This window comes from Maribacter stanieri, from assembly GCF_900112245.1.
Lineage (GTDB): Bacteria > Bacteroidota > Bacteroidia > Flavobacteriales > Flavobacteriaceae > Maribacter > Maribacter stanieri.
Window position 1 is genome coordinate 346030 of the sequence record NZ_FOYX01000003.1, and the last position, 57671, is coordinate 403700.

The window sequence follows — 57671 nt, forward strand, 5'->3', positions numbered from 1 at the left end:
CATACCTGTCATTCCCTTAGATGAGAATAAATCGCTTAAAGCTTTGTTATCGGTTGGTATATCTGTACTTACCGTTATTGCTTTTAAAATGCCTTGGTAACCAGATTGAAAACTTAATTCTGTTGCTCCGGTAATACCTGCAACTATTTGTGGTTGAAAAATAAGCGCAAATACAGCTGCTAAAAGCGTACCTATCAATAAGGCGGCTAAAGGAGGTGTTTTCTTGACTATTAGTGCTATTACGGCTATAGGAACAAGAAATAACCATCCATTGATGTCAAAAGAAGAATCTATAGATGCTAAAATAGCATCAACGTCAGCTTCCCCGTTGGTTTCTAAACTAAAGCCTATTATTAAAAATACGATTAGTGTAACAGTTATTGTAGGCACCGTTGTCCATAGCATATACTTAATATGAGAGAACAACTCGCCACCGGCCATTGCAGGAGCCAAATTAGTGGTGTCACTTAACGGTGATAACTTATCGCCAAAATAAGCGCCCGATAATACAGCGCCGGCTGTCATCCCTAAAGAAATACCCAAAGCTTCCCCAATACCTATTAATGCTATACCCACTGTTGCAGAAGTGGTCCAGCTACTTCCTGTAGCTACTGAGATTATTGCACAAATAATTACACACGCCGCTAAAAATATGGTTGGATTTAGAATCTGTAATCCGTAATAAATCATAGCGGGAATTATACCGCTTACCAGCCATGTACCGGCTAGTGCACCAACCATTAGTAAAATAAGTAAAGCTCCCGTAGTAGATCTTATATTCTCTTCAACTTCGGCAATCATTTGTTTGTAAGAAACTTTATGGAAGAATCCAACAATGGCAGCAACCGCACCACCTAATAATAATATAAATTGATTAGAACCACTTAGGGCATCATCACCAAATACGTAAACATTGTAGGCCAACATGGCAACTAGGGCTACTACAGGAATTAAAGCAGCGAATATGCTCAATTCTTTATTGTCAACGATATGTTCGTTTTCCCTGTGTTCATTGGTATTTTGATCTGACATTAAAATCAAGTTTGGTTACTTCGTAATATTACGATTTCTGTTACGGATGTGCAAACCCGTTTTAGAATTGAAATCTTAGACGTTAATGCTTTTGATATCCAGTATATTAAGATCTATTAAACATTTTTTCATTAAGGAATAGGTTCTTTGAATATCATCATCTAATCCTATTGAAAATCGTATTAGTCCATTTCCAAGTCCCATTTCTTTTTGTTCTTCTAGCGGAATTTCTGAAGATGTAGAGCTTCCCGGAGCGCTAAATAGTGTTTTGTAAAACCCGAGGCTAACCGCTAAATATCCCAATTTTCTTTCTTGCATTAACTCCATAAGTGCATTGGCATTTTCAATAGTGCCCACATCCATGGTTATTAATCCTCCATATCCATATTCAGGATTCATTTGATCTTCCATTATTAAATGACCTGGATGTGATGGTAGACCAGGATAGACAACTCTGAGTCCGTCTTTTTCAAAATTTTCTGCTAGGTATTGCGCATTTTCGCTATGCTTTTTCATACGTATATGTAGGGTACGCATGTTTTTTAAAATTGATGATGCCCGTAAACTATCTAACGTGCTTCCTAAAAGCATACCTGCTCCATTGTTTACATCTTTTAGGCTAAGGCAAAAATCGGTTGTACCACAAACTACACCGGCAACACAATCGCTGGTTCCGTTTATGAATTTTGTAAGACTGTGAATTATAACATCTGCGCCTAATTTTGCCGGAGATACGGATAGGGGTGAGAATGTATTATCTACTACTAATGGTAGTTCGTTCTTTTTTGCTATTCGAGAAAGCGCAGAAATATCTGCAACTTCCAATAGCGGGTTGCTTACACTTTCGCAATAAATCATTTTTGTTTTGGGGGTGATCGCTTTTGCAACAGCATCAAGATCGGTGATATCTAGAAATGTAGTTTTAATACCAAATTTGATCAAGAAATTCTTCATGAAGGCATAAGTGCCACCATAAATAGTTCTACTGCTAATAATATGGTCACCTGAATTACAAAGTTGAAGAATTACGGCTGTAATTGCACCCATGCCACTTGCGGTTACATTTGCACTTTCTGTACCTTCTAGTGCTGCTAGAGCTTCGCCTAAATATAAATTTGAAGGAGAAGAGTGCCTACTGTATAGGTAGCAACCTTCTGTATTTCCTTCAAAAGTATCAAACATGGTTTTAGCTGATATAAAGGTATATGTAGAAGAATCGGAAATGGAAGGGTTTACTCCTCCATATTCTCCAAAGTATTGTAAATCTTGTAAGTCGTTACTGTTCTTGTGGCTCATGGGTTGTTATTTTAAGTAAAAGTAGCTTTTAGCTGTAAAATTGTCAATACGAACCTTGTTTGTTAGAATATTAAACTATTATTAGTTTAAGTTTAGATTTTAATTCGGTTGTTCATTAAATTTACTTGGTGTAATAGAATTACAATCATTATGAAGTTAGATTTAATTGATAATAACCTATTAGAGCTATTACAGGCAGATAGCAAAAAAACTACTAAAGAGTATGCCTTAAAACTGGGGCTATCTACTACAGCTATATATGAGCGTATTAAAAGATTAGAAAGAATAGGGGCTATTAGAAATTATGTTGCTTTGGTAGATAAAGCAATAGTAAATAGAAACTTTACAGTGTTTTGTCATGTTAAACTAGTGCAGCATGTAAAGGAAAACATTGCTCAATTTGAAGCTCAAGTTATGCGTCTTCAAGAAGTTGTAGAATGCCATCACCTTAGTGGAGATTATGATTATTTATTAAAAATACATGTTCAGGATATGGAGGCGTACCGTAATTTTATGGTGAATAAATTAACGGCTATGAATCATATTGGTAGTACGCAAAGCTCTTTTACCATAAAAGAGGTGAAGCATTCTACCGCTATACCGCTTTAAAACTAAAAATAGTATTAATTTTGTAAGACATTAGAAAACAAATATTTTATGGATCAATATGATGTAGCCATTATAGGCTCAGGACCTGGAGGATACGTAGCAGCAATACGTTGTGCTCAATTAGGAATGAAAACAGCAATAATTGAAAAATATTCCACCCTTGGCGGAACATGTTTAAATGTTGGGTGTATTCCTTCTAAGGCGATGTTAGATTCTTCACATCATTATGAGGATGCTATTAAGCATTTTGATGAGCACGGTATTGAAATCCCTGGTGAGATTAAAGTGAATTTGGCAAAAATGATAGCTCGTAAGCAAGGTGTTGTTGACCAAACTACTAAAGGAATAGAATTCTTAATGGATAAAAACAAAATTACCGTTTATGAAGGTGTCGGTAGTTTTAAAGATGCAACGCATGTAAACATAAAGAAGAACGATGGTAAAACAGAAGAGATAGAAGCTAAAAATATTATAATAGCTACTGGGTCTAAGCCATCAACCCTACCTTTTATAAAATTAGATAAAGAACGCATCATTACATCTACCGAAGCTTTAGAACTTAAAGAAGTTCCAAAACATATGATTGTTATTGGTGGTGGTGTAATTGGTTTAGAATTAGGTCAAGTTTATAAAAGGCTAGGTGCAGAAGTAACCGTAGTTGAATTTATGGATCGTATTATTCCTGGAATGGATGCTGCGCTTTCAAAGGAATTGACTAAGGTGATGAAAAAGCAAAAAGTAAAATTTGCTTTATCTCATAAAGTGAAGTCTGTTGAAAGAAAAGGTGGTCAGGTTATAGTAAAAGCAGATGACAAAAAAGGACAAGAAGTTGTTTTTGAAGGTGATTATTGTTTAGTTGCTGTTGGTAGAAAACCTTATACCGACGGATTAAATGCTGATGCAGCTGGTGTAAAGCTTGATGATAGAGGTAAGGTAATAGTTGATGCTCACTTAAAAACCAATGTAGATAATATATATGCTATTGGTGATGTAATAAAAGGTGCTATGTTAGCTCATAAGGCTGAAGAAGAAGGTACTTTGGTTGCTGAGCAATTAGCGGGTCAAAAACCACATATAGATTATAACTTAATTCCTGGTGTTGTTTATACTTGGCCAGAAGTTGCAGCAGTTGGTAAAACAGAAGAGGAATTAAAAGAAGCAGGAGTAGAGTACAAGGTAGGTCAATTTCCTATGCGTGCATTAGGACGTTCTAGAGCTAGTATGGATACTGATGGATTTGTTAAAATTCTTGCAGATAAGAAGACCGATGAAGTTTTAGGTGTTCATATGGTTGGCGCACGTTGTGCCGATTTAATTGCAGAAGCTGTAACGGCTATGGAATTTAGAGCATCTGCTGAAGATATTTCAAGAATGAGCCATGCTCACCCAACTTATGCAGAAGCTGTTAAGGAAGCTGCACTAGCTGCCACAGATGATCGTGCATTACATATCTAGATGATTTAAAATTATAGTGATAAAAAAAAGCAGCCAATTGGCTGCTTTTTTTGTTTTGTAGTAATTATAATTTTTTAATGCAGTTTAGTTTTTAATTAAACCTAGAAGACGTAAAACCTTTTCGGTTACAGTTCTTAGGACCTCAAAAAGTATAATTGCAATTTGTTCCAAGTAAATTCTAGTAGATGATAAGAAAGTAAATACGCTAGATTTAATGTCTGCCTTATGGTCTTCATATTTTAATGCCAAATAGGTACTGGCAATCATAAACAAAATAGCACCAGGAATTGCAATGAACGGGTTTAAGGAGTGATGGAAAAACCTGTACAGACCAACACCCGTAAAACTACCATACAATATGATAAAATGAATAATGTAAATAGATAGGGTACTTTGTCCTATTCTTAACCAAGTTGCATTCATTAAGAATTTTCTTAGCAGTATGAATATGGAAAAAACAATTAGAACATCACCTAACCTAATAAATAGATAATTGTTATTGAAAATATCTTGAAACAATTGTATGCCTGTAACTTCATATATAGAAAGGAAAAAATCTGAAGAAAGAAAAATTAGAATTAATCCTATAGCGATATAAGTAGGGACAACATATTGATAAAGGTTTTTACTTTCTTGATACTTGGAAAATAAAACAGACATAAAACTACCAATTGTAGCATAGCCTAACCATGGTATTATCGTAAAAACAGATCCATTTGCTTTTGTAAGATAATTGGCGAACACCTGAGGTAAAAACTCAAAGCTAGATGCTTTGTAAATGGGTTCAAAAATAAAGAGTAACAACGTTGTAGATACTAATATTGTTGGGAAAATCCATTTTTGCTTAGCGAAAGTGAGTATGTAGAAACCAATAATAAACAGTAATGAAAGACCTATACAATGCAGTACATCTACTAAGTAGAAAGAGTCGTAAACTTCACCTTTGAACAACCCAAAAATGTTCATTCTTAATAAGTAAGCTATTACAAGTAATTCTAGTCCACGTTTAATTCCCTTTTTAACACGTGGATTGTTCCATCCAGTTTGCGGTGATCTAATTAATAAAAATGTAAAAATGAATCCAGATACGGTAAAGAATACGGGAGCTGTAATTCCTCTAAAATACTTCCATGTAGTGAACAGTATATTTGAGTTGTCTCTAAATGCATTATCTAATAAACCATCAATGAAATGACCCTGTAACATCATCAAGATAGCCCAGGCTCTTATGGCGTCTAAAAAAAACAATCTTGACTTAGAGTTGCTCATTATAACAATTATACCCTATATACTTATAAAACAGTATGTTTGGATGTTTCAAGAGGCAAAATTAGATAAAATAATTTAAGGTATACTGTAATTGAATTAAATTCGCAATCATACATTAAAATAGTCTTATGAATTACGTTTTAGCATTTGCAGGTAGCAATTCTTCAATTTCCATTAATTATAAATTGGTAAAGTATACTTCTTCTTTAATAAGTGGTACAGAAGTGCGACTTCGTAACATGGCAAAGTATCCATTTCCTATGTATAGTTATGATGTTGAAAAAGAAAATGGATATTCAAATTCATTGGTAGAATTCAAAAACGAAATCAGTAATGCAAAAGGCTTGATTATAGCTGTAAGCGAACATAACAGTTACCCTTCTGCCTACTTTAAAAATACGATGGATTGGTTGTCTCGATTAGATTCTAAGTTTTTGGTCGATAAGAAAATTTTACTCATGTCAACATCAACCGGTGGTCGTGGCGCAATTGGTGCTTTAGAGGTTGCAGAAAAAATGATTACTAGGTTCCAAGGTACAGTGGTTGAAACCTTTTCATTGCCTAGATATGGAGATAATTTTGATGAAAATACAGGAATAACCAATGCCGACTTGGCAAAAATTCATTCAGAAAAAGTGAGTTCTTTTGTAAAGGCTATTTCTTAAAAGTATTTTACATTGGTCTAGTTAAATAATTCTTAGGCATCTCAATTAAATTAGGGGACTTCCGTACCTTTATTGCGTGTTAAAAGTATTCAAAAAACATATTGAAGATTCTTTTCCGGAATTGTTAAATTCCCATTTCATAATAGCATGTAGTGGTGGTTTAGATAGTACCGTGCTTGCGGAACTTTGTCATCAAGCCCAACTACAATTTTCTATAGCACATTGTAATTTTAGATTACGTGGCGAAGCTAGTGATGACGATGAAACATTTGTGCGAGATTTAGCGGAAAAATTAAATAAGGAAGTTTTTATTACTCATTTTGATACTCTCGGATATGTGAATCAGCACAAAGTTTCTGTTCAAATGGCGGCAAGAGAGCTTCGGTATGCTTGGTTTGAGCAATTGCTTTCTCAAAATAATAAATCTTATTTGTTAACGGCACATCATGCTAATGATGTTTTAGAAACGTTCATAATTAATTTATCTAGAGGCACTGGTATTGATGGTTTAACCGGTATACCTGCTAAGATAAATTACTTAAGAAGACCTTTATTGCCATTTTCTAGAGAAGAGTTGGAGCATTTTGCCCATATAGAAGAAATGGATTGGAGGGAGGATGCAAGTAATGCAGATACAAAGTATTTACGAAATAAGATCCGTCATGAAATTATTCCTGCACTGAATGAATTACATCCTACTTTTTCAGATAATTTTAAAAACACTTTAAGTTATTTAAATCAGACCCAAACTATTGCTTCGGCATATCTTCATCATTTAAAAGAAGAAATTTTTATTGAAAATAATGGTAGGGTTGAAATTGAGATTACAAAGCTAAAAGAACTTAATCCGCTTACTACTTATTTACATGGATTATTTAGCGATTACGGTTTCAAAGAAATGGACAATATAGAGACGCTGTTAGATGGTCTTAGTGGTAAACAATTGATTTCTAACACGCATGTTTTGACCAAGAATCGTGATGTTTTACTTTTAACGCCACTTGTTGAAAGTGAATTAAAAAACCAGGAGTTTTTCATTACTGAAGAAGAAGTACCTTTGAAACTGCCAATATCCTTAGAGTTTACTGTAGTACCTGAGCGTCTCGATAATTCAGATAAAATAATTTTCGTTCAAAAAAATGTATTAAAATATCCCTTAACGATAAGAAAATGGAAGAATGGCGACTACTTTTATCCTATAGGTTTAAATGGCAAAAAGAAATTAGCAAAGTTCTTTAAAGACCAGAAAATAGATGTTTTGTCTAAAGATGGAACTTGGTTATTATGCTCGGGTGAGCAAATTGTATGGGTTATTGGTATGCGTGCCGATAATCGTTTTAGAGTTGTTGATACAACTCAAGAGATTTTAAAAATAGAATTTACATGATAAGATTTTTTTATTTACTACTTTTTGTTGTTGCGTTTCCGCTAAATGCTGTTGCACAAACAGAAGATAATCCTGTTGTTTGGGAACAGCAGGTTAAAAAGCTCTCTGACACGGAATATGAATTGGTCATGAAGGCTAAGATTTTAGACGGATGGCATATGTACTCTCAGTTTACATCTGAATTTGGATCTCTACCTAGTGAATTTACTTATAATGGACACGGTACTGTTTATGAACTTGTGGGTGGTACAACAGAAAGTGAAACCATAAAAGAATACAGTGAAATCTTTGAAGTAGAAGAAACTTATTTTAAAGATAATGCCACATTTACTCAACGTATTAAAGTAGTTGATGCTAAAATTAATCAGATTGATGTTGATTTGTTTTTTCAGGTGTGTAAAGAAGTTTGTATACCAATGGATAAAAAGTTCATCTTTACGCTAGATGGCTCTGAAGCCCAGGCAATTATTGCTACAGTTGATGATAGGAGTTTAGCTTTAGGTCAAAAATTACGATTAGATTTAAAGAACAGGGAATTATTGACGCAGGGGCAAGATACAATTGTTACTAGTACTAATATTTGGGTAATATTCGGATTAGGTTTTCTTGGCGGCTTAATTGCTTTATTGACACCATGTGTTTTTCCAATGATACCTTTAACCGTTTCTTTTTTTACAAAACATTCACAAAAAAAATCTAAAGGAATTATCAATGCATTGCTTTATGGGTTTTTTATTATTCTTATCTATTTCTTTTTGAGTTTACCGTTCCATTTATTTGATTCTGTGGATTCTCAAATTCTAAATTCTATAGCAACTAATGTTTGGTTGAACCTATTGTTCTTTTTGATTTTCATATTTTTTGCTTTTTCATTTTTTGGATATTATGAATTGACATTGCCAAGTTCTTGGGCAAATAAGATGGATGCTGCTTCATCTAAAGTAGGTGGAGTTTTAGGAATATTTTTCATGGCCGTTACCTTAGCCATTGTTTCTTTTTCATGCACGGGTCCAATATTAGGTGGGTTGTTAGGCGGTACTACTTTGGCTGAAGGTGAAGTAGCCTCTAACCTTACAGCAGGTATGACCGGTTTTGGAGTTGCCTTGGCATTGCCATTTGCTCTCTTTGCGCTATTCCCTGCTTGGTTGAACTCCCTGCCAAAATCTGGCGGATGGATGACAACCGTTAAAGTGGTCTTAGGATTTTTAGAGATAGGTTTGGCTTTAAAGTTTTTATCAAACGCAGACTTAGTTGGACATTGGGGAATATTGAAGCGTGAGGTGTTTTTAGGTATTTGGATTGTATTAGGTATAGCTATGACGCTTTATCTATTTGGTTTATATAAATTTCCACATGATGGTCCGGTTAAAAAATTATCCGCCGGGCGAAAATTTACTGCTTTTATTAGCGCTGCTTTTACCATTTATATGATATTGGGCGTAACCAAAATCACAAACCTTAAATTATTAAGTGGTTTTCCTCCACCAGAATTTTATAGTGTTTTTGAACAAGAGAGCGACTGTCCTTTAGGTATAGATTGCTTTAAGGATTTTGATGAAGGATTAGCATATGCCAAAGAAGTTAATAAGCCTATACTCTTAGATTTTACAGGTTGGGCATGTGTAAACTGTAGAAAGATGGAAGAAAATGTCTGGAGCGATTCGGAAATTTTTCCAATCATTAAAAATAATTATGTACTTATATCTTTATACACCGATGATAGAGAAGAGCTGCCTGATGCCGAAAAATTTAATTTTCAATTTGATAGTGGTAGGGTAAAAGAGATTAATAACATTGCACAGAAATGGGGAACTTTCCAAGATGTTAATTTTAAATCTATCTCTCAACCTTTTTATGTTTTGTTGTCTCCAGATTTAAAAGTACTTAACACTTCCATACAAAATTCAGACATACCAACATATAAAAATTGGTTATTAGAGGGTTTGAAAAATAATAATTGATTTATAGATATTGTAAGATGTTAACTACTTGTCAATAAAAAGCAGAGCTACGCGGAGTCTAATGTAAAAAAATAGTTCTAACTTGGGACTTAATCCCCCAAACTGAACTATGAACTTATTAAAAAAAATAGGAGCCATCCTGTTGGTTATTATTACACTCCTGATAATTATTGTTGGAGTTATTGCGTATACTTTAAAACCAGATTACTCTGGGGAAAAAGAGTTAGCTAACCTTCAACAAGAGGTTAAAGTCTATTACGACGACTACGGTATTCCTCATATTTATGGAGAAAATGAAAAAGATGCATTTAGAACATTAGGCTACGTTCATGCTCAAGATCGTTTATGGCAAATGGAATTACTTCGCCGTATTGCAAGTGGAGGTCTTTCAGAAGTTTTTGGTGTGGATTTAATAGGAACGGATAAATTCTTCTTATCATTGGGTATTGCAGACGCCTCAAAATTAACTGCTGCCAGTGTAGCTGAAAATGATGAAGGTGTTGTTTTGGCAAAGGCATATTTAGATGGTATAAATCAGTTTATAACCGAAGGACCTACGCCCATAGAATTTCACCTTACCGGTATTGAGAAAAAAGCATTTGTTCTAGAAGATGTTTATAATACTATTGGTTACATGGCATTCAGTTTTGCAATGGCACACAAAACAGACCCCTTACTTACCACTATAAATTCGAAATTAGGTCCTAATTATTTAAAAGATTTACACGTAGGGTCTACCATAGATACGGAATGGATTAAAAATTATAATCCAGCTAGTTCAGATTCTATACAAAATAATCTTACTGCAGCAGTCAATAAGGCTTTGGGTGTTTTGGACATTCCTTTATTTGAAGGTAGTAATAGCTGGGTAATAGCTCCGGATAAAACTAAAAATGGTAAGGTTATTTTTGCCAATGACCCCCATATTGGGTTTGCACAACCATCAGTATGGTATGAGGCTCATATGGAAACACCTACCTATTCAAAATATGGTTACCATATAGCAGGTATTCCGTTTCCTCTTCTAGGGCATAATAGAAAATTGGCTTATGGTATTACAATGTTTGAGAATGATGATGTTGATTTTTATTTTGAGCAAAATAATCCTGATAATGAAAATCAGTATTTAACTGAAGGCGGTTATGTAGATTATGAAATTGTAAATAAGAGTATAAAAGTAAAGGACTCTTATGAAGTTCAATTTTCTTATAAAAAATCTATTCACGGACCAATTCTCAACGGTATTGCAGATCAGGTAAAAGGAGATAGACCAATTGCAATGTCATGGGTATATACACAAATGGAAAATAAAGTTATTGATGCAATTTATGGTTTAAGTCATTCTAATAATCTTAAAGAGTTTAAAACCGCCTTACCAAAAATACATGCGCCTGGTCTAAATATTATGTATGGTGATGAGGAAGGTAATGTAGCTTGGTTCGCCACGGCACAACTCTATCAGATTCCAGATTCTGTAAATACCAAAATGGTTTTTGAAGTTGGAGAAGGTCTACCTTTAGAAAAAGATTTACTTGATTTTAAAGAGAATCCTCAAGCTATTAATCCTCCAAGTAATTATGTGTATTCAGCCAATAACCAACCAGATTCTATTGCTGGTATGTTATACCCAGGCTACTATTTGCCAGAGAATAGAGGTAAGAGGATTGTAGAGTTATTAGCGCCTAAAAATGACTGGGATATTACTTCTGCCAGTGAAATGATTACAGATGTTATATCATCTGTAGAGCCAGAAATTATAACCAATTTAGCAAAGTTGTTAGATGTTTCTTTATTGAGTGAAAATGGATTAATGGCTATAGATAGTTTAAAAATGTGGAGAGGGGATTATGAACTTTCTTCAATAGAAGCTACTATTTACAATAGATGGATTTACTATTTTTTAGAAAACACTTTTGAAGATGAATTGGGTGATGAGTTGTTTAATCAATTTTTAAGTACTCATTTTATGAAAAGGCTAATTGCTCCTTTATCCAAGGATGAAGATTCTGTATGGTGGGATGATGTTTCCACAACTGATGTAAATGAATCTATGGTTGATATAGTAAATATATCTTTTATGGAGGCAGTAGCTTCATTAGAAAAAGATTTCGGAAATAATCTAGATTATTGGCGGTGGGAGAGGGTGCATACCATTGAACATGGTCATCCTATTGGACAGATAGCAGCGTTGCGTTCCTTTTTTAATGTTGGTCCTTATCCAGTGCATGGTACTAGAGAGGTGATTAATAATTTGGCATTCTCATATGATGATACTGGCTATTATAAAACAACTTCAGGACCTTCAACCAGAAGAATTATAGATTTCTCTGACGTAGAGAATAGTATCAGCATACTGCCTACAGGACAATCTGGTAATCCCTTTAGTGAACATTACCGAGATCAAGCAGAAATGTATGTTAACGGAGAGTTTCGTAAAATGATGATGAATAAAGAGGAAATTCAGAAGAGTAAAGAAATCCTTACTTTTAAGCCAAAGGATTAAAAATGCTTACAAAAGTTTACGGGAGTGCAGTATTTGGCGTTGAGGCTACTACTATTATAGTAGAAGTAAATATTGATAAGGGAATTGGCTATCATCTAGTTGGGCTTCCCGATAACGCAATTAAAGAAAGTAATTATAGAATAGCGGCTGCACTTCAAAATAATGGTTATAAAATTCCTGGGAAGAAAATAACTATTAACATGGCACCAGCAGATTTACGTAAAGAGGGTTCTGCTTATGATCTCACACTAGCTATTGGAATTTTAGCGGCATCAAACCAAATTAAATCTGAAAATATAGAGAAGTATATCATCATGGGCGAGTTATCGTTAGATGGTAGCCTTCAACCTATAAAAGGTGCACTTCCCATAGCTATAAAAGCACAAGAGGAAGGATTTGAAGGTTTTATTTTGCCAACAGCCAATGCAAAGGAAGCTGCAATAGTTGGAGATTTAAAAGTATATGGGATAGATAATATTAAGCAGGTTTTAGATTTCTTTGATCAAGATATTCCGTTAGAGCAGACTATTATAGATACAAGAGAAGAATTTTATAAAAGTTTAGATTTTCCTGAATTTGATTTCTCTGATGTAAAAGGTCAGGAAAGTATAAAACGTTGCATGGAAATTGCTGCGGCGGGCGGTCATAATATAATATTAATAGGTCCGCCAGGCGCAGGTAAGACTATGTTGGCAAAAAGATTACCTTCCATATTACCTCCAATGACTTTGCATGAAGCTTTGGAAACGACTAAAATTCACAGTGTTGTTGGTAAGGTAAAGAATATGGGATTAATGAGTCAAAGACCATTTAGAAGCCCACATCATACAATTTCGGATGTGGCCTTGGTCGGAGGAGGTGCATATCCACAACCCGGGGAAATTTCACTTTCTCATAACGGAGTATTGTTCTTAGACGAGTTGCCAGAATTTAAACGGGGTGTTTTAGAGGTAATGCGACAGCCCTTAGAGGATAGGGAGGTAACTATTTCTCGTGCACGTTTTACGGTTACTTATCCAAGTAGTTTTATGTTGGTGGCGAGTATGAACCCTAGTCCGGGTGGTTATTTTAATGACCCTGATGCTCCGGTAACTTCATCACCAGCAGAAATGCAACGATATTTAAGTAAAATATCTGGTCCGCTTTTAGATCGTATCGATATTCATATAGAGGTAACTCCGGTTCCATTTGAAAAACTATCCGAAGAACGAAAAGGAGAAGGGAGTGTTGAAATTAGAAAACGAGTTACAGCAGGGAGAGAAATACAAACAGCTAGGTTTGAAGGATTGGAAAATGTGCATTACAATGCTCAAATGAACACAAAGCAAATTCGTGCATATTGTAAATTAGACGATAAGTCTAAAGCGTTATTGAAAAATGCGATGGAGCGATTAAATTTATCGGCTCGTGCATATGATAGAATCTTGAAAGTAGCTAGAACTATCGCTGATTTAGCCGGTGAGCAGGAATTGATTGGAGATCATATTTCAGAAGCCATTCAATACCGCTCGTTAGACAGAGAGGGTTGGTTGGGGTAAAAATTTTAACAATTAATTTGACCTTGAGTTTCAATCTGGCGACAGCTTAGTGTATGTAATTAACTTATTTTCGGATACTAGTTTTTGGCGGATTTTTCTAAAGAATTTTATCATTTTTCAATTAAGTTCTTTATCAATCATTTCTATTAATTTTTGTATTTCTTTTTTAGTGGTATTTTTAAAAGTTTTCTGAATAGTGTTCTCTCTTCGAGTTGTCATTAACATTTCATGAAATTCATTATTTTCCAATAGGGATTGATAATCGATAGGTGTTGCGTTATTTAGCAAAATGAAATTTTGAAAGTGTTTTTTGTAAAATATTTTAAATTCAATCATGTTATTATAGGCAAGTTCATTTCTCTGGAACTTAGTAAGTTCGTAATTGAAGGAATATAGCTTTTGGTAGTTTTCGCGTAGGGTATCATTCGAAATAATATCAAAACCGATGGTCTTTAAATTTTCATAAGCTGTAGTGTTGGTCATGTGTATAGTATATGCTGGTATCCATCCAAAATGGTAGTCTAAGCTGTCCTTATAGGGTTTTCGCTGTTCTAAATAATCCAAGACAATATTTGTAGAATTCATTGCATTTTCAAGCACGAGATTTGGATACTTTTCTTGAAGAATGTCAGCCTCCAAATTGCGTTTCATTTGAAGTAATAAATCTCTTTCTTGTGATATTCTTTTATTTCCCTCATTCCAGTTGTTGATGGACAATGCAATCAGAATTCCGATAACTACCAATACAATCTCGCCAATTGAGTAGAATAGGTATTTACTAAACTTATTTTCAGTGAGCAGTTTTTGACGTATTTTTCTGAAGAAGTTAATCATGTGAAGTGGTTGGTTGTTCATCCTAAGATAGAGAATTATTCTAAGAGGCTTAAAATCAGTCTAATAATATGTAATTAGAAGACCACCACATTAGATAGTTTCACAGATGTGGCCCTGGTCGGAGGAGGTGCATATCCACAACCCGGGGAAATTTCACTTTCTCATAACGGAGTATTGTTCTTAGACGAGCTGCCAGAATTTAAACGGGGTGTTTTAGAGGTAATGCGACAGCCCTTAGAGGATAGGGAAGTAACTATTTCTCGTGCACGTTTTACGGTTACTTACCCAAGTAGCTTTATGTTGGTGGCGAGTATGAACCCTAGTCCGGGTGGTTATTTTAACGACCCTGATGCTCCGGTAACTTCATCACCAGCAGAAATGCAACGATATTTAAGTAAAATATCTGGCCCGCTTTTAGATCGTATCGATATTCATATTGAGGTAACTCCGGTTCCATTTGAAAAACTATCCGAAGAACGAAAAGGAGAAGGGAGTGTTGAAACTAGAAAACGTGTTACAGCAGGAAGAGAAATACAAACAGCTAGGTTTGAAGGATTGGGAAATGTGCATTACAATGCTCAAATGAACACAAAGCAAATTCGTGCATATTGTAAATTAGACGATAAGTCTAAAGCGTTATTGAAAAATGCGATGGAGCGATTAAATTTATCGGCTCGTGCATATGATAGAATCTTGAAAGTAGCTAGAACTATCGCTGATTTAGCCGGTGAGCAGGAATTGAATGGAGATCATATTTCAGAAGCCATTCAATTCCTGCTCACTGGATAGAGAGGGTTGGTTGGGGTAATTTACTTCTCTTGTTTTAATTTTTAAAAGTGGATTTAAATTAGCCTAGTTGAATTTTTTAATCAGTTGATAACTAAATTCTATAATTTCCTTATAATTTTCTTTATTAATTTTTTCATCAATACCGTGAAAACGTGATAATGAATTAGGATCTAATCGAATTGGATAAAATCGATATACATCGTCTGAGATTTCATAAAAATAGCGACCATCAGTGCCTCCACCTACAAGACCAGGAACAACTACAGACTCTGGGAAAACAGAACGTATTGTTTTTTCGAGTGTTTTATAAGCATTGGAATCAATGCTCGATACAGGCGATGGATTCGTCAAAAAACCTACCTTTTCAACTCTTATTTTATTACTAATAGTATTTTCAATGTGTTCTTTAACAGATTCAATATTTTCGCCTGGTAAAATTCTGAAATTGATAGTGGCTTCGGCAACCGTTGGTATAACATTATTTTTAATGCCACCATCTATAATCGTTGCGGCAGTAGTAGTATGTGCATTCAATGCTTCAAGAATTGGTTTTTTGAATAACCAAGGATTTGCGAAAGCAACTTTTTTCATAAAAGGTAATTCTGCGCCCATATATCCTAATTGATAATTGATAGGCTCAACCAATTTATAAGGTAACTGATTGTTTTCTAGATCTACAATTGCCTTGGCCAGCATACCTATGGTATTTTCTTTTGGAGGTGCCGAGCTGTGCCCACCATTGGTTTCAACAATAAGTCTAAAAGAAGCAAATCCTTTTTCTGCTAAATTTACTATAGCTACAGTGTTATCAATACCTGGTACTAGACCATCTGCTAAAAAACCGCCTTCATCTATGGTCATAGATGCATCAACTCCTCGCTCTTTTAACAAAGCTGCAATTTTAGCAGCCCCTTTAGAACCGCCTACTTCTTCATCATGACCAAAAGCTAAGTAGATAGTTTGGCTAGGAGTAAATGATTCTTTTAATAAAAGCTCAACAGCTTCCATGAGTGCCATTAAGGAACTTTTATCATCTAGTGTTCCTCTACCTATAATATCTGTAGCTGTTATTTTTCCTTCAAAAGGTCCTGCTTCCCAGTCATTCAAGGTGGGTTCATCTACAGGTACCACATCTTGATGAGACATAAGAATAATTGGTTTTTTATTTTGATCAGTCCCTTTCCAGGTATATAATAAACTGTATTCATTTACTTTTTCTAATGTCAGTTGCTCATGAATTAATGGATATGTGTCTTGAAGGAATTGATGAAAACCATAAAAAGCAGTAGAATCAGGTATGGCATTTTCACTAAAAGAGATAGTGGGGTATTGAATGGCTTTTGATAAATTTTTGTAAACATCGTCAGAGATCACTAATTTTTCTAACGGGTCGGACTCAACTTGTTTTGAAGTTAGTGATAGCGTATTGAATAAAAGTATACAAAGAACAAGAACGACAACAGCTAAAAGGCTGTAGAGTATTTTTTTCATAATGGTTTGTTGGTTGATGGTCTGTAATAAGCTGAATTCCAATACAATTTAGCTAAAAATACCAAGCAATTTATTGCCTATTGCGTTTATTATAAATTTCAAAATTTTATTGATGAATAAATAATGAATTCTAAAATTCTGTGATTAATTTTTATAAAATTGCTCTAATAATCATACCATTCAAATATGTGATCAACATAATTATAAGGTTCAATTTCGTTTCCTAAACATAGTAAAACTGAAGGATGGTAGTAAAGATATGGCTAGCTAAGTGCTAATGGCATATCAGTCACATTCTTATCCCATACATTCGCATTTAGCTTAAAGTTTACTTACATTTTTACTCTGGTAATAGCCGATATTTTTAAGTCATTACTTTTCTAAGTGCCTTATCAAATAGTTTTATATCTTCTATTGTACCTGAACTAATTCTTGCCCAATTAGTAAATGGTGGAAATGGTCTGCCTATGAGAACATTCTCTTTTTCCATTGCAGCCATCATTTCGGTTATAGGTTTTCCAGTTTTGAAAAATATAAAATTAGTATGTGACTTTTGGTATTCTAGGTCTAAATCATCTAGAGTTTTGTATATCTGATTTTTAGCTTCTACATTTTTAGCAATACTAAATTTATAAAACTCATCATCTCTTAATGCTTCTTTCGCAGCTTCAATTGCCAAAACATTGGTCATTGCCATAACGTTTTTCTTTAATCTGGTAGCAATATCAGGTCGGGCAACTAAATAACCTATTCGTAGACCTGCGAGACCGTAAACTTTAGAAAAGGTTTTTGAAACGATGACATTCATGTTTTCTTTCACTAACTCAACCATAGACGGGTAATCTGGTTCAGTAATAAAATCATAGTAGGCTTCATCGCTGAAAACCATGGTTCTATTACTTACAGATAAACAGAAATCTCTTAGCTTATCCTTTTCAATTAATGTTCCCGTGGGATTGTTCGGATTACATATGAAAACTAAGCCTGTTTTAGCGGTAATACGCCTTTCCATTTCGTTAAGGTCATGACCCATTTTCTCATCAACAGGTACACGATGAATAAAACTACCGTTATTTTCGGCATAGGTTAGTAGGGATTGAAAAGTTGGTTCGGGTGCAATGATTTCCCCTCCGTTCATTCCAAAGGTTAATCCAGCTGCTTTTAGACCTTCCGTAGAACCACCGGTTACGACTATATGGTCTTTAGTTACCCCTTCTTTAAGTGCTATCTGTTCCACCAACGGATGAAAAATTATGGATGGATATCTGCAGGCGTAGTCCAACGAATTTATAATTACTTCCCTTACAGCCTTTGAAGGACCATATGGATTTTCGTTAGAGTTTAATTTAGCCACACCATTCAGTTTGGTGTTTATGGGCGTATGGAGATTCATAGCCATCGAGCTAAATCCTCCTAAAAGAGTGAAACCACTGGATAGTCCTGTGGTTTTAAGCCATTTTCTTCGGTCAATGTTGTTCATATGTATACCCTTTAGGTAAAAGATACAAAAAACCTGACTATGTCATTTAGATATTTATTATGGGTAGTGAGCTTATTTTATAAAAAAAGCTCCTCATTATTAACATCGTCTTCTTTTCTTTTTGGTGCGGTAAATATATCTTTTAATATGTAGCTGGTCACAATGGTAAGACCAATTGTCAAAGTAGGAATTGAGTATGTCCAACTTAACAAATGCATGAGACCTCCACAAATAAGGGTTATTACGCCTATTACCATTACAAAGTTCCATACTATTTCAGCTGTACTATTTTTTATATCTCCGTCTTTAGACATGAAATATGAGGTACCTTCCATTGCAAACCAGGCAATAAAAGTAAATGCAGTACCTATTTGAAAAAATAAGGTATGGGTAAAGTCTAAAATTGTTAATAGTCCGTTGGTTGTCCAAAAAAGAACCAATACCATTTTTATTAAATCGACGGTCTTTTTTTCTTCTTTTCTCGCAAAACGCATTGCATATAATACAAGTATTGCGGCAAAGGAGATGAATATTATTCCTTCAGAATAAGGCCAATGAAGTATTCGCATAACCAATCCGATCAAAAGGGTAGCTATCGCTGCCCTAATGGGATTTCTAAATGCTTTTTTAGAATTTTCCATATCTGGTTTTTTTAGTTAATTACTTTAATGTTGGCTTTTAGACCTTGCATAATTCCTATAATATTATTTACGGTTTCATTTAAATAATACCGTACTACAATATGTGGAATACGAATGGTTGTAAAACCATTTTTAAAAGAGTGCATTGCTTCTTCTAAATTATTGATAGCTTCATGCTCTGTAAGTTTATCATACGCAGAATCAATTTCAATATTTAGTTTTACACGAGAAATGGCAATATCAATTGATTTTTTACCATCCCACCATTCTAGCATAGAGTTAACACCTGCTTCTTTAAGTGCATAATAGAGCTGTATAGCTTCTAAAGGGGTGTTATGTTTATTAATTAATAATTCTATACGTTCATGGTGTTTCATGCAAAGCTCAACGCCTGCGCTATCCATTGCATTTTTGTGGTCTAGGTAACCAAGTTCTTTCTTACATTCTAAACAAATCATTAATAGGTTAAGTTTAAGGTTTGGGGATAGCTATAACCCAGTTATTTTTGGATTAGTATATAACCTCGATGAATGACCTCCAAGTTTTAGACGAACTGCATTTTTTTAGATTAACTGCATTTTGAAATGTTAAAATTGTGGTGAAAATGATTCTGAGTATGGTGAGCAAATTCATATTTACCAATTATATTTACAAGAATGATAATTTTACTAGATGTTTAAGAAATTAGGTCCAGGTGTTCTTGTAGCCGCAGCATTTATAGGTCCGGGAACGGTTACCGCTTGTACATTAGCAGGGGTTAATTTTGGCTTTAGTTTGCTGTGGGCCATGTTGTTATCTATTATAGCAACCTATATTCTTCAAGAAATGTCTGCAAGATTGGGTATTGTAACACAGAAAGGTTTAGCAGATGTGATAAAGCAAGAGCTACACAATCCATGGTTACGCAATGGAGTAATAGTATTGATTTTCTCTGCCATTATAATAGGTAATGCGTCTTATGAGGCAGGAAATATAGGTGGGGCTACCCTAGGTATGGAAGCTTTATTTGGTATGGAATACAGCAATTTATATCCTTATGTCTTAGGTGGTTTAGCTTTTATATTATTATATCTAGGAAGTTATAAGGCATTAGAGAAGGTATTTATAGTGCTTGTTTTAATTATGAGCCTATCCTTTGTTATGACAGCCATTTTGACCAAACCCGATATTTGGGAGTTGATAAAAGGGTTGTTGGTTCCAACAATTCCAGAAAAGGGGATTCTAACCATAATTGCTTTAGTAGGGACAACGGTGGTTCCTTATAACCTTTTCTTACATGCAGCTTTAGTAAGTGAAAAATGGAAATCAAAAGATGATTTAAAACTAGCAAAGAGAGATACTTTGTTATCTATAATTTTAGGAGGTCTCGTTTCTGTGAGTATAATTATTTCCGCTGCTGCCATAAATTCAACCGAAGTGAATAATGTAATGGATATGGCAAAAGCCTTAGAGCCTTTATACGGTTCAGCGGCATTATACTTTTTGGGAATAGGAATGTTTGCTGCTGGTATTACTTCTGCAATAACGGCACCATTGGCTGCTGCTTATGTTGCAAATAGCTGTTTTGGTTGGAAAGCTGGGTTTAAGGATGCGAAATTTAGATCCATATGGATGATAATTCTAGCATTGGGAGTATTCTTTTTATCCTTCGGTATAAAACCAATAGAGATTATAAAATTTGCTCAGATAACCAACGGGTTATTATTGCCTATTATCGCCGTCTTTCTTTTGTGGGTGGTTAACAGGGCTGGGGTTATGGGTAAATATAAAAATAACATGAAGCAGAATATTTTTGGTGTAATCATTATTCTATTGGCTGTTTTATTAGGTGCTAAAAGTATTTTAACGGTATTAGGTGTTTTATAAATGGTTAAGAAAACTATTGATATTAATTGTGATGTAGGTGAAGGCGTAGGTAATGAGCAAGAGCTATTCCCTATGATCAGTTCTTGTAATATTGCCTGTGGCGGTCATGCGGGTTCTAGAGAGTCAATTAGACATTGTTTAGAATTGGCTAAACAATTTAATGTCAAAGTAGGTGCACATCCTTCATATCCGGACAAGGAAAATTTTGGTCGTATTTCTATTGACATATCTCAAAATGATTTAATCAAGACTATTGAGTCTCAAATGCAACAGTTTGAAGCTGTACGGGAGCAAATGGATATAAAACTGCATCATATTAAACCTCATGGGGCACTCTATAACGACATTGCAAAAAATGAAACCTTAGCTACAACTTTTTTAAAGGGGATTGAGGCTTATAAAAGAGGTACGGTGTTATATGTTCCCTATGCTAGTGTAATTCATAAATTAGCCATTAAAAACGGTTTTACAGTACTTGTGGAGGCTTTTGCAGATAGAAATTATAATAACGATTTAAGTTTGGTGTCCAGGAAAGAAAATAAAGCCTTAATTACTAAGGGTGATGAGGTGTTGACCCATTTACTACGTATGCATAACGAAATGATGGTAAAAACAATTACAGGAGATAAAATTGAGATAGAGGCAAATACCTTTTGTATACACGGAGATACTCCATCTGCATTGCAAATTTTGATGTATATTACAAAGCATTTACCTCAACATAATCTACAACTAAAATCGTGAGCTCCCCTAAAATTAATATAAAACCATTTGGAGTACATTCCGTCTTAATTGAATGGCCAAACGAGGTAAGTGAACATATTCTTGAGAAAATATTACATTTTGAAACTTTTTTAAAGAATGAGTTGTTGACAAACCAGGAATGGGAGATGGTACCGTCATATAATTCACTCTTATTAATAAATAGAACTGCACAAATTGATTTTCAAAAAATATCTAAGGATATCATTACTTGGTATGCCCAATTAGGAGAGTCTACAAAACCTGATAGATATTTATGGAGATTACCTGTTAATTATGATTTAGAATACGGTCTGGACCTTGAAGAGGTAGCCAATAAACTTCATAAAACGAAAGAAGAAATTATAGCGATGCATACGGGAGCTACTTATATAGTTTATGGAATTGGGTTCTTACCTGGTTTTATGTACTTGGGTGGCATTGATAAAGAATTAGAAGTACCTAGAAAAGCAACTCCTAGATCAAAAGTTATTAAAGGTGCTGTGGGCATTGCTGGTAAGCAGGCGGGTATTTATCCGCAAGAATCTCCTGGCGGTTGGAATATAATAGGAAACTGTTCCGTCCCAATTTTTGATGTTTCAAAAGAGAACCCGTGTTTTGTAAGTGTTGGTGATAAAATTGAATTTTATCAAATATCAAGGGCAGAGCATAATTTACATAAGATAGAAGCTGAAGTGGGAATTTATAAACCTGAAAAAATTAAAATAGATGCTTAAAATTCTAAAAGCAGGTTTTTATACCACGGTGCAAGATGCAGGTAGGTTTCATTTCAGAAATAAAGGAGTGCCAGTTTCTGGTGTTATGGACGAAATGTCTGTATTTAAAATTAATTTCTTATTAGAAAATGAACCGGCGGCTGCGGTACTGGAAATTACCATGACCGGACCAACCCTCATTTTTGAAGAAGAAACGTATATGGCACTTGGTGGTGCAGAAATGTCTGCAACACTAAATAATCTCCCAATACAGAATTATAAGGTTTATCAAATTGAAGTAGGTGATATACTATCCTTTGGGCGCTTAGAGAAAGGTTTTCGATCTTACTTAGGTGTTAAGGAAGGTTTTACTACTAAAGAGGTGTTAGGTAGTAAATCTTTTTATAAACCAATTACCAAAGTGAATAGGTTAATTGATAATGATGTTGTGCCTTTTTCTGCACAAAATGAATTTCAGCCTAAAATTTCAGAGATTAAAGTGGATTCCTTTTTAGACGTTTCAATATTAGAGGTGAGTAAAGGACCGGAGTTTGATATGTTAAATGACAAACAACTAGAAGACATTTTCTCTAAAGACTTTACGGTAGCTCATGAGAATAATAGAATGGCTTATCAATTAACCGAAACAATAACCGAGCATTCTATTTCAATGCTAACATCTGCAACTATACCTGGTACAGTGCAATTGACGCCTGCAGGTAAATTAATTATACTGATGAAGGATGGGCAAACTACTGGAGGTTATCCTAGAGCTGTTCAATTGACAGATAAGGCAATATGTATTTTGGCACAAAAAAGGGGAGGAGATGCTATAAGTTTCAAATTGGTTTAATTTATTACTTTTTAATTCGATTTTGTTAAGGGGGTAATTATGACTTATTTTTTCACTATTATTGTAATATGAATCTAACGAATTTTAATATTGAGGTTGTCATTGTCATTCCTAAAAGGAAATGATATAGCTTTTCAATATGTAGAAAAACCTGTATCAGAATTATTTGATACAGGTTTTTTTTGTGCAATTAGATTTATAATAGTCAGTTTTGAAGTATTGAATATGGTATAAAACAAGGATTTAAATAATTGATTTTAAGTAAGTTAGATTGTTTTTTGTTAAAGTGGATTTGTATTGTCAATTATTGTTAAAATTAGAAATTTTTATAAACTTTTATCTTTGGTTTAACAGTATTAAGAAATCAAGATAAGCATACGAGAATTACATTATGGAATTGAACAAACATAGTAAAAATGTAACCCAAGATCCAACACAACCGGCAGCACAAGCAATGCTTTATGCTATTGGTTTAACTGAAGAAGATTTAAAGAAGCCGCTAATTGGTATTGGTAGCACAGGTTATGAGGGTAATCCTTGTAATATGCACTTAAATGATTTGGCTCAAGAGGTTAAAGTAGGAGTCAATGATAGTGGATTGGTTGGTCTAGTTTTTAATACTATAGGTGTTAGTGACGGAATTTCAATGGGTACTTATGGTATGCGTTATTCACTTCCTTCAAGAGATATTATTGCAGATTCTATGGAAACTGTGGTACAAGCAATGAATTATGATGGTTTGGTTACTGTAGTTGGCTGTGATAAAAACATGCCGGGTGCGCTAATGGCAATGATACGTTTAGATAGACCATCTGTTTTGGTATATGGTGGTACAATTGCCTCTGGTTGCTTTAAGGATAAAAAATTAGATGTAGTTTCTGCATTTGAAGCTTGGGGAGAGAAGGTTGCCGGTACAATGAATGAAGAGGATTACAAAGGTGTAATTCAAAACGCTTGCCCAGGTGCAGGTGCTTGTGGTGGTATGTATACCGCTAATACAATGGCTTCGGCTATTGAAGCTTTAGGTATGGCAATGCCTTATAATTCTTCTAATCCTGCAATTGGAAAAGATAAGCAGTACGATGCTATAAACTCTGGTAAGGCTTTAAGAAACCTTTTAGAGAAAGATATTAAGCCAAGTGATATTATCACTCGTAAATCAATGGAGAACGCTATACGTTTGCTCACCCTTTTAGGTGGTTCAACAAATGCGGTACTTCACTTTTTGGCAATCGCCAAAGCTGCCGATGTTGATTTTACATTAGATGATTTTCAGAAAATTAGTGATACAACTCCATTTTTAGCTGATTTAAAACCCAGTGGTAAATTTTTGATGGAAGACGTTCATCGTGTGGGTGGTGTACCTGCCGTTATGAAGTTTATGCTTGAAAACGGAATGTTACATGGCGATTGTCTTACCGTTACGGGTAAAACAATTGCGGAAAATTTAGCTGAGCTTCCAGGTTTATTAGAGCATCAGCAAGTTATTAAACCATTGAGCAATCCTATTAAGGCGACAGGTCATTTACGTATTCTTTATGGTAATCTTGCAACTGAAGGTGCTGTTGCAAAGATTACTGGTAAGGAAGGTTTGTATTTCTCTGGTCCGGCTAAAGTTTATAATGATGAGTTTTTGGCTAATGCCGGTATTGGGAGAGGAGAAGTAAAAAAAGGTGATGTAGTTGTTATACGTTATGAAGGTCCTAAAGGAGGTCCAGGTATGCCAGAAATGTTGAAACCTACTGCAGCTATTATGGGAGCAGGTTTAGGTAAAGATGTGGCGTTAATAACAGATGGTCGCTTCTCTGGTGGTACACATGGCTTCGTAGTAGGTCACGTTTCACCTGAAGCTCAAGATGGCGGAGCTATCGGACTTTTAGAAGATGGTGATGTTATTACAATTGATGCAGAGAAAAATGAGATTTCGGTTAATCTAACAGAAGAGCAGTTATCAGAAAGAAAAAAGAATTGGAAACAGCCAGAATTAAAGGTGAAGAGAGGTAGTTTATATAAATATGCCCGTACGGTTTCATCTGCATCTAAAGGTTGTGTTACCGATGAGTTTTAAATAACATCAGCTAGGTTTTAATTAGTTCTAGGTGGATATATAATATCAGGTAATTGTAACTCTTAAATGCAATGCTTGAATTTGATTATTAATTATGGAAACAGTAAAAGAGAAGAAAAAAGGTACGGATTCCAAGAAAACTATAAAGATTTCTGGAGCAGAGGCATTAATTCATTGTTTATTAGCTGAAGGTGTAGAAACAATGTATGGCTACCCTGGTGGCGCTATTATGCCCGTCTATGATGAACTATATAAGTTTCAAGATAAATTAACACATATTCTTACTAGACATGAACAGGGTGCTACGCATGCTGCTCAAGGTTATGCTAGAGTTTCCGGTAAAGTAGGTGTTGCAATAGCAACGTCTGGTCCAGGAGCTACCAATTTGGTTACCGGTCTTGCAGATGCTCAAATAGATTCAACACCTATGGTGTGTATTACGGGTCAGGTAACTAGACAACTGTTGGGTACTGATGCTTTCCAAGAAACTGATATTATTGGTATTTCTACTCCGGTAACAAAATGGAACTATCAAATAACAGAAGCTTCTGAAATTCCAGAAGTAATGGCAAAAGCTTTCTATATAGCAAGATCTGGTAGACCGGGTCCTGTTTTGGTCGATATTACTAAGAACGCTCAAATAGATGAGTTCGATTTCTCTTATGAGAAATGTACTGCTGTACGTAGTTATAAGCCTGTACCAAAACCGAATAAAACAGCAATTCAAGCAGCTGCAGATTTAATCAATAGCGCCAAAAAACCTTTTATTGTTTGGGGTCAAGGTATAATTCTTGGTAAGGCAGAAGCTGAGCTTAAAGAACTGGTTGAGAAAACTGGAATTCCTGCAGCATGGACAATCATGGGGGCATCTGCTTTAGATACTTCACATCCATTAAATGTTGGTATGGTTGGTATGCATGGTAATTACGGTCCTAATGTATTGACTAACGAGTGCGATTTACTAATTGCCATAGGTATGCGTTTTGATGATCGTGTAACCGGTAATTTAGATTCTTATGCAAAACAAGCCAAAGTAATTCACTTTGAAATTGATCCTGCAGAAGTGAACAAGAATGTTCATGCAGATGTTGCTGTATTAGGAAATTCTAAAGATACACTTGGTCTAATTTTACCTTTATTAAATAATAACAAGCATGAAGCTTGGCATAATTTATTCAAAGAGAAATATAAAATTGAATTTGATACGATTATCAAAAATGATATACACCCTACCAAAGAAGGTTTAACGATGGGTGAGGTAATTGAGGAAATCAACTTGGCTTCAAATAATAAAGCAGTAATTGTATCAGATGTAGGTCAACATCAAATGATTGCGTGTAGGTACGCTAAGTTTTCACAATCTAAAAGTAATATTACTTCTGGTGGTTTGGGTACAATGGGCTTTGCTTTGCCTGCAGCTATTGGAGCTAAAATGGGAGCAATGGAAAGGGAAGTGGTTGCTATCATTGGTGATGGTGGTTATCAAATGACCATTCAAGAGCTTGGTGTAATATTTCAACACAAAGTACCTGTTAAGATTGTTGTTTTGAACAATGAACACTTAGGTATGGTGCGTCAGTGGCAAGAGTTATTCTTTGAAAAAAGATATGCTTCAACGGTTATGGTTAATCCAGATTTTGTAAAAATTGCAGAAGGGTATAGCATAGAAGCAAAACGAATTTCTGAACGTAAAGATTTAAAATCTACAATTCAGGAAATGATGGCTTCTAAAGAACCATATTTCTTAGAAGTAAAGGTTGAACAAGAAGATAACGTATTTCCTATGATACCTTCTGGAGCTTCGGTTTCTGATGTTAGATTGAAATAATAAGAGAAAAGAATAATCTCATGAACGATACTAACATACAAGACATTCCAAAAATACACACGGAGATTACTCGTAAATCTGAAGAAATCGGATTTACCATGCCCTCAGACTTGTACGTTGGTAGCTTTCTCAAAACCTTAATAGCCTCTAAACCAAATGGTAGATTCTTAGAAATAGGGACTGGTATTGGTCTTAGCCTTTCTTGGATGATAGAAGGTATGGATGCTGATTCTAAATTAATATCCGTTGATAATGACCCAGCGTTAATTTCAATTGCTTCTAGTTATTTTGGTGATGATGATAGGGTTGAGGTTATTTGCAAAGATGGTACTGATTGGATAAAAGAATATTCAGGTTCTAAATTTGATTTGATTTTTGCAGATGCTTGGCCAGGTAAGTATAGTGTAATTGATGAGGTTTTAGATTTACTTCAGGTTGGTGGATTTTACATTATCGATGATATGACAAAGCAACCTAATTGGCCAGAAGGTCATGAGGATAATGTGATAGTTCTTACAGCGTATTTAGAACAACGTGAAGATTTACAATTGACCAAAATGAATTGGTCTACAGGCTTAATAATGGCCGTTAAGAAATAGTATAGAATAATTATAATGACACCATAAAATCCTTTTTAAAAAGGAGTAGGTAATGAAAGCTTATGGAAAATCAATGGTTTACAATATCAGTATATTCAGAAAATAATGTTGGATTACTGAACAGGATTTCAGGTATATTTTTAAAGAGACACATAAATATTGAAAGTTTAAATGTATCTAAGTCAGAAATTGACGATGTATCTAAATTTACGATAGTAGCACATACTACAGAAAAGTGGGTGCATAATATTGTCGGACAAATAGAAAAACAAATAGAGGTTATAAAGGCATATTATCATACCGATGAAGAAACTATTTATCAAGAATCGGCTTTGTTTAAAATTGCTTCTGGTCTGTTATTTGACGAACGTCAAATACAGAATATCATAAAAGATAACAATGCTCAAATAGTCACTGTTTCAAGAGACTTTTTTGTAATTGCTAAAAGCGGAAGAAGAAATGAGATTGATGAAATGCACGATCAGCTAAAACCATACGGCATTATGCAGTTTGTACGTTCTGGTCGAATTTCAGTAACCAAAGATGAAATGAAAATTTCTGCGATACTTAAAGAATTTTAATAACGAATTATATCAATAATCAAATAAAGTAAATACAAAATGGCCAATTATTTTAATACGCTATCATTAAGAGATAAATTAACGCAACTTGGAAAATGTCGTTTCATGGATTCGTCTGAGTTTGCAGATGGCGTAAATGCTTTAAAAGGTAAAAAAATTGTAATCGTAGGTTGTGGAGCACAAGGTTTAAACCAAGGTTTGAACATGAGAGATTCTGGCTTGGATATTTCTTATACACTACGTGATGCTGCAATAAAAGAAAAAAGACAATCTTTTGTAAATGCCTCTGAAAACGGATTTACAGTAGGTACCTATGAAGAGTTGATTCCTACTGCCGATGTAGTAATTAACCTTACGCCAGATAAGCAGCATACTGCTGTTGTTGGTGCGGTTATGCCATTGATGAAAAAAGGTGCTACACTTTCTTACTCACACGGTTTTAATATCGTTGAAGAAGGTATGCAAATTCGTGAAGATATTACGGTTATTATGGTTGCACCAAAATGTCCGGGATCAGAAGTACGTGAAGAATATAAAAGAGGTTTTGGTGTACCTACATTAATTGCGGTTCACCCAAACAATGACCCTCAAGGTAAAGGATTGGAACAAGCGAAAGCTTATGCTGTTGGTACTGGTGGCGATAGAGCAGGTGTGTTGATGTCTTCTTTTGTTGCTGAAGTAAAATCAGATTTAATGGGAGAGCAGACTATTCTTTGTGGTTTGTTACAAACGGGTTCTATTCTTTGTTTCGATAAAATGATTGAAAAAGGAATTGATGCAGGTTATGCTTCTAAATTGATACAGTACGGATGGGAAACTATTACTGAGGGTATGAAATATGGTGGAATCACTCACATGATGGATCGTCTTTCAAATCCTTCAAAAGTGAAGGCATTTGAACTTTCGGAAGAATTAAAAGATATTATGCGTCCATTGTTTCAAAAGCATATGGATGATATCATGACTGGTCATTTTTCTAAAACAATGATGGAAGATTGGGCTAATGATGATAAGAACTTATTAACGTGGAGAGCTGCAACAGGTGAAACTGCTTTCGAGAAAACACCTGCAGGTAGTCAAGAAATTACTGAGCAAGAGTTTTATGACAACGGAGTTTTAATGGTAGCTATGGTTAGAGCTGGTGTTGAATTGGCTTTTGAGGCAATGACTGAGTCTGGTATTATTGCAGAATCTGCTTACTATGAGTCATTACACGAAACTCCATTAATTGCAAACACGATCGCTCGTAAGAAATTGTTTGAAATGAACCGTGTTATTTCTGATACAGCTGAATATGGTTGTTATTTATTTGATCATGCGTGTAAGCCATTATTAACTGATTTCATGAAGGGTATTGATACTGACGTAATTGGGACAAACTTCTCTGGCGATATTGATAATGATGTAGATAATGCACAATTAATAGCAATAAATAAGGCGTTACGTACGCATCCGGTGGAAATTGTAGGTACACGTTTACGTGAGTCTATGACTGCTATGAAGCCTATCGTATAGATTTATAATTTTTATAGTTATACCGATTGTCCGGTTAGGTGCATTCTAGAAGTTGCTGATCATTATTGATTGGTAATACTTTACTGAACTGTTCTTAAGCGGACAATTTAGGTTTTATACCAACTAAAAAATTCCCAAGAGCATTAAATAAATAATATGAGAGGGACAAAACCAGCATATTTTCCAGAGTTAGATGATGTTATAGAAGCGGCTCAGGTTATTTCCGAAATATCGGATGTAACTCCGCTAACGGAAAGCATTAGATTGTCAAAGCAATTTAATTGTGAGGTTCGATTAAAGCGAGAAGATTTACAACGTGTTAGATCTTATAAAATTAGAGGTGCCTTTAATAAAATAAGCTCTTTATCGGAAGAAGATAGAGCTAAGGGAATTATTTGTGCCAGTGCAGGTAATCATGCGCAAGGTGTTGCATTTGCATGTTTCCATTTAAAAATAAAAGGAACTATTTATATGCCATCTGTTACGCCTAAGCAAAAGGTAGAACAAACAAAATTGTTTGGTGGCGAGTGGGTAGAGATTGTTTTGGAAGGAGATACATTTGATGATGCTTCACAAGCTGCTAGTGCTTTTGGTGCTAAAACTGGTAGTATTTTCGTACATCCTTTTGATGATCCTAAAATAATTGAAGGTCAAGCCACAGTTGGTCTAGAATTAATAACACAATCTAAAACACCAATAGATTATCTTTTTGTTTGTATTGGTGGCGGTGGTCTAGCATCTGGACTTATTAGTGTTTTTAGTCAACTTTCACCAAATACTAAGATAATAGGAGTGGAGCCAAAGGGGGCTCCTTCTATGAAAACGGCTATGGATTCTGGCGAAGTGGTAGCTCTTGATAATATTGATAAATTTATTGATGGAGCCGCGGTAAAAAGAGTAGGTGATCTAACATACCCTATTTGTAATTATTATCTCGATAGTATGGTTACTGTTGATGAGGGCAAGGTTTGCCAGACTATTCTTGATCTTTATAATAGAGATGCCATTGTGGTTGAGCCAGCGGGAGCACTGTCCATTGCGGTGTTAGATGATTATAAAAATGAGATAGAAGGTAAAAATGTAGTTTGTATTATTGGTGGTAGTAATAATGATATAACCAGAACTGCGGAAATTAAAGAGAGAGCTCTTTTATATGGTAAACTAAAACATTATTTCATTATTAGATTCCCTCAAAGACCAGGAGCATTAAAAGAGTTTGTAGTAGATATTTTAGGACCAACGGATGATATTACCCATTTTGAGTATTCTAAGAAATCTAGTAGGGAAAATGCACCTGCTGTTGTGGGTATTGAACTTAAGCATCCTGAAGACTTACAGCCATTAATTGATAGAATGAAAACTAACAATTTTTACGGAGATTATATAAATGATAAACCAGATTTGTTTGAATATTTGGTTTAAACTACTTTTAGTATGAGTAAGTTTTAATTACCCTAAATAATTAGAGCTCGATCAATAAAATATCATCTATCATAGTATAAATAGAAAATAAGAAATGAGCGATATAAAGATTCCAGAAGAGTTTCAGATTACATCAACTATAGACCAAAAACATTATTTGGTTAACGGAGAATTAAAAGAATGGAAAGGAGATACTACAGAGGTATATTCTACTATTTCATCAACAAAAGAATACAAGCCTACATTGTTAGGTAGTATACCAGATTTACAAGAAGCAGAGGCTTTAGATGCATTAAATGGCGCTTTAAAGGCATATGACAAAGGAAAAGGGGTTTGGCCAACCATGCACGTTAAGGACCGTATTGAGTGTATGGAGGTTTTCGTTAAAAAGATGAAAATTAAGCGTGACGAGGTTGTAAAATTATTGATGTGGGAAATAGGTAAATCATTACCAGATTCACAAAAAGAATTTGACCGTACGGTTGAGTATATTGAAGATACTATTGAAGATTATAAACAATTGGATCGTGATGCAGCTAAATTTACAAAGAACGATGGAGTTTATGCGCATATCAAAAGAGGACCGCTAGGTGTTGTTTTGTGCCTTGGACCATATAACTATCCGTTAAATGAGACATTTGCTTTATTGATTCCCGCTATTATTATGGGGAATACAACAATTTTTAAACCGGCAAAACATGGTGTTTTATTAATTACTCCGCTATTAGAAGCTTTTCAAACAAGTTTTCCTAAAGGGGTAGTAAATGTACTTTTTGGTCGTGGTAGAACTGTTGCCGCACCAATTATGCAAACAGGTAAAGTGGATGTTTTGGCATTGATAGGTAACAGCAAATCTGCAAATGCCTTACAAGAGCAGCACCCTAAAAGTAATAGATTGCGATTGGTTTTAGGTTTAGAAGCTAAGAACCCTGCAATTATTTTACCAGATGCTGATTTAGATTTAACTATAAATGAATGCTTGGCAGGTACTTTATCATTTAATGGCCAACGTTGTACAGCATTGAAAGTAGTTTATGTTCATGAAGATATCAGTTCTAAGTTCAATGAGGACTTTGCTAAGAAAGTTGATGAACTTAAGTTTGGAAATCCTTGGGAAAATGGTGTTAAACTAACTCCATTACCAGAACTGGGAAAACCAGATTATATTCAAGAATTGATTGATGATGCGGTATCTAAAGGAGCTAAAGTTTTAAATAAAAAAGGCGGTAAACGTTTTGATAATTATATCTGGCCAGCTGTTCTTTACCCTGTTACTAAAGACATGCGCGTTTATCAAGAAGAGCAATTTGGACCTATTATACCTATTGTACCTTTTTCTGATATAGAAGAACCTTTAGATGATATGGCCGAAAGCAATTATGGTCAACAAGTAAGTTTGTTCGGAAAAGACGTTTATGCCCTTTCTCCATTAATTGATACTTTAGTGAATCTAGTATGTCGTGTTAATCTTAACAGTTCATGTCAAAGAGGACCTGATGTTTATCCGTTTACGGGAAGAAAAGATTCTGCTCAAGCTACATTAAGTGTACATGATGCATTACGTTCGTTCTCTATTAGAACATTTGTTGCATTTAAAGACAATGAATTAAATACAGATATTATTCAACATTTATTGGAAGCTAAACTTTCCAATTTTGTGAGTACAGACTATATTTTATAAAAGTCTTAAGTTAAGACTTCAATAAAAACCTCTCCTAATTAATTAGGGGAGGTTTCTTTTTTACAACTACTGCTAATTTCCTTCGCTCTTTCTAAACCAGAATATGGGTAAAAAGGTATGGTCTGTTCTTCTTTTTCAAATAATAGAATTGCTTGATCAATATCTTTGCAATACGAGGCTATTGATTTTCCAAAGAATTTTGCCGATCCCATATCCCATTCTGTTTTGCTTAATAAAACTCTTGGATTGTTAGGTGCAATAGATGCTGCTTTTTTATAAAGAGCTACGTTTTCTCCAGATAAGCTCATACCATATTTTTGACCGTCAAAAGCAATGTATGCTGTATTTAATAACGCATAAGAAACTAATATTTCCGGATTGTTCTCTGAGATAGAGGCTGCGTTATCTAAAAAACCTTTTGCTCTAGTTAGTTTCGATGTCAATAAAGCTTCGTCCTTTAAACCAAAACTACTTACGATTTCTATTAGTCCGGCATAGTAAGAAGGTAGCCAATTATCGGTTTCTGCAGATGCTATTCTTTCAAACAGTTGTACGGCTTCTGTGTTCTTTTGTTGCTCCCATAATGCAAATGCTTCATTCATCCCTTTTTCATAAGGTGTTTGGGCACTTAAGCTAAATGTGAAAATTAGTGTAGCAATTAATAGTACTGATTTCATGATGTATAGTTTTTTAATGTTATTTATTGTTGTTCAAATATCTTTCTATTCCATAGGTTTTGATAAAATAGATGACCCAGTTGTTGGTTCTTTGTAGTGAATTGTAATTTCTAAAGGTTATCAAGTTGATTGTCATCTTTGTTGTCGCTTATCGTCCAAAAGAAACCAATGAAAAAGAAGCGGTCTGCTGCAGGCGTAATTGTTCTTCTATCGAACACTCCATCTGTATTGGTTTGGTTTGCGTATTGATATCCGTTTACATTTTTAGTTCCTAATACGTTACTTACAGATAGATATAATATTTTCTGCGGACTAATTAAATAAGCATAGTTGGCATTTAGCGAATTAAAGCTTTTTGCTTGTTCCGTTAAGAATCCTCCTTTATTTGGGTCTGTATAGTTGCGACCCGAAGCATAATTGTAGCTGAGACCTATTTGACTTTTCCAATCTTCAATCCAGCGTTTAACCACTAAAGATGCATTATGTTTTGATGCAAATTCCGGAGTAGCCGATGTTAGATAATTTTGATATTCCCTTTCAGTATCCAAGTAAGAGTAAGACATCCAGTACTCTGTATTTTTTATTGATTTATTATCTCTCCAGAATATATCCAATCCTTTAGCATATCCACTTCCATTACTATTATAGGTAGATGTTGGCAGCGCGAACGGAGTATCATACTTTACTAAGTCTCCGTAATTTTTGTAATATGCTTCGGCCCTGAATATCTGTTTGTTTTTTACATATTGATAGTTCGCAATATAATGGGTTGTGTTTTCGGCTGTAAAATCAGAATTATACTTTAAGTAATCGTTCTTCGGATTTTGAAAAAACTCCCCGTATGCCAATGAGAATTGGGAGTTTGCACCAGCCTTATAGGCTAATGAAAGTCTTGGTGATAGATTAAACTCCTGTAGTAGCTCAGAATATTCACCTCTTATACCAATCTTGGTAGCTAGTTTTTTAGAGAAGAAAATATCAGCCTCAACAAAACTGCTGAAAAGATTATTGTCAAACTCATAGTCGTTTTCAAAGCTAGTATCTTGATAGTTTTCTGTAAAGTTAGTGACGAAATATTCTGCTCCAAAGTTGAGTTTGTAGCGACTAGAAAAGAATTTTTTAAATGCGATTTTTAGATGTGCCGAGTTTTCAATATCTGTAATATCAGCATCATTATATTTTATTTCAGAACGGTCATTGGCAAAACTAACACCTGTAGCTATGCTCCAGTCTTTTTCTAAGAAATCTTGGTAAGATGAGTTGATGTAAAGATTTCTATTCTTTAACCCGAAACGTATACCATCTGCCACATTGATATCTTCTTGTGTTAAATCGAAATTTACGGAACTATATGCACCATAAACTTTTAGTAAACCGTCGTTATTGAATTTATACCTATAGACGGCTTCACCACCTACAGATTCTATAGGCTTATGCCATTCATTATTATCAGGATACAGTTTTTGATATGGTGCTAAATTAATGTAAGATGTATTTAAACTAAGCGAGCTTTTTTTCCATTTTTGAGTATTACCTAACCCAAGCCCAACGGTCATTATAGAAATTTCTGTTTTCTCTTCTTGTGGTTCACTTATACTATTTAAAAGTAGAACACTTGATAATGCTTGCCCGTATTCGGCCGAGTAACCTCCAGTTGAAAAAGTTATTCCTTTAAATAAGAAAGGAGACAATCTACCTCTTGACGGAATATTGTTGGCAGAAGGGGAGTAGGGTGTAAATACACGCATGCCATCTACGAAAATTTGTGTTTCTTCTGCATCACCACCTCTAACGAATAATCTGCCATCTTCAGCAACGTTAGAAGTGCCTGGTAAGGTTTGCAGTGCGCCTACAAAATCACCAAGAGCACCTGCTGTTGTTACAATGTCCAAAGGTTTAAGAGCGGTAACTTTTGCATTGTCACCTGCATTGAAAGTTCCTGCGTTTACGGTTACGGCATCCAAGGTATTTACATCATCTTTTAATTTGATGGTGACATTCTTGAAATTGGTAATATCGGATGATTTTGAATAAGTTTCAAAGGAAATAGAAGACACTAGTAATGTCTGCTCACCTTGTTCATCGGTTTCAAAAGAGAATAGTCCATCCTCACTGGTTGCCGTACCGTCATAAGTACCTTCTAAATATACACTTGCACCCATAATTGGCAAACCTTTAGAGTCGGTTACTTTACCAGATACAGTTGATTGCGAGAATAAATTAATAGAGAAAAATGTAATTAATAAGAATAATAGCGTCTTCATTGTTGATTTTATTTTTGATTGATATCACAAATATGAATCGTAAATGAAAGTTTAAATAAATTGGTTTTCCCAATTGTTGAATTGTTATCCTGAATTGCGAAAATTAGCGATTAGGAGATATTTTAGAAGGTTAATTATTAACATAAATATGGTAATTAATGCGTGTTTTAACCGGTATTATGGTTTTAACTTTGCCTTTTTAAAATTGATTGAGAACCTATAGTGTATATGTTGAACTTAAAATTTATAAGTTATGGATACTATAAAATCAAATAAGAAAGCACTATTTGCCTTGGCAATTGGTGGTTTTGGAATAGGACTTACCGAGTTTGTTATCATGGGAATTTTGACCGAAGTTTCTGGGTCATTGGGTATAACCATTCCCCAGGCAGGTCACTTTATTGCGGCATATGCGTTGGGGGTAGTAGTGGGGGCTCCATTGTTAACAGGTTTAGGTTCTAAGCTTACACCTAAAAAAATGCTGTTCCTTTTAATGATATGGTTTACGGTATTTAATACTTTGTCTGGACTAGCAACGGGCTATACGAGCTTGTTGTTCATGAGATTTTTATCTGGAATACCTCACGGTGCCTTTTTTGGTATTGGAGCTGTTGTTGCTACAAAATTGGCTAAAAAAGGAAAAGGGGCTCAAGCGATTTCAATAATGTTTTCAGGTCTAACGGTAGCCAATGTTATTGGAGTACCTATTGGTACCTATTTAGGACAACAGTTTAGCTGGAGTGTTTCTTTTTACTTGGTAGGTTTTGTTGGTTTATTGGCTTTAGGAAGCATTTACCTTTGGATGCCAAAAATTGAAGTTGATGAGACCGAAGAGAAAATAAGTGTTTCTCAAGGATTGAAAAATACTGAACTTTGGGCATTAATTGCTTTGACTACCATTGGTACAGGAGGTTTCTTTGCATGGTACAGTTATGTAGCTCCGTTAATTACGGATGTTGCGGGGTTGCCAAACCATTTTGTTGGCTATGCTATGATGTTGGCTGGTTTAGGTATGGTAGTAGGTAATTTTTTAGGTGCGAAGATGGCAGAACTGTTTTCTCCTTTGAAAGCGGTAATCATTAGTTTATCCGTAATGTGCGGTATTCTATTACTAAATATGGTGATAGCATCCAATCCGTATTTATTAATGATATTGACCTTTGTGATAGGAGCTATATCCTTTACCGTTGCAACCCCCATTCAAATGGCCATAATCAATACATCTAAAGGTTCCGAAATGTTGGGTTCTTCTATGAATCAAAGTGCCTTTAATATGGGTAATGCTTCTGGCGCTTATTTGGCCGGATTGCCAATTGCATTTGGCTACGGTATTATTTACTCTAGTTTAGTTGGAGCAATGCTTGCTTTTTCTGGTGTTGCCATAGCAGTATCTATTTTAATTGTTAGAAGGAGAAAAGAAATAAAATATAGAAAAATGGCGATGAGCTGCTAGTCTGTAATTTTTCAATAAATCAGAAAGGAACTTATATTATAAGTTCCTTTTTTTTATGCTCAATAAAAAATGTTTACTGATAGTTTTTATTTTTTCTTATTTCTTTAGAATCAAGTGGTTTTGATGTTAAATTTTATAAATTACGTAGTTCGTCGGTAATTTTATTCCTTTTATCCCGTTCTTAGTTAACCAAAACCTACATAGCTGTGTCACGTACCAAACTATTTTTTGGAGCCATTATAATGGTTCTACTACTTTTTGTCCTAACGGCTTCCTCTTTTAAGCCAGAACATTCTAAGGTGATTATCTCTGATCCTAACCCTGTTAAAACTCTTGCGGAGAAAAGGGAAATTAAACTATATAACATACGGCAAAAAGCTTTAAATGAAGCTTTAACCAGCTATTTTAATAAGGCAATAAAATCTGGAGATATTGTTGGTGCTGGTGTAAGCATCGTAAGTGGTGATTCTGTTATTCTATCCGATGGATATGGAAAAAGAAGTTTTAATGGTACTGAAAACGTAGATGGTGAAACCTTGTTTAGATTAGGTTCTATTTCGAAAGGTTTTACTGGAGTTCTTGCGGCTAACTTAGAAAGTGAAGGCAAATTACACTTAGATGATAAAGTAGCTGATTATTTACCCAATTTTCATTTTGGTGATAATCAGAATACTCAAAAAATTGAAATAGCACATTTACTTTCTCATACTACAGGTACACCTTATCATAGTTATACAGATTTGGTAGAAGCTGGTCTTGATATGTCATCTATAAGTGAGAAATTCAATAAAGTAAATCCTATTAGTACGCCTGGTTCTCAATACAGTTACCAAAATGCCATGTTTTCAGTTTCTCAAGAAGTGATGTTGAAGGCTACTGGGAAAAATATTCAGACTTTATTGAATGATAAATTTTTTGAGCCATTAGGAATGAATTCTGTTTCTATGGATCATAAAACATTAATAAACACAGAGAATATTGCTTTACCTCATATTAAAAGAGGAAATAGATGGATAACTGTATTACCAAGAGATAATTATTATAATGCCATTGCTGCGGGCGGTATAAATGCCAACTCTATGGATATGGCTAAATGGATGAGATTTCTTTTAGGTCATAACCCAGAAGTGATGTCTAAAGATGCCATGGCTCAAGCTTTTAAACCTTTTATAGAATTAAAGGGGCATAGTAAGTATTATCAAAAATGGCCTGGTCATGTGAAATCTTCATACGGATTCGGTTGGAGAATACATACTTTGAAAGATAATCAGAAAGCATTAGAAGAAACTATCTGGCATCACGGAGGTAGTGTAAATAATTATAGAAATGAAATTGCACTTTTTCCTGATTCTGATTTAGGTATTTGTGTTCTGATCAATGGTCCTTCTAAATTGGTAAAAACAGTAATTCCAGATTTAAGAGCGATTGTTAAAAGTATTTACGAGCAAGAACTTGAAATAGCAACTAGTATATAGTAGCTATGTAAACATTATGCTATTGAGAATTTCAGATATAAAAAAGCCCTTTAATCTATGATTAAAGGGCTTTTTACTTTAGTATGGGTTTTAGATATTGCTGGCCAACCAATCACCAACTTCACTAGTCTTATAGCTTTTACCACCATCTGCTAGGTCTTCGGTAACGTAACCTTCCGCTAATGATTTGTTTACTACTCTTCTGATTTCTCCTGCTTCTTGGGTCATGTTCATGTCCTCGAAAAGCATAGCTGCAGATAGAACGGTAGCTAATGGATTAGCGATGTCTTTACCTGCTGCTTGTGGGTATGAACCGTGTATTGGCTCGTATAAAGATACTTTGCTTCCTACAGAAGAAGAAGGCATTAGTCCCATAGAACCTGCAATTACAGATGCCTCATCGGTTAATATATCTCCGAATAAGTTTGCAGTAATGATTACATCATATCCTTTAGGCCACTGAATTAAACGCATAGCAACTGCGTCAATAAATTCATAAGAAACCTCTACTTCTGGATAATCTTTTTCCATCGCCTGTACCGTTTCTCTCCAAAGTCTAGAAGATTCTAAAACGTTTGCTTTATCAACACAACATAATTTTTTAGAACGTTTCATTGCAAATTCAAAGCCTTTTTTAGCTAATCTTTCTATTTCAAAACGTTGGTAGGTCATTGTGTCGAAAGCCGTATTGCCATCATCTTTTCTTCCGCGTTCGCCAAAATAGATACCACCTGTTAACTCTCTTAAAATAATTAAATCGGTACCTTCAATACGATCTCTTTTTAAAGGAGATTTATCTATAAGCGAAGGAAAAGTGAATGTAGGTCTAACATTAGCGAACAAACCTAATTTTTGTCTCATTTTCAATAATCCTTGTTCTGGACGAACTTTTGCAGAAGGATCATTATCAAAACGTGGATGACCTATAGCTCCAAAAAGTACAGCATCGGCATTTGCACAAATTTCATGTGTTTCATCTGGGTAAGGTTCTCCGACGGCATCAATTGCAGCGGCACCCGTAAGAGCAGGCTTCCAAGTAATATGATGTTCGTACTTTTTAGCAATGGCATCACATACTTTTACTGCTTGGTCAATAACTTCAGGACCGATACCATCACCGGCTAATAAGGCAATATTTAATTTCATTCTATTTGTTTCTATGTTGCTAATATCTCATTATCATGAGGCATATAGCAATTGTTTAAATTATATTCAACATTTTCTCAGTCGCTTTTATAGCGCTTACAGTTTGGTCGGAATCTAGCCCTCTAGAGGTAAATTCTTTTCCATCCAGTTCCCAAGTAATAACCGTTTCACAAAGAGCATCAGATGTACTTCCGGGTGGTATTCTAACAGCATAATCCGTTAGTTTTGGTAATGCTTTTTTCTTTGCGATGTACACTTTTTTTAATGCATTCATAAAAGCATCATACTGTCCGTCACCTTGAGCATGTGCTTCATATGTTTTACCATCTACCTCTACAGATAGGGTAGTGGAAGGCATTAATCCCATGGCATGGGTAAGAACGTAAGATTTCACAAATACTTTTTGCTTATAATCAGCAGTATCTAACACATCAGAAATAATAAATGGGAGGTCGTCTTTTGTAACACGTTCCTTTTTATCACCTAATTCTATAATACGAGCTGTAACTTTTTTTAATTCTTCATTATTTAAAGTTAAGCCAAGTTCTTGCAGATTTTTCTGAATATTAGCTTTACCTGACATTTTCCCTAAGGCATACTTACGTTTTCTTCCAAAACGTTCGGGCATTAGGTCGCTAAAATATAAGTTCTTTTTACTATCACCATCGGCATGAATACCGGCAGTTTGGGTAAATACATTGTCACCAACTATGGGTTTGTTGGCAGGTATACTAAAACCTGTAAAGGCAGAAACCAACTTACTTACCTTATACAGAGATGTCTCGTTTACATTGATTTCCACTTCTGGTAGAAAGTCATTTATAACGGCTACGGCACTTGCCATAGGTGCATTACCCGCTCTTTCACCCATACCGTTTACAGTAAGGTGTAGACCATGACAACCTGCTTTTACAGCTTCCATAATATTGGCTACCCCTAAGTCATAATCATTATGTCCGTGAAAATCAAAATGTAATTTCGGGAATTTTTGTACTATTTCAGAAAGGTATGCATACGTTTCTGTATGCGTAAGTATACCTAATGTGTCAGGTAATAAAATCCTTTTTACATTTTGGGTAGATAAGAATTCTAAAAATTCAAAAACATATGCTTTTGAATTACGCATCCCGTTACTCCAATCCTCTAAATAAACATTGTTAATTATACCGCGTTCTGTAGCTTGACTAAAAATTTCAGCAATTTCAGAAAAGTGTTGTTTTGGAGTTTTCTTTAACTGATGCTCTAAATGATTTAAAGAACCTTTAGTCAACAGGTTTTGCGAAATGGCTCCAGATTCTTCCATCCAATCTAAAGAAATTCCACCGTCAACAAACGTAAGAACCTCTACACGCTCAAGATATCCTTTGGTTGCAGCCCATTCCGTAATTTTTTGAACGGCTTCAAGCTCGCCGTCAGAGACGCGAGCCGATGCTATTTCTATACGATCAACTTTAAGTTCATCTAATAGAAGTTTTGCCAAAGTGAGTTTTTCGGATGCAGAAAAGGATACACCTGATGTTTGTTCACCATCCCTAAGGGTGGTATCCATTATTTCCAATTTTCTTTTCATTAGTGTTCTTACGTTAAATGAAAACTTGGATTATAATGGTGTATTTTCAGCGAAAGTCTCAATGTCTTTTTTGATGTTCAATAAATAATCGATATCATCAAAACCGTTTAGCATGTTATTTTTCTTGTAATCGTTGATATCAAAAGATTCACTTTCACCTGTTGATAGCAAAGTAATCTTCTGTTCAGTTAGATTAATTTCTAATTCGGTGGATGGGTCAGCTTCTGTAGCGTCAAAAATTTTCTGTAAAAAATCAGCGCTTACTTGTACAGGCAAAACACCTATGTTTAAACAGTTACCTCTAAAAATATCAGCAAAGAAACTAGATACAACACATCTAAATCCGTAATCATAAACTGCCCAAGCAGCATGCTCACGAGAAGATCCTGATCCAAAGTTTTTACCACCTACTAAAATCTTACCACTGAATTTATCTTGATTCAGTACAAAGTCTTCTTTTAAGGTATTGTCTTGGTTGTAACGCCAATCTCTAAATAAGTTATCTCCAAAACCAACACGCTCAGTTGCTTTTAAAAATCGTGCAGGAATTATTTGATCTGTATCTACGTTCTCTATTGGTAAAGGAACCGCAGTTGAAGTTAATATGTCGAATTTATCGTATGCCATTTTTTATAGCTTTTCGCTTCTGGCTTTTAACCATTAGCTTGTATTATTATCATTATTGTTATGCTTTAAGCTTAAGGCTTATAGCTAAGGGAAAACTTGTTATACAAGCTCAACCATTAATTCTCTTGGGTCGGTTACTTTACCAGTTACAGCAGCTGCAGCAGCAACTAACGGACTTGCTAATAAAGTTCTTGAACCGGGACCTTGTCTTCCTTCAAAGTTTCTATTGGAAGTACTTACGGCTAATTTACCGGCAGGAACTTTATCATCGTTCATTGCTAAACAAGCAGAACAACCAGGTTCACGTAATTCAAATCCGGCTTCAGTTAAAATATCAAGTATACCTTCTTCCTTAATTGCCGATTCTACTTTATGTGAACCAGGTACTAACCAAGCAGTAACATTAGCAGCTTTCTTTCTACCTTTTACGATAGAGGCAAAGGCTCTAAAATCTTCTATTCGACCATTAGTACAACTTCCAAGGAATACAAAATCAATTGATTTGCCCATCATGCTATCCCCTTCATTGAAATCCATATATTTCAATGATTTCTGATAGGTAGTGGCGCCACCTTGTACGGCATTCGCCATAGGAATATCATTTGAAATTCCCATACCCATACCTGGGTTGGTACCATATGTAATCATTGGTTCAATAAGTGAACCATCAAAAGTTAATTCTTTATCGAAAATGGCATCTTCATCTGTGTATAAAGTTTCCCAATATGACATTGCCTTATCCCAATCTGCACCTTTTGGTGTAAACTCGCGATCTTTTACGTATTCAAATGTTTTCTCGTCAGGAGCTATCATACCACCACGGGCACCCATTTCTATACTTAAGTTACAAACGGTCATACGACCCTCCATACTCATGTCTCTAAAAATCTCACCGGCATATTCTACAAAATATCCAGTTGCACCAGAAGTAGTTAATTGAGAAATGATAAATAAAGCAACATCTTTAGGTGTAACCCCTTTGCTCATTTTACCATTGATATTAATACGCATTCTCTTAGGCTTAGGCTGCATAATACATTGTGTAGCCAAAACCATTTCAACTTCAGAAGTACCAATACCAAAAGCAATTGCTCCAAAAGCACCGTGTGTAGATGTATGTGAATCTCCACAAACAATAGTAGCACCTGGCTGGGTAATACCATATTCAGGACCTACAACGTGTACAATACCGTTTTTTGCATGACCTAATCCCCAATAAGAAATACCATATTCATTGGCATTCTCTTCTAACATTCTCAATTGGTTTGCCGAAAGTGGGTCAGCAACTGGTAAATGTTGGTTTATAGTTGGTGTATTATGGTCAGCTGTTGCAAATGTTTTCTCTGGGTGCATTACTGGAATATTTCTATTCTTAATACCTAGAAAAGCAACAGGACTAGTTACTTCGTGTACCATGTGTCTGTCAATAAACAGAACATCTGGACCATCTTGTATTTTATGTACTACGTGGGAATCCCACACTTTGTCAAATAATGTTTTAGTTGCGCTCATATTCTTTCTAATGTAAGTACAACAAATCTATTAAAAACAAGGGTCTCGTGGAAATTAACATACTTGAAAATTACGATGTTCAACGATAAAGTTGTGATATTTTGCTGTATTGTTAAACCAATGATATTGGTAAAATGGCTTTTTATCTAAAGTATGTTTTAACATATTTCATACTTCTTTTTTTAGTGCTAAATTTCTGACATGAAAAAACTGACCATACTAGTATTAGCTATTTTATTTATTTCTTGTGATAAGGATAGTGTAGATGATTTTGAAAATAATTCTTCAAGTTCTGATTCAGGTTACAGAGTTATTGGAAGATATTATGATTTAAATATAAACGGAGGAGCAGAAAGCCAAGAATTATATGAATATGAGAATTATGATAATGATTATGACCCAGATAGCTACTCTAATTTAATTTCTGAGACTGGCATAAATATTTTAGACTATAGAGATTATTTTGCAAATGAGTATGGTATAACCTTAAGGGAGAATAATTTTAATGTTGATAACTCTTTTCACTATAAAGATTTTGAAAACAATCAAATTTTAAAAATAAATATGCCTCATATACCAACTAATGAATGGTCTTATTGGCATTATGAACGTTCATTTTATTTTCTATATAGAGATGATTCTACCTATGATAGCAACGATGATTCAATAGACTATAAATTGAAAATTATAAACTTTGAAACTAACCAAGAATCTGAAATCAATGTTGGTAGATTTTTATCAGCTGAGTATGGAAAATTTCAGGTTGAATTAATTGGGAACATTGTTTACTTTTTAAGACTTCCAGATTTTTTTATCAATGAAGGTAAGGTTTCATTAGTGTCAATTAATCTTGATAGTTTACAAATTAATGAAAACAGTTCTAACCTTAAATCTGACAGGTACAATTTAATAATAGACAGCTCAAAAGATTGTTATCTTTTCGGGCAAGATTTTAATTATAAATATAATTTGAATTCTAACTCTTTTGAAGAATTAAGTATACCTGGAGAATCAAATTATTTAGACCTAGGATTTACCAATCAAAGGTATGATCAGATAGTTGTTAACAATAATGTAATTTCATATTTTACTCCTGCTGCCCCAAGTGCAGAGCTAGCGCTTCCAGTCGTTTTAGATTTAAAAACTGGTCAAGTTACCATTATTCAGTTTAGTGAGGAGCCAACTCAATTTGAAGATGATGAAATTGGACCTTGGAGACCCTTTATAAAATGCTTTAGTGTTGATGCTAAAACTGAAACAATTATTGTAGGAGTAGAGAATCAATTGGGTGCAGAATTCAAATCACAAGGTGTGTTTACAGTTGATTTTGCAGGTAACATTTTAAATAAACAAAAGATTCCTATTTTGCCCATTCAAATTATCAACTAATATAAGTCCAAATATTCTTATGCTTTACCAACTGGGCATACATATGTCTAATAATTAGATTCTCTGGTTTACTTATTGAAGGGTCTTCTTTAAGCAATTGTAATGCGTGGTAGTGAGCCGATTTTAAGATGTCGTTATCTTTAACAATATCTGCTATTTTTAAATTTAATAGTCCGCTTTGTTGTGTTCCCATAATATCTCCTGGTCCGCGAAGTTTTAGATCAACTTCTGCAATTTCAAATCCGTCATTTGTAGCTACCATAGTTTCTAATCTAGTTTTAGCTTCGGAGGATAATTTATGACTTGTCATTAGTATACAAAAACTTTGGTCTGCTCCACGCCCAACGCGTCCACGTAACTGATGTAATTGAGAAAGACCGAAACGTTCAGCACTTTCAATAATCATAACTGATGCATTTGGTACATTAACACCAACTTCAATAACTGTGGTGGCTACCATTATTTGTGTTTCTCCACGAACGAATCTGTTCATTTCAAATTCTTTGTCCGCTGGTTTCATTTGACCGTGCACAATAGAAATTTGATATTTTGGTTGAGGGAAATCACGAGCAATGCTCTCATAGCCATCCATTAAGTCTTTATAATCCATAGCTTCAGATTCTTGAATCAAAGGATATACAACATATATCTGTCTCCCTTTTTCAATCTCATCACGTATAAAGCGAAAAACCTTTAATCTATTGGCATCATAACGGTGAACTGTTTTAATGGGTTTACGACCAGGTGGCAATTCATCTATTACCGAAATATCTAAATCACCATATAAACTCATGGCCAGTGTTCTAGGTATTGGCGTAGCCGTCATTACCAATATGTGAGGCGGAAACTCATTTTTGTGCCATAATTTAGAACGTTGGGCAACTCCAAAACGGTGCTGCTCATCAATAATGGCTATTCCTAAATTCTTGTATTTTACTTTATCTTCTAAAAGGGCGTGGGTGCCAATAAGAATATTTAATTCTCCGCTTTCTAATTGCTCATGAATTGGTTTTCGTGCCGATTTTTTTACTGAACCTGTTAACAGGGCGCAGGTAATTTCTGTACCTTCTAAAAGTTCAGATATGCCTTGGAAATGCTGATTAGCTAGAATTTCTGTAGGTGCCATTAGGCAGGCTTGAAATCCGTTATCTATCGCTAACAACATCGTCATTACTGCAACAATAGTTTTGCCCGAACCGACATCACCTTGTAGAAGACGGTTCATTTGTGCATTACTGCCAAGGTCGGCTCTAATTTCTTTTATTACTCGTTTTTGTGCTCCAGTAAGCTCAAACGGCAATTTATTAGAATAAAAATCTTTAAAATATTCACCAACTTCATTAAAAGGAAATCCTTTAATTTTTTTCTTTCGGGAAACATTTTTACCAATGAGCTGAAGTTGAATATAGAAGAGTTCTTCAAACTTTAACCGCCATTGCGCTTTTGCCAATAATTCCTGACTTTTAGGAAAATGAATATTGAACATTGCTTCACTCTTACTTATGAGCTTAAGGTCATATAGTAGTTTATCTGATAGGCTTTCAGAAAATTTACCGTTAACATCTATAAAAAGTTGTTGCATCATTTTACTGATGACCTTGTTGGTAACACCTTTATTATTTAGCTTTTCTGTAGATGGGTATACTGGTTGCATATATACCTTGGTTCCTTGCTCATGTTCTTTTAAAGGTTCCATTTCTGGGTGTGGCATTGAAAAAGTGCCGTTGTACCAATTGCATTTTCCGAAAATTACATAAGGTACGTTTAGTTTAAGATTTTCCCGTAACCACTTTTGACCACGAAACCAAACTAGCTCAATTTCGCCTGTATCATCTTTAAAACGAGCAACTAAGCGCGAGCCTTTTTTTTGTTCTACAGTTTTTATATGAACAACTTTACCAATTATTTGAACATCGGCACTGCTGCGCTGTAATTGACTTATTTTATAATATTGGGTTTTATCTATATATCGATTTGGGAAAAGATTTAGCAAATCTTGATAGGTTTCAATTCCTAATTCCGACTTTAAGGTTTCAGCCCGGTTTGGACCAACACCTTTTAAGTATACCACTGGAGTTTGCAAGTAATTTGCGTTCATGGTACTAAAATAGGCTATAGGTAGAATTGGGACAAACTAAAGTATTAAATTTGATTTTCTACTAGCTTATTAATTTGCATGAAAAAAATAGTTCTAGCCTTTATTCTTTGTTTTTGTTTCAGTTCTTATGGTCAACATCAAGATAAAGTAGATTTTATAAAAGCGAAGGTTTACTTAGGTCCATTACCTAAAGAGAAAAAGATTCAAGGCGGAGTGATTTATCGTTTTAATGTGTTACAAAATGTTGATTCCGTATTTTTTGATGCAAAGAATATGGATTTTTCAAAAGTAGAACTTGATGGGAAAAAGATAGATTTTACTGCCACAGAAAAAACAATTTCTATTAAATATAAATTTAAAGAGGGCGAATCTCATAAACTGATTATAGAATATATAGCCAAGCCTAAACAAACGGTCTATTTTATTGGTTGGGATGATGATGTAGAAGGCAATGAACAAATATGGACGCAAGGTCAGGGGAAATATTCAAGTCATTGGGTTCCAAGTTTTGATGACATGGAAGAAAAGGTAGAATTTGATCTTACAATTGAAGCCGATAAAAAATATCAAGTAATTGCGAATGGTAATCTACTTCTAAAAACTGATAATGATGAGGAAGATGCTATTTGGTTATTCGATATGAAAAAACCAATGAGTAGTTATTTGTTGGCGTTCGCCATAGGCAATTACAATAAACAAGTTTTGAAATCTGAAAGCGGTGTAACAATTGAAAATTACTTTTACCCTAATGATAGTTTAAAAGTTGAACCTACGTATAGATACACTAAAAAGATATTTGATTTTTTAGAAAATGAAATTGGTGTAGCGTATCCTTGGCAAGATTATAAGCAGGTACCTGTACATGATTTTTTATATGCCGGTATGGAAAATACGAGTGCTACTTTTTTCTTTGATGCCTATGTTATTGATTGTACTTCGTTTATAGATAGAAATTATGTAAACATTAATGCGCATGAATTGGCGCATCAATGGTTTGGTAATTTGGTGACGGAAAAGAATAGCGAGCACCATTGGTTACATGAGGGTTTTGCTACATATTATGCCTATTTGGCTGAAAAGGAAGTTTTTGGTGACGATTATTTTTATTGGAAGTTATTTGATACAGCAAAAGTATTAAATGATATTTCTGAAAAGGGAGAAGGGGAGAGTTTGCTGAACCCTAAGGCTAGTAGTCTTACCTTTTACGAAAAAGGGGCTTGGGCTTTAGCTGTATTGAGAGAAGAAATAGGAGACTCCACGTTTAAAGAGGGAATAAAAACATACTTAGATAAATATCAGTATCAAAATGTGACTGTTACGGATTTCATTGATGAAATGGAAGAGGTGAGTGGGAAGGATTTGAATGAATTTGAGGAGGTTTGGTTGAAAGGGAAAGATTTTCCTAAAGAGACTGCTAAAGAATTTTTGAAGAAAAACAACTCTTCAATTAGAATGCTCTATGATTTAAAACATGATGATGCTAGCTCTTTTGTTTTTTCTGATATTTTAAAGGATTCAGAACTTACTACCCGGTTGAAGTTAGAATTATTTAAATTAAAAGGCGATATCCCTGAATTGGAACTTTCTTCTTTAATTGTAAGTGATGATATAAGAATACGCCAATATGCTGCTCAGAAAATGAGCGAGATTCCAGAAATTTCAAAAGAATTTGTCGAGCCATTATTATTAGATGATAGTTATATTACTAATGAAATAATGCTTTATAATTTGTGGAATAGTTTTGATTATGATAGAAGTAGTTTCTTAGAGAAAACGAAAGATATTATAGGGCTGCCCAACAAAAATGTACGCCTGTTGTGGCTTACCTTGGCATTGTTTACTCCTGATTATAATCCTACTGAACATATTTATTATCATCAGGAGCTTGTAGGTTATACGAGTGCTATTTATAATCCAGAAGTTAGGCAAACAGCGTTTCAATACTTATTTGAAATAAAGGCAATGAATAATGAAGCGCTGGTTAATTTAATAAAAGCCAGTAATCATCATTCTTGGCAATTCAGAAATTTTGCAAGACAGTTATTAAATTCTTTATTGGAAGATATAGAACAGAAAAGTGAAATTGAAAAGATAGCAAAACAACTAAATTCATCAGATTTACGTTATCTTAAAACGAAATTAGATTTTAAATGAAAGCATTAGTTATTTCTGGTGGCGGTAGTAAAGGAGCCTTTGCAGGTGGTGTTGCCCAATACTTAATACAAGAAGAGGGGAGAAAGTATGACATTTTTGTTGGTACTTCTACCGGAAGTCTTTTAATTTCTCATTTGGCTTTGGGGAAATTAGATAAGATTAAAGAAATCTATTCTAATGTTAATCAAAAAAGCATATTTAATAATTGTCCTTTTCTAGTGAAAAATATTCGTGGCAACGAAGAGATTTCTATAAACCATTGGAATGTGCTTAGAAATTTTCTGGTAGGAAAAAAGACATTTGGAGAAAGTGAAAACCTCAGAAAGCTAATAGAAAATAGTTTAACGATTGAAGAATTTGAGACCCTTAAGAACGGAGATTCTGATGTTATAATTACCGTATCTAACTTATCTTTAAATCAAGTTGAGTATAAGTCTATAAAAGATTGCACCTACCAAGATTTTTGTGATTGGATTTGGATATCAGCTAATTATACACCTTTTATGAGTCTAGTTCGTAAAAATGGCTGTGAATATGCTGATGGCGGTTTAGGTAGTATTGTACCTATAGAGGAATCTATTAAAAGAGGTGCTACCGAAGTAGACGTAGTAGTTTTACATACGGAGGTCAATTATTTGAACAGAGTAGCATCAAGAAATCCATTTGAACTGATTACCACTATGATGAGTTTTATTTTGGATCGAATTGAATATCAAAATATCAGGATTGGGAAATTAGTCGCCAATCAAAAGAATGCTATTATAAACCTGTTTTATACACCAACAATATTAACGACTAATTCTTTGATATTCGACAAGGCTAAAATGACTCTTTGGTGGAAAAGAGGGTATTTATATGCCAAGAATAAAAATGAAGAAACCAATCCAATAGAACCAAATGAGAATGAGTAATATGTCTTAACTTATAAAATAGCGTATGTTACTGCATACAAAAAATGCTTTCATATTTGAAAGCATTTTTTTATTTAAATAAGTTGTATCCTATTAAATTTTCTACCATAAGTCACCAATCTCCTTTTTAACAAAAGATAGGGCAGTGGCCGATGGTGAAGTTTTATCCATGGTTTCGTTTAAAATATCTTCTCGTAATTTATCTGCTGTCTCAGTATTGCTCATGGCAGCTTTTCTGATCATTTGAATTGTCGCGCTTTTTGCCGCTTTAATAATGTTCCAACATTCGTCCGTCATGTAAATTTGTTGCGAAAGATTATGGTCAAATTCGGTTTCAATACTTTTAATCAATAAATTCTCGTAAGCTCCTTTATCATTAGATTGTGGTGCAACACGAACGACTAAGCTGGGTATTGCAATTCGTTCTAAAAACAATGCCATTCTTTCATAGGCTTGTAAACGAACAGGTAAGGTGTCTTTTTGAGAATCTTTGTGTAAAAGAAAGCGTCTTCGCCCTTCTTCATTATTAGTGTGCATTCTAAAAAAATAGAAGGCAATGGCACCCGTAACTACTGATGGTATTAAATATGCGAAAAGTTGAAAAATTTGGTCGGAATTCATTTTTTTAATCAGTTATTAATTATGAAATAAGAACGTCCAAATTTTTCAATTAGTATAGTGCTTTATCGATGAAATGCACTTTATTTAATTTTTAACATCTCCCTTGGCCATATCATAAAAAGCTTTATAATCTGGTTGAAACTTAATTTGTAACGATTCACGTAAGCCACCATCTTGTGCAACTGCAACAATTCGTTCACCATTTACACCAAAATCTTTTATAAGAATACTGGCAATTGCGGTGGCTTGTTGTAATGCAATGTTCATTTCGCCGGTAATATTTAAACTAGCAATTGTAATTACACTTTTAGGATTTGCATTTGCAACCTTAGCTACATTTTCAATCCACCCTTTAGATTCACTAGAAGGATTTACTCCAACACCATCGGTAAAAAAATAATCTAATTTCTCTGATATAACAACAGAACCGTCAGATACACCAACTTTTGCATTTTCGCCTAAAACTTGTTTAGCATTGGTCAAAATTACTACAGCAGTAGAGTCGTTGCTAGCAACAGCATCTGTAACCCCTTTCAGTTGTTTTTCTTTACGTTCTAGCGCATCCATCGTTTTATTGATATTCTCGGAATTCTGACTAGACAATGCTGCGAAGCTATTTAGGTTCTTCATCAATGTAGCATTAGCGTCTTGTAGCTCTGTTACTTGAGATTGATATTCATCTGATCGCTGATTTGCTAATTTCTCATTTCGTTGAGAAGTGCTTACCATTCTTGAAATAGAATCTAGTTTATATTTTAAATCTTGATTCTGTTCTATAAGTTCACTTTTCTTCTGAGCCTGTACATTGCTTAAACCAACAAAGAAAATTGCTGAACATAAAAAAAATCGTATCATAGTTATATGCATTAAATAGGTTAATCTAAATTTTACCGCCAAGGTACGAACAGTCTTTTAAATCTTGAACTCCTGTAAAAGGTACTTTTGCTTTATTGTACCCATATGTAGAAGCCAAACTTTTATTTAAGTCGTTATCATCAACGTTTACTTGAACATCATCCATTGTAAATTGACTTGGGTGTTCATATCCGGCAGCATGCGTAATTTCTAAAAATTCTTTTCTGAAAGTGTTGAAATATTGCGCTAATCTATCAGATTTTAATGGAATATTTATACCGTTTTGCAACCATTTACTTTGCGTTGCAATTCCAGTTGGGCATGTATTAGTGTGACAGACTTGCGCTTGGATGCAACCAATACTCATCATAGCTTCTCTAGCAACATTAATACAATCAACTCCCATTGCAAATGCCATTGCTGCTTTTGCAGGAAAGCCTAGTTTACCAGAACCAATAAAAACGATACGGTCTGTAAGATTTCTATTTAAGAAAACTCTGTAAAGACTAGAGAAACCATAAACCCATGGTAAAGAAACGTGATCGGCAAATGATGGAGGGGCGGCACCAGTACCACCTTCACCACCATCTACGGTAATGAAATCTGGTCCTTTTCCGGTGGCTAACATGATATCAGCCAATTCTTCCCACTGATCCAATTTTCCAATGGCTCCTTTAATACCTACAGGCAAGCCTGTTTCATTGGCAATGTCTTCTATAAGTGCCATTAACTCTGTAACATTAGAAAATGCTTTGTGGGTAGCAGGTGAAAGTACATCTTTACCAACTTCAACACCTCTAATTTCTGCAAGCTCTGGAGTAATTTTTGCTCCAGGTAAAACACCACCTTTACCAGGTTTGGCTCCTTGAGATAATTTAATTTCAATTGCTTTTATACACGGATTGTTTTCTACTAGTTTTTTCATTTTCTCCATAGAGAAGTTACCGTCTTCGGTTCTTACACCAAAATAACCGGTACCAAAATGAAAAACGATATCGCCGCCATGTTTATGGTAAGGAGATAGTCCGCCTTCACCAGTATTGTGATATGCTCCAGCTTTTTTAACTCCCTTGTTCATAGCTTCAACAGCTGCAGCTGATAAGGAACCAAAACTCATAGCAGAAACATTTACGACACTTGCTGGTCTAAAAGGTTTTCTGCGATTGTTGTGATGGCCCATAACTTTTGCACAAGGAATGAAGGTTGGTTCCGCTGCATTAGGGTGTCCTGATGGTACTTCAAAGCCCATCATTCTATTTTTAATAAATATATGCTGGTGCGCATACAAATCTCGGTCAGAACCAAAACCTTCGTAATTATTTTCTTTTTTAGCAGAAGCATAGATCCATCCTCGCTCTATTCTATTAAAGGGTAGTTCTTCTCTATTATTGGCAACAAAATATTGACGCATTTCTGGTCCAATGCTTTCTAGCCAATAGCGTAAGTGACCAACCACAGGGAAGTTATGCTTAATGGTATGCCTTTTTTGAATAAAAATATCCCAGATAGCAACTAAGAAAAGAAACAAAAAAATCCAAGTCCACCATGGCGGACTTGGAATATTATCAAAGAAATCATTCATCAAAATTATCCTTTTGGTTTAATATCTAAAAGTGGAGTTTCGTCACTGTTTAAATAATCTATACTCATTTCTGTGAGTGTGCGCACTCCTAAAAGCAAACCACTATCATCAATTAAAAAGTCAGGAGTATGGTGTGGGTATGATTCCGTAGTGCCAGGAGTCATTCCTCCTAAGAAAAAGAAAAAACCTGGGGCTTCACGTTGAAAATATGAGAAATCTTCAGCACCTGTTACTGCCTTTTGAAATAGTACATTGTTTTCACCAGCAACTCTTTTCATAGTAGGTAGCATTTGTTCTACTAATTCTGGGTTGTTATAAGTAATGTCTGTAGCATCTGTTATTACGCATGTAGCTTCACCACCGTAAGCCTTGGCAATATCACTTACCATTTCAACCATACGTTTATTAAGCTTGTCTTTCATGTCATAATCCAAAGTTCTGATAGTACCGATCATTTCTGCAGATTCAGGTATAATATTAAAACGTACACCACTCTTAATTTTACCTACGGTTATTACTGCCGCTTCGTTGGTAAGATCGGTTTCTCTACTGATTATAGTTTGTAGACCATCAATAATTTTTGCGCTAATTAATATTGGATCAACACCAGACCATGGTTGTGAACCATGAGATTGCTTTCCTTTTACGTTAATTACAAATTGCTGAGCAGCAGCCATAGTACCGCCGGGTTTATAACGAATAGTTCCAACTGGTGTTTGAGAGTTAATATGCAATCCAAATATAGCATCTACTTTTGGACTATTCATAACCCCTTCTTTAACCATTAAAAGAGCACCACCTTCTTCTCCTTGCGGTGGTCCTTCTTCTGCTGGTTGAAAGATAAACTTAACAGTTCCTTTTATTTTATTCTTGTTTTTAGACATTACTTCTGCAACGCCCATTAAAATAGCAGTGTGCGTATCATGACCACAGGCATGCATAACACCTACTTTTTCACCCATAAATTCTGTAGTGACATTAGATTTGTAAGGCAAATCATTTCTTTCTGTTACAGGAAGGGCATCAATATCAGCCCTTAATGCAACCACTTTTCCAGGTAAATCTCCTTTAAGGATACCTACAACACCAGTATGTGCAACACCGGTTTGTACTTCGATACCCAATGATTTTAAATGTTTGGCGATTTTTTCCGCCGTTTTAAATTCACGATTTCCTAATTCTGGATTTTGATGAATTTCTCGTCTCCAATCAACTACCTTACTTTCTATAGCCTTGTAGTCTTTTTCAAGATTTGGTCCTTGTGCCTGAACGGAAAATCCGAAAAGAACGAGGGCCAATAAACCTAGTTTTCTCATAATCAGTATTTAATATTAAAATGTTCTCTATTTTAAAGTTGGTCATTAAGCCTAAAATGAATCAACTAGTAAAGGTACCCTGCGGAATTAAAGTTTAAATATATTCAAAATGAAAAGAAATACCATCTATTGTTTATAAATCTAAAAGAGTTCACTTTTAGTATCCCTCAATAATGGCTAAATTCACGCCACTAAAAAAAAGAAAATTTGAGCTCATTTATAGATGAATTGAACGAGGCCCAAAAAGCTCCGGTTTTACATAAAGACGGACCTTTAATGGTAATTGCAGGGGCAGGATCGGGTAAAACACGTGTTTTAACCTATAGAATTGCACACCTAATGGCACAAGGTGTTGACTCTTTTAATATTTTGTCTCTAACTTTTACGAACAAGGCTGCACGTGAAATGAAAGCGCGTATTGCAACTATTGTAGGTGCTAGCGAAGCAAAAAACCTGTGGATGGGTACTTTTCACTCCGTTTTTGCCAAACTATTACGTATAGATGGTGATAAACTAGGATACCCGGCCAATTTCACCATTTACGATACACAAGATTCTCAACGTTTGCTCGCATCCATTATTAAGGAAATGGGACTTGATAAGGATATCTATAAATACAAACAGATTCAAAATAGAATATCTTCATTTAAGAATAGCCTAATTACAGTGAAGGCCTATCGTAATGATCCAGATTTGGTTGAGCAGGATGCAATGGCCAAAAAACCAAGAACTGGAGATATTTATGAAAATTATGTAGATCGCTGCTTTAAGGCAGGTGCTATGGATTTTGATGATTTGTTATTACGTACAAATGAGTTGTTAACTCGTTTCCCAGATGTATTGATGAAGTACCAAGATAGGTTTAGATATATTTTGGTTGATGAGTACCAAGATACCAACCATTCTCAGTATTTAATAGTAAAGGCATTAGCAGACCGTTTTCAAAATATATGTGTGGTAGGTGATGATGCACAGAGTATTTACTCTTTTAGAGGGGCAAATATTAGTAATATTTTGAACTTTCAAAAAGATTACGATAACGTTGGGATGTATCGTTTAGAGCAGAATTATCGCTCTACAAGAAACATTGTAAATGCTGCGAATTCCGTTATAGGAAAGAATCAAAACCAAATAGAAAAAGTTGTTTGGACTGATAATGATGATGGTGCTGCTATAAAGATTCATAGAAGTACTACAGATGCTGAAGAAGGTAGATTTGTAGCCAATTCTATATGGGAGCATAGAATGCAACAACAAATGAGCAATGGTCAATTTGCTGTATTGTATAGAACCAATTCACAATCTAGGGCTATTGAAGATGCTTTACGTAAAAGAGATATACCTTATAGAATTTATGGCGGATTATCTTTCTATCAACGAAAAGAGATTAAGGATGTACTCTCTTATCTAAGATTGGTTATAAATCAAAAAGATGAAGAGGCCTTAAAAAGAGTAATTAATTTTCCTGCAAGGGGAATTGGCGGTACTACGCTAGATAGGTTAATTGTGGCAGCCAATCATTATAATCGCTCCATTTTTGAGGTAATGGAGAATATCGACCGAATCGATTTAAAGATTAATGCAGGAACAAAGCGTAAGTTGACAGATTTTGTAGCCATGATCAAGAGCTTTCAGGTTATGAATGAAACTACTGATGCTTTTGCCTTATCTGAACATGTTGCCAAAAAGACGGGTATTCTGCTAGAGTTCAAAAAAGATGGTACTCCCGAGGGAATCGGTAAAATGGAGAACATTGAAGAACTTTTAAATGGTATTAAAGATTTTGTTGAAGGCCAGAGAGAAATTGATGGGGCATCCGGTAATATTGGTGAATTTTTAGAAGATGTTGCTTTAGCTACTGATCTGGATAATGATACGGGTGATGATGATAGGGTAGCGTTGATGACCATACACTTGGCAAAAGGGCTGGAGTTTCCATACGTGTATATTGTTGGAATGGAGGAAGACCTATTTCCATCTGGAATGAGTATGAGTACACGTAGTGAGTTGGAAGAGGAACGAAGACTGTTTTATGTTGCGCTAACCAGGGCAGAAAAGCAAGCTTATTTAACCTATACTCAAAATCGATATAGATGGGGTAAGTTGATAGATGCCGAGCCTAGCAGATTCTTAGAAGAAATAGATGAGAAGTATGTAGAGAATTTAACTCCTGTTGATGGTGGTTATCGTTATAAGTCGCTTATAAATGCTGATATTTTTGGAGAAGTAGATAAGAGTAGATTGCGTCAACAGAAACCAGTTAGGGGAACACCACCACCTATTGTTGGGCAACCAAATTCTAATCAGCTTAAAAAGTTGCGCAAAATAAAACCGCAATTATCAGAGCCAGTTGGAAATACAAATACAATTGACCCTAATTTAAAAGAAGGCTCTCTTATTAATCATACTCGATTTGGTCGAGGAAAAGTTGTAAAAATAGAAGGTGCCGGCAATGATAGAAAAGCCGAAATCATGTTCGATAAAGGAGATATTAAAAAACTATTACTGCGCTTTGCTAAATTGGAAGTGTTAGGATAGAATTGGTATATTTATATAAGGTTTAATTAAACCAAAATACAATGGCCGAGTTTATAAGAATTTACGAAGAGAACCCTAACCCTAAAGAAATTAAAAGGGTAGTGGAAGTATTGCGTAAAGGTGGCTTGGTTATTTATCCTACCGATACGGTTTATGGTTTGGGCTGTGACATAACAAATACCAAAGCACTTGAGAAAATTGCGCGTATAAAAGGTATTAAACTGGCAAAAGCCAATTGGTCTTTTATCTGTACCGATTTAAGTAACCTGTCAGACTATGTTCGGCAAATAGACACGGCAACTTTTAAAATTTTAAAAAGAGCCTTACCTGGTCCTTACACGTTTATTTTACCTGGTAATAATAATTTGCCGAAGGAATTTAAAAAGAAAAAAACTGTTGGTATTCGTGTGCCAGATAATAGTATAGTTAAAGCGCTGGTAGAAGAGTTGGGTAACCCTATTGTTTCTACTTCTATTCATGATGATGATGATGTATTGGAATATACTACAGACCCAGAATTAATATATGAGAAATGGGATAACCTTGTGGATATTGTAATTGATGGCGGTTATGGAGGTAATGTAGGTTCTACGATTATAGATGTTTCTACAGGAAGCCCAGAAGTTATTAGAGAGGGGAAAGGAAGTTTAGATATTATCTAAT

44 protein-coding genes and 1 pseudogene (1 of these 45 running past the window's edge) are annotated in these 57671 nt (G+C 34.7%); 26 read left to right on the plus strand and 19 right to left on the minus strand.

Annotation, left to right across the window (positions count from 1 at the left end):
- A protein-coding gene (nhaC, locus tag BM296_RS15325; RefSeq protein WP_027066686.1) for a Na+/H+ antiporter NhaC crosses the window boundary here: on the minus strand, positions 1 to 1032 show its 5' portion. It extends 453 nt beyond the left edge of the window; only the first 1032 of its 1485 coding nucleotides appear in the window; the start codon lies at positions 1030 to 1032; its stop codon lies off the left edge, out of view.
- A 75-nt stretch (positions 1033 to 1107) separates the two neighbouring features.
- Positions 1108 to 2328, minus strand: a complete 1221-nt coding sequence (locus tag BM296_RS15330; protein WP_091904251.1) for an aminotransferase class I/II-fold pyridoxal phosphate-dependent enzyme — start codon at positions 2326 to 2328, stop codon at positions 1108 to 1110.
- A 150-nt stretch (positions 2329 to 2478) separates the two neighbouring features.
- Between BM296_RS15330 and BM296_RS15335 the strand changes: the two genes are divergently transcribed.
- Both BM296_RS15335 and lpdA read left to right on the plus strand, forming a co-directional pair.
- Positions 2479 to 2937, plus strand: coding sequence for an Lrp/AsnC family transcriptional regulator (locus tag BM296_RS15335; protein ID WP_091904253.1), 459 nt, complete (start codon positions 2479 to 2481; stop codon positions 2935 to 2937).
- Between the two features lie 48 nt (positions 2938 to 2985).
- Positions 2986 to 4392, plus strand: a complete 1407-nt coding sequence (gene lpdA, locus BM296_RS15340; RefSeq protein ID WP_091904255.1) for a dihydrolipoyl dehydrogenase — start codon at positions 2986 to 2988, stop codon at positions 4390 to 4392.
- Positions 4393 to 4476: 84 nt separating this feature from the next.
- On the opposite strand, the gene BM296_RS15345 is transcribed toward lpdA, so the two are convergent.
- Positions 4477 to 5661, minus strand: a complete 1185-nt coding sequence (locus BM296_RS15345; RefSeq protein WP_027066690.1) for a heparan-alpha-glucosaminide N-acetyltransferase domain-containing protein — start codon at positions 5659 to 5661, stop codon at positions 4477 to 4479.
- A gap of 128 nt (positions 5662 to 5789) precedes the next feature.
- Here BM296_RS15345 and BM296_RS15350 point away from each other — a divergent pair, with 128 nt between their 5' ends.
- The 5 genes from BM296_RS15350 (at position 5790) to BM296_RS15370 (ending at position 13715) form a co-directional block, all read left to right on the plus strand.
- Positions 5790 to 6326, plus strand: coding sequence for an NADPH-dependent FMN reductase (locus BM296_RS15350; protein WP_091904257.1), 537 nt, complete (start codon positions 5790 to 5792; stop codon positions 6324 to 6326).
- A 76-nt stretch (positions 6327 to 6402) separates the two neighbouring features.
- Positions 6403 to 7713: a tRNA lysidine(34) synthetase TilS gene (gene tilS, locus BM296_RS15355; RefSeq protein ID WP_091904259.1), complete on the plus strand. Its 1311-nt coding sequence runs from the start codon at positions 6403 to 6405 to the stop codon at positions 7711 to 7713.
- Positions 7710 to 9674, plus strand: coding sequence for a protein-disulfide reductase DsbD family protein (locus tag BM296_RS15360; RefSeq protein WP_091904261.1), 1965 nt, complete (start codon positions 7710 to 7712; stop codon positions 9672 to 9674). Before tilS ends, BM296_RS15360 begins: the two co-directional genes overlap by 4 nt.
- A 109-nt stretch (positions 9675 to 9783) precedes the next feature.
- The gene (locus BM296_RS15365; RefSeq protein ID WP_091904263.1) at positions 9784 to 12177 is read left to right on the plus strand and encodes a penicillin acylase family protein; all 2394 of its coding nucleotides are present in this window, start codon (positions 9784 to 9786) and stop codon (positions 12175 to 12177) included.
- Between the two features lie 2 nt (positions 12178 to 12179).
- A complete protein-coding gene (locus BM296_RS15370) occupies positions 12180 to 13715 on the plus strand; it encodes a YifB family Mg chelatase-like AAA ATPase (RefSeq protein WP_091904265.1) in 1536 nt (511 codons plus the stop codon).
- 117 nt (positions 13716 to 13832) lie between these two features.
- Here BM296_RS15370 and BM296_RS15375 read toward each other — a convergent pair whose 3' ends face one another.
- Positions 13833 to 14549: a DUF6090 family protein gene (locus BM296_RS15375; RefSeq protein ID WP_143099088.1), complete on the minus strand. Its 717-nt coding sequence runs from the start codon at positions 14547 to 14549 to the stop codon at positions 13833 to 13835.
- A gap of 96 nt (positions 14550 to 14645) precedes the next feature.
- Here BM296_RS15375 and BM296_RS15380 point away from each other — a divergent pair.
- Positions 14646 to 15357: pseudogene (locus BM296_RS15380) on the plus strand (YifB family Mg chelatase-like AAA ATPase); the annotation flags it as partial.
- A 44-nt stretch (positions 15358 to 15401) separates the two neighbouring features.
- Here BM296_RS15380 and BM296_RS15385 read toward each other — a convergent pair.
- From BM296_RS15385 to BM296_RS15400, 4 genes are all read right to left on the minus strand, one after another.
- Positions 15402 to 16829, minus strand: coding sequence for a M20 family peptidase (locus BM296_RS15385; RefSeq protein WP_091904269.1), 1428 nt, complete (start codon positions 16827 to 16829; stop codon positions 15402 to 15404).
- A 364-nt stretch (positions 16830 to 17193) separates the two neighbouring features.
- Complete coding sequence (locus tag BM296_RS15390; RefSeq protein WP_091904271.1) at positions 17194 to 18309, minus strand: pyridoxal phosphate-dependent aminotransferase; 1116 nt, start codon at positions 18307 to 18309, stop codon at positions 17194 to 17196.
- Positions 18310 to 18386: 77 nt separating this feature from the next.
- The gene (locus BM296_RS15395) at positions 18387 to 18950 is read right to left on the minus strand and encodes a hypothetical protein (protein WP_091904273.1); all 564 of its coding nucleotides are present in this window, start codon (positions 18948 to 18950) and stop codon (positions 18387 to 18389) included.
- A gap of 11 nt (positions 18951 to 18961) precedes the next feature.
- Positions 18962 to 19408, minus strand: a complete 447-nt coding sequence (locus tag BM296_RS15400) for a hypothetical protein (RefSeq protein ID WP_091904275.1) — start codon at positions 19406 to 19408, stop codon at positions 18962 to 18964.
- Between the two features lie 214 nt (positions 19409 to 19622).
- Between BM296_RS15400 and BM296_RS15405 the strand changes: the two genes are divergently transcribed.
- From BM296_RS15405 to BM296_RS15455, 11 genes are all read left to right on the plus strand, one after another.
- Positions 19623 to 20816 (plus strand): Nramp family divalent metal transporter, encoded by a 1194-nt coding sequence (locus BM296_RS15405; RefSeq protein ID WP_091904276.1) that lies wholly within the window; start codon positions 19623 to 19625, stop codon positions 20814 to 20816.
- Positions 20817 to 21560, plus strand: a complete 744-nt coding sequence (gene pxpA / locus BM296_RS15410; protein WP_091904278.1) for a 5-oxoprolinase subunit PxpA — start codon at positions 20817 to 20819, stop codon at positions 21558 to 21560.
- A complete protein-coding gene (gene pxpB, locus BM296_RS15415) occupies positions 21557 to 22294 on the plus strand; it encodes a 5-oxoprolinase subunit PxpB (protein ID WP_091904280.1) in 738 nt (245 codons plus the stop codon). The genes pxpA and pxpB overlap by 4 nt, the downstream gene beginning before the upstream one ends.
- Complete coding sequence (locus tag BM296_RS15420) at positions 22287 to 23126, plus strand: 5-oxoprolinase subunit C family protein (protein WP_091904282.1); 840 nt, start codon at positions 22287 to 22289, stop codon at positions 23124 to 23126. The genes pxpB and BM296_RS15420 overlap by 8 nt, the downstream gene beginning before the upstream one ends.
- Before the next feature lie 391 nt (positions 23127 to 23517).
- On the plus strand, positions 23518 to 25194 hold the full coding sequence (ilvD, locus tag BM296_RS15425) for a dihydroxy-acid dehydratase (RefSeq protein WP_027066704.1): 1677 nt from the start codon (positions 23518 to 23520) through the stop codon (positions 25192 to 25194).
- A 94-nt stretch (positions 25195 to 25288) separates the two neighbouring features.
- Complete coding sequence (gene ilvB / locus BM296_RS15430) at positions 25289 to 27022, plus strand: biosynthetic-type acetolactate synthase large subunit (RefSeq protein ID WP_091904284.1); 1734 nt, start codon at positions 25289 to 25291, stop codon at positions 27020 to 27022.
- 20 nt (positions 27023 to 27042) lie between these two features.
- Positions 27043 to 27621: an O-methyltransferase gene (locus tag BM296_RS15435; RefSeq protein ID WP_091904286.1), complete on the plus strand. Its 579-nt coding sequence runs from the start codon at positions 27043 to 27045 to the stop codon at positions 27619 to 27621.
- Positions 27622 to 27683: 62 nt separating this feature from the next.
- A complete protein-coding gene (gene ilvN / locus BM296_RS15440; protein ID WP_027066707.1) occupies positions 27684 to 28202 on the plus strand; it encodes an acetolactate synthase small subunit in 519 nt (172 codons plus the stop codon).
- A gap of 39 nt (positions 28203 to 28241) precedes the next feature.
- Positions 28242 to 29717 carry a ketol-acid reductoisomerase gene (ilvC, locus tag BM296_RS15445; RefSeq protein WP_027066708.1) on the plus strand — a complete coding sequence of 492 codons (1476 nt, stop codon included), beginning with the start codon at positions 28242 to 28244 and terminating at the stop codon, positions 29715 to 29717.
- Between the two features lie 156 nt (positions 29718 to 29873).
- Positions 29874 to 31139, plus strand: a complete 1266-nt coding sequence (gene ilvA, locus BM296_RS15450; protein WP_091904287.1) for a threonine ammonia-lyase — start codon at positions 29874 to 29876, stop codon at positions 31137 to 31139.
- Between the two features lie 94 nt (positions 31140 to 31233).
- Entirely contained in the window at positions 31234 to 32820 is a 1587-nt protein-coding gene (locus tag BM296_RS15455) for an NADP-dependent glyceraldehyde-3-phosphate dehydrogenase (protein ID WP_091904288.1), read from the plus strand.
- Between the two features lie 38 nt (positions 32821 to 32858).
- Here the strand turns inward: BM296_RS15455 and BM296_RS15460 are convergent, their stop codons facing one another.
- Complete coding sequence (locus BM296_RS15460) at positions 32859 to 33497, minus strand: tetratricopeptide repeat protein (protein ID WP_091904290.1); 639 nt, start codon at positions 33495 to 33497, stop codon at positions 32859 to 32861.
- Positions 33498 to 33607: 110 nt separating this feature from the next.
- Positions 33608 to 35761, minus strand: coding sequence for a TonB-dependent receptor (locus tag BM296_RS15465; protein WP_091904292.1), 2154 nt, complete (start codon positions 35759 to 35761; stop codon positions 33608 to 33610).
- 253 nt (positions 35762 to 36014) lie between these two features.
- Between BM296_RS15465 and BM296_RS15470 the strand changes: the two genes are divergently transcribed.
- Positions 36015 to 37214: an MFS transporter gene (locus tag BM296_RS15470; protein WP_091904293.1), complete on the plus strand. Its 1200-nt coding sequence runs from the start codon at positions 36015 to 36017 to the stop codon at positions 37212 to 37214.
- Between the two features lie 206 nt (positions 37215 to 37420).
- The gene (locus tag BM296_RS15475) at positions 37421 to 38689 is read left to right on the plus strand and encodes a serine hydrolase domain-containing protein (RefSeq protein ID WP_245787033.1); all 1269 of its coding nucleotides are present in this window, start codon (positions 37421 to 37423) and stop codon (positions 38687 to 38689) included.
- Between the two features lie 90 nt (positions 38690 to 38779).
- Here BM296_RS15475 and leuB read toward each other — a convergent pair whose 3' ends face one another.
- From leuB to leuC, 4 genes are all read right to left on the minus strand, one after another.
- Entirely contained in the window at positions 38780 to 39835 is a 1056-nt protein-coding gene (gene leuB / locus BM296_RS15480; RefSeq protein ID WP_091904297.1) for a 3-isopropylmalate dehydrogenase, read from the minus strand.
- Between the two features lie 55 nt (positions 39836 to 39890).
- Entirely contained in the window at positions 39891 to 41405 is a 1515-nt protein-coding gene (locus BM296_RS15485; RefSeq protein ID WP_027066717.1) for a hydroxymethylglutaryl-CoA lyase-like TIM-barrel protein, read from the minus strand.
- 30 nt (positions 41406 to 41435) lie between these two features.
- Positions 41436 to 42032, minus strand: a complete 597-nt coding sequence (gene leuD / locus BM296_RS15490) for a 3-isopropylmalate dehydratase small subunit (RefSeq protein WP_091904298.1) — start codon at positions 42030 to 42032, stop codon at positions 41436 to 41438.
- 99 nt (positions 42033 to 42131) lie between these two features.
- On the minus strand, positions 42132 to 43544 hold the full coding sequence (gene leuC / locus BM296_RS15495) for a 3-isopropylmalate dehydratase large subunit (RefSeq protein ID WP_091904300.1): 1413 nt from the start codon (positions 43542 to 43544) through the stop codon (positions 42132 to 42134).
- 201 nt (positions 43545 to 43745) lie between these two features.
- Between leuC and BM296_RS15500 the strand changes: the two genes are divergently transcribed.
- Entirely contained in the window at positions 43746 to 44933 is a 1188-nt protein-coding gene (locus tag BM296_RS15500; protein ID WP_091904302.1) for a hypothetical protein, read from the plus strand.
- On the opposite strand, the gene recG is transcribed toward BM296_RS15500, so the two are convergent.
- Complete coding sequence (gene recG, locus BM296_RS15505) at positions 44926 to 47031, minus strand: ATP-dependent DNA helicase RecG (RefSeq protein ID WP_091904304.1); 2106 nt, start codon at positions 47029 to 47031, stop codon at positions 44926 to 44928. The genes BM296_RS15500 and recG overlap by 8 nt on opposite strands.
- 78 nt (positions 47032 to 47109) lie before the next feature.
- Here recG and BM296_RS15510 point away from each other — a divergent pair, with 78 nt between their 5' ends.
- Positions 47110 to 49185, plus strand: coding sequence for a M1 family metallopeptidase (locus BM296_RS15510; RefSeq protein ID WP_091904306.1), 2076 nt, complete (start codon positions 47110 to 47112; stop codon positions 49183 to 49185).
- Entirely contained in the window at positions 49182 to 50096 is a 915-nt protein-coding gene (locus BM296_RS15515; RefSeq protein ID WP_027066723.1) for a patatin-like phospholipase family protein, read from the plus strand. The genes BM296_RS15510 and BM296_RS15515 overlap by 4 nt, the downstream gene beginning before the upstream one ends.
- Positions 50097 to 50198: 102 nt before the next feature.
- On the opposite strand, the gene BM296_RS15520 is transcribed toward BM296_RS15515, so the two are convergent.
- The 4 genes from BM296_RS15520 to BM296_RS15535 form a co-directional block, all read right to left on the minus strand.
- Entirely contained in the window at positions 50199 to 50717 is a 519-nt protein-coding gene (locus tag BM296_RS15520) for a DUF7935 family protein (protein ID WP_027066724.1), read from the minus strand.
- Between the two features lie 84 nt (positions 50718 to 50801).
- Complete coding sequence (locus BM296_RS15525) at positions 50802 to 51572, minus strand: hypothetical protein (RefSeq protein ID WP_143099089.1); 771 nt, start codon at positions 51570 to 51572, stop codon at positions 50802 to 50804.
- 25 nt (positions 51573 to 51597) lie between these two features.
- Positions 51598 to 53154 carry an FMN-binding glutamate synthase family protein gene (locus BM296_RS15530; RefSeq protein ID WP_091904308.1) on the minus strand — a complete coding sequence of 519 codons (1557 nt, stop codon included), beginning with the start codon at positions 53152 to 53154 and terminating at the stop codon, positions 51598 to 51600.
- Between the two features lie 5 nt (positions 53155 to 53159).
- The gene (locus BM296_RS15535; protein ID WP_027066727.1) at positions 53160 to 54470 is read right to left on the minus strand and encodes an amidohydrolase; all 1311 of its coding nucleotides are present in this window, start codon (positions 54468 to 54470) and stop codon (positions 53160 to 53162) included.
- Between the two features lie 276 nt (positions 54471 to 54746).
- Here BM296_RS15535 and BM296_RS15540 point away from each other — a divergent pair, with 276 nt between their 5' ends.
- Together BM296_RS15540 and BM296_RS15545 are read left to right on the plus strand one after the other, a co-directional pair.
- Entirely contained in the window at positions 54747 to 57008 is a 2262-nt protein-coding gene (locus tag BM296_RS15540; RefSeq protein WP_394365311.1) for an ATP-dependent helicase, read from the plus strand.
- Positions 57009 to 57049: 41 nt separating this feature from the next.
- Complete coding sequence (locus BM296_RS15545) at positions 57050 to 57670, plus strand: L-threonylcarbamoyladenylate synthase (protein ID WP_027066729.1); 621 nt, start codon at positions 57050 to 57052, stop codon at positions 57668 to 57670.
- Position 57671: the final 1 nt, after the last annotated feature.

Coding starts and splice junctions, on each gene's coding strand:
- leuB (WP_091904297.1), bottom strand. CDS start 39,835: ATGAAATTAAATATTGCCTTATTAGCCGGTGATGGTATCGGTCCTGAA.
- BM296_RS15470 (WP_091904293.1), top strand. CDS start 36,015: ATGGATACTATAAAATCAAATAAGAAAGCACTATTTGCCTTGGCAATT.
- BM296_RS15515 (WP_027066723.1), top strand. CDS start 49,182: ATGAAAGCATTAGTTATTTCTGGTGGCGGTAGTAAAGGAGCCTTTGCA.
- BM296_RS15365 (WP_091904263.1), top strand. CDS start 9,784: ATGAACTTATTAAAAAAAATAGGAGCCATCCTGTTGGTTATTATTACA.
- BM296_RS15370 (WP_091904265.1), top strand. CDS start 12,180: ATGCTTACAAAAGTTTACGGGAGTGCAGTATTTGGCGTTGAGGCTACT.
- BM296_RS15405 (WP_091904276.1), top strand. CDS start 19,623: ATGTTTAAGAAATTAGGTCCAGGTGTTCTTGTAGCCGCAGCATTTATA.
- lpdA (WP_091904255.1), top strand. CDS start 2,986: ATGGATCAATATGATGTAGCCATTATAGGCTCAGGACCTGGAGGATAC.
- BM296_RS15520 (WP_027066724.1), bottom strand. CDS start 50,717: ATGAATTCCGACCAAATTTTTCAACTTTTCGCATATTTAATACCATCA.
- BM296_RS15390 (WP_091904271.1), bottom strand. CDS start 18,309: ATGAACAACATTGACCGAAGAAAATGGCTTAAAACCACAGGACTATCC.
- BM296_RS15420 (WP_091904282.1), top strand. CDS start 22,287: ATGCTTAAAATTCTAAAAGCAGGTTTTTATACCACGGTGCAAGATGCA.
- pxpA (WP_091904278.1), top strand. CDS start 20,817: ATGGTTAAGAAAACTATTGATATTAATTGTGATGTAGGTGAAGGCGTA.
- leuD (WP_091904298.1), bottom strand. CDS start 42,032: ATGGCATACGATAAATTCGACATATTAACTTCAACTGCGGTTCCTTTA.
- BM296_RS15360 (WP_091904261.1), top strand. CDS start 7,710: ATGATAAGATTTTTTTATTTACTACTTTTTGTTGTTGCGTTTCCGCTA.
- ilvB (WP_091904284.1), top strand. CDS start 25,289: ATGGAAACAGTAAAAGAGAAGAAAAAAGGTACGGATTCCAAGAAAACT.
- BM296_RS15330 (WP_091904251.1), bottom strand. CDS start 2,328: ATGAGCCACAAGAACAGTAACGACTTACAAGATTTACAATACTTTGGA.
- BM296_RS15460 (WP_091904290.1), bottom strand. CDS start 33,497: ATGAAATCAGTACTATTAATTGCTACACTAATTTTCACATTTAGCTTA.
- BM296_RS15545 (WP_027066729.1), top strand. CDS start 57,050: ATGGCCGAGTTTATAAGAATTTACGAAGAGAACCCTAACCCTAAAGAA.
- BM296_RS15465 (WP_091904292.1), bottom strand. CDS start 35,761: ATGAAGACGCTATTATTCTTATTAATTACATTTTTCTCTATTAATTTA.
- BM296_RS15485 (WP_027066717.1), bottom strand. CDS start 41,405: ATGAAAAGAAAATTGGAAATAATGGATACCACCCTTAGGGATGGTGAA.
- BM296_RS15540 (WP_394365311.1), top strand. CDS start 54,747: ATGGTAATTGCAGGGGCAGGATCGGGTAAAACACGTGTTTTAACCTAT.
- BM296_RS15435 (WP_091904286.1), top strand. CDS start 27,043: ATGAACGATACTAACATACAAGACATTCCAAAAATACACACGGAGATT.
- BM296_RS15350 (WP_091904257.1), top strand. CDS start 5,790: ATGAATTACGTTTTAGCATTTGCAGGTAGCAATTCTTCAATTTCCATT.
- BM296_RS15525 (WP_143099089.1), bottom strand. CDS start 51,572: ATGATACGATTTTTTTTATGTTCAGCAATTTTCTTTGTTGGTTTAAGC.
- BM296_RS15400 (WP_091904275.1), bottom strand. CDS start 19,408: ATGATTTGTTTAGAATGTAAGAAAGAACTTGGTTACCTAGACCACAAA.
- ilvD (WP_027066704.1), top strand. CDS start 23,518: ATGGAATTGAACAAACATAGTAAAAATGTAACCCAAGATCCAACACAA.
- BM296_RS15500 (WP_091904302.1), top strand. CDS start 43,746: ATGAAAAAACTGACCATACTAGTATTAGCTATTTTATTTATTTCTTGT.
- ilvC (WP_027066708.1), top strand. CDS start 28,242: ATGGCCAATTATTTTAATACGCTATCATTAAGAGATAAATTAACGCAA.
- BM296_RS15530 (WP_091904308.1), bottom strand. CDS start 53,154: ATGAATGATTTCTTTGATAATATTCCAAGTCCGCCATGGTGGACTTGG.
- BM296_RS15345 (WP_027066690.1), bottom strand. CDS start 5,661: ATGAGCAACTCTAAGTCAAGATTGTTTTTTTTAGACGCCATAAGAGCC.
- BM296_RS15395 (WP_091904273.1), bottom strand. CDS start 18,950: ATGGAAAATTCTAAAAAAGCATTTAGAAATCCCATTAGGGCAGCGATA.
- ilvN (WP_027066707.1), top strand. CDS start 27,684: ATGGAAAATCAATGGTTTACAATATCAGTATATTCAGAAAATAATGTT.
- BM296_RS15335 (WP_091904253.1), top strand. CDS start 2,479: ATGAAGTTAGATTTAATTGATAATAACCTATTAGAGCTATTACAGGCA.
- BM296_RS15535 (WP_027066727.1), bottom strand. CDS start 54,470: ATGAGAAAACTAGGTTTATTGGCCCTCGTTCTTTTCGGATTTTCCGTT.
- BM296_RS15375 (WP_143099088.1), bottom strand. CDS start 14,549: ATGATTAACTTCTTCAGAAAAATACGTCAAAAACTGCTCACTGAAAAT.
- BM296_RS15510 (WP_091904306.1), top strand. CDS start 47,110: ATGAAAAAAATAGTTCTAGCCTTTATTCTTTGTTTTTGTTTCAGTTCT.
- recG (WP_091904304.1), bottom strand. CDS start 47,031: ATGAACGCAAATTACTTGCAAACTCCAGTGGTATACTTAAAAGGTGTT.
- BM296_RS15385 (WP_091904269.1), bottom strand. CDS start 16,829: ATGAAAAAAATACTCTACAGCCTTTTAGCTGTTGTCGTTCTTGTTCTT.
- ilvA (WP_091904287.1), top strand. CDS start 29,874: ATGAGAGGGACAAAACCAGCATATTTTCCAGAGTTAGATGATGTTATA.
- BM296_RS15455 (WP_091904288.1), top strand. CDS start 31,234: ATGAGCGATATAAAGATTCCAGAAGAGTTTCAGATTACATCAACTATA.
- leuC (WP_091904300.1), bottom strand. CDS start 43,544: ATGAGCGCAACTAAAACATTATTTGACAAAGTGTGGGATTCCCACGTA.